This window comes from Corallococcus sp. CA053C (assembly GCF_003611675.1).
In the GTDB taxonomy this organism is placed as follows: Bacteria; Myxococcota; Myxococcia; order Myxococcales; family Myxococcaceae; genus Corallococcus.
In genome coordinates this window covers 1-53,737 of record NZ_RAWA01000019.1, presented here as the reverse complement: position 1 = coordinate 53,737, position 53,737 = coordinate 1, and the positions used below count along the sequence as shown (strand labels likewise).

The following is a 53,737-nucleotide window of genomic DNA, read 5'->3' as shown; positions in this document are numbered from 1 at the left end:
GCCCGCCTCCCCCTGGTGGGTCGAGCGCGCCGAAGCCCTTCTCGTTCCGGGCGACCTGCTGACGTTGGGCCTGGGCGCGCAGTGGGAGCTCTTCGAGCGGTTCGCCTTCGTGCAGGAGAACGTGGAGCCGGAGCTGCTCCTGCTGGATGTGCGGGGGCGTCCAGAACTCGCGGCGCTGTGGGCGGCACTGGTGGCGCGAGCGCTCTGCGTGACCCAGGCGCTGGATGCCTCCGGAGCGGACGTCGCCGAGCAGCTTCGAACGGGAGCGCTCTCACCGGCGCACTTCCGGGAGCGGTGGGAAGGGCTGGGCTTCACCGAGGCCACGGGCCGCGCGAGCACGGCGGCGGATGACTGGCTGGAGGGACTGCTGCGCATCTCCCGCATCACCACCGGCCAGGACCGCCCCCCGTTCGGTCAGGTGAACATGGCCTCGCGGGCCCAGCGCATCTCCGACTTCCTGTCCGTCACGAGTCCCGGGCTGCGCGACACGGTCTACGACCTGGGCTGTGGCAACGGGAAGTTCGCCATCACCGTGGCCGCGAGCTCCGCCGCCCGGGTCAAGGGCGTGGAGTTCGGTCAGACGTATGTCGAATCCGCGCGCCGCAATGGTGAGCGTTTCGCGCTGCCGAACCTGGAGTTCATCCACGCGGATGTCCGCGACGTGGACCTGTCGGACGGCACCGCGTTCTATCTGTACTTCCCCTTCTGGGGAGAGGTGGCGCACGCGGTGGCGCGGACGCTCGGGGACGTCGCGCGGGCCCGGGACATCACCGTGTACGCGTCCGGCCCCCGGCTCGACTACGGCGAGCACTTCCTGGAGCAGGTGTCGCAGGGGGCGCTGTGTCTGGCGCCGCAGCGCGTGGACTTCGCCGACGTGATGGTCCTGCGCAGCGCTGCCTTCGCGTGAGCACTCCGCCCCGGGCCCATGACCCGGGGCGGCTGGACTGACACCGTGAGAGGGGTTGGGCTCAGGGCGTATACAGTTCCGCCGACGCCGCGTCCTCGTCGCCGATGGTGGGCCCCACGACGAGCACCCTGCCATCCAGCAGCCGCGTCGCGGTGATTCTGTCGCGAGCGACGACGTTCAGGCTGCCGGTAGGGCTCCAGGTGTCCGAGGCCGGATCGTACAACTCCGCCTCCGCTCCAAACGCATCCACGGAGAGCACCTTGCCGCTGAGCAGCAGCGTCGCCGCGTCGCTGGAGTGCTGGGGCGGGGAGCCGGTCGCGCTCCAGGCGCCCGAGGCCGGGTCGTACAACTCGGACGCCCCACCCCCCACGACGAGCACCTTGCCGTTGGGCAGCAGCGTCGCCGGGCCGATGAGGGGCTCGAGCATGGAGCCGGTCACGCTCCAGGTGCCCGAGGCCGGGTCGTACACCTCCGCCGTCTTGAGGGGGGTCCCGTTGGTGTAATAGCCCCCCGCGCCGAGGACCTTGCCGTTGGCCAACAACGTCGCCGTCGCCAGCCTGCCGAGGGGTTGGGGCAGGGAGCCAGTAGGGCTCCAGGTGCCCGAGACCGGGTCATACAACTCCGCGGTCAGGAGGCCCTCACTGGTGCCGTTGTCGCCCCCCACGACGAGCACCTTGCCGTTGGGCAGCAGCGTCGCCGTATGCCACATGCGGGCTTCCGCCATGGAGCCGGTAGGGGTCCAGGTGCCCGAGGCCGGGTCATACAACTCCGCCGTCGCGATGAAGCCTTCGTAGAATCCGCCCGCGACGAGCACCTTGCCATCGGGCAGCAGCGTCGTCGTGGGCAGAACGCGAACTTCGACCATGGGGCGGGTGAAGCTCCAGGTGTTCGAGCCCGGGTCGTACACCTCCGCCGCGCGGGCGGTGTCCAGGCTTCCCCCCACGACAAGGACCTTGCCGCCAGGGAGCCGCACGGCGGTGTGGGCCCTGCGGGTTTCCCCCCCCATGGGGCCTGTCATCGTCCAGCTCCCCGAGGGGCCACAGGCCGGCAGCCCCGTCACCTCGAAGCTCCGGGTCGCCGTGAGGGAGAAGGCGTTGGTGACGGTGACGGTGACGGTCGGGGGTGTGCCGGCGCTGACACACGCGGGGGCTGCCCAGGTGATGCGGCTGTGGAGGGCGTCGTGGCTCTCCTGGCCCAGCGAGCCTGTCGTGGCCGCCCAGGAGAAGGAGAGGGCAGCGCCTTGCGGATCGCCGGCAGCCACTTCGTAGGTGAGCACCTGGCCCGGGGACGCGGAGTCCGAGGAGCGGTAGCTGCGAATGATGACGGGCGGGAACTGGGGAGAAGGAGGCGTGTCGCGGATGCACAGGGCGACGGTGCCGGTGTTCAGCCCGCCATGTCCGTCCGAAACCGAGACCGTCAGGCGGCAGTTGTTGCAGGAGCCGGCAGGCAGCAGTGAGGGGGTGAACCGGGCAGACCTGGAGGAGGCGCCGGTCCAGGAACCGGCGCAGGAGGCGCTCCAGGCGTAGGAGAGCCTGTCGCCATCCGGGTCGGAGGCGGAGACGGAGACGGCGGTCGTCTGCCCGACGCTCAACTGCGTGGGAGAGGCCGTGACAGAGGCCACCTGAGGTGAGCTGTTGAAGGAGATGGAGAGCCAGGCCTCTCCCTCTGCGCCACCCTGGGTGACGTTGACGGCCAGGGCGATGCTGGAGGACAGGCCACGTGAGTCCATCACGGTGAGCGTGAGGGTCTGGATGCCCGTGGAGGCAGGCGCCGTCCACGAGGTGGAGGCATTGGAGGGCGAGGAGAAGGAGCCTGCCCTGGCGCTCCAGGCGTAGGAGAGCGTGTCGCCCGGGTTGGGATCATGGGCCGAGGCCACCAGGGAGAGGGAACCCCGGACGGGCACGGTGGTGGAGGAGGCCACCAGGGTGTCGATGAGCGGGGCCTCATTGCCGAAGGGAGGCGGAGGATTGACTTGCTGGAGGGTGATGGCGACGAGGCTCGTCTGGTTTTCAGAGATGGTGACGCGGGAAGCGGAGCCCTCGAAGAGCACGCTGCCCGAAGCGTCGAAGGCCTGGGCCCGGAAGGAGCGGTTGGCGCCAGCGGGGATGTTGCCAATGATGCCGCCCCAGACGCCGTCGGTGGGTGCCAGGTCCACCGTCACGGAGGGAATGTCCGAGGCGCTGGAGGTGACGGAGACGCGGGAGAGATTGGAAGCGAGGGCCTGCGGCACGGAGACAGCGAACCGGGCCGAGCCGGCGCTGGAGGAAGAGTCCGAGCAGCCCGCCAGCAGCGCCACCGCGAGCGCCACTGTCCACCAGGTGAATGCCTTTTTCATGTCCCCCCCTTGTGACAAGAATTCGCCGCAATGGAGCAGGGCGGAGGTTGCTGTCGCTATCGCACCAGGCGGCCTGTGCGCAGTCTCATTCCGTGCGCTCTGCCACAGGGACGGTGGGCGGCGCTTCTTCCGAACAGCCTGCCCCCGCTAATCGCAGTTGTGGGTGTTGTCCTCGATGATCCGCTCGCTCAGCCGGGGCTTCAGCGTGTCACCGTCGATGCGGTACTTCACCTCGATCTCGGAGATGTTCGGGCCGGCCGTGCAGCCGGGCCCGACGGTGCGATACGTCACCGTCGGCCCCGCTCCGTCCAGGGTGGGCGCGAACGCGTCCTCGCCGAGGAGGCCGCTGCGCTCGTCCGAGCCGAGGAGCCGCCCGTCGGGGGCACGCAGCATCACGCGCAGGGCCTGCCGTGTCTGCCACGGCTCATGCTTCGGCAGGGTCTCCAGCAGCACGGCCGTCAGGGTGCCCTCCTTCTTCTTCCACGACTTCGACTGGACGACACGCCACTCGGGGCCGAGCTGGGGGCACGCCAGGGGCTCCGCCCACGTCACGTCGCGCGCGTACGCGGCGGGCTCGAAGGCCTTGAGCGTCTCCAGCACCTTCGGCCCCGCGGTCGGCTCACAGGCTCCGAGCACCACCACCACGAAGCCCGGCTTGAGCCCCGGCACGGCGGCGCTCTGGAGGATGCGCGGGTAGCCCTCCGCCACCTTCAGCGTCCCCTCCCATTCCTTCTTCTTCGCGCGCTCCTGCCACCGGCCCAGGGCCGCCTCGGCCTCGGCCGTGTCCTTGCCTCCGCCCCAGATGAGGAGCTGGGCCGGCCGGGGTTCCGCCCGCGCCACGCCGGTCCACGCCAGGACGGCAGCCACCACCACGAATCCGCTCGCCTTCATGAATCCCCCCTTGAGGGTTTGACCCGACGGCGCGGAATCCTACGCTGCCCTGCCCACGCGCCCGGGTCCGGGTTGGGGGCCCCCTGGAGACTGGAGACGCCATGAAGAAGCTGCGCTGCGCCATCCTTGACGACTACCAGGACATCGCGACGAGGATCGCCGACTGGACCCCCCTGCGCGAGCAGGTCGAGGTGGTGGTGTTCCGCGAGCATCTCTCTCAACCGGAGGCGCTGGTCGCCGCGGTCGCGGATTGCGAGGTGATCGTGGTCATGCGCGAGCGCACCCCTTTCCCGAAGGCACTGCTGGCGAGGCTGCCACGGTTGAAGCTGCTGGTGACGACGGGGATGCGGAACGCGGCCATCGACGTCGCCGCGGCCGTCGCGCAGGGCGTGACGGTGTGCGGAACGGCGAGCTCCTCCGAGCCCCCCGCGGAGTTGACCTGGGCGCTCCTGCTGGCGCTCGCCCGCGACGTGGTGGGCGAGAACGCCGCGTTTCGTCGCTCCGGGCCCTGGCAGAGCTCCGTGGGGTTCGACCTCCAGGGCAAGCGGCTGGGGCTGCTCGGGCTCGGGAAGATTGGCGGCAAGGTCGCGAAGGTGGGGGTCGCGTTCGGAATGGACGTGGTTGCCTGGAGCCCGAACCTCACCGACGCGCGGGCCTCCGAGGTGGGGGTGACCCGCGCCACGTCGAAGGAGGCCCTCCTGGAGACGAGCGACTTCGTCTCCATCCACCTCGTTCTCGGGGAGCGCTCGCGCGGTTTGATGGGCCGTGCCGAGTTCGAGCGGATGAAGCCGACAGCCTTCCTGATCAACACCTCGCGCGCCCAGATTGTCGACACGGCCGCGCTCGTCGAAGCACTGAAGCGAGGCACCATCGCGGGCGCGGCGGTGGATGTCTTCGAGGTCGAGCCGGTGCCGGAGGGGGACGTGCTGCGGACCCTCCCGACCCTGCTGGCCACCCCGCACCTGGGGTACGTCTCCCGGAACAACTACGCCACCTACTTCCGCGAGGCCGTCGAGGACATCCAGGCGTTCCTGACCGGGGCACCCATTCGCAAGCTGGGCTGAACCGCGGGAGAGCAGCCCCTGGCGGCCGCGGTCCGTGCTGTAGTGCGGGGCTCCCTGACGGACAGGAGGCTCCCTCGTGAAAACGCTTCCCCTGCTTCCCCTGCTCTTCGCCTGCCTGGCGTTGCCCGGCGGCCCCGTGCTCGCGGCGGCGCCCGCTCCCGCTGGCATCGAGGGCCTGGACGCGCTGTACCCCGAACTGGACGCGCTCTACCGCGACCTGCACCAGACGCCCGAGCTGTCACTCCAGGAGGAGAAGACAGCGGCGAAGCTGGCCGAGCGTCTGCGCAAGCTCGGCTTCGAGGTGACGCCGAAGGTGGGCGGGCACGGCGTGGTGGCCCTGCTGCGCAACGGCAAGGGGCCCACGGTGATGCTGCGCACGGACCTGGACGCGCTGCCGGTGGAGGAGAAGACGGGGCTGCCCTACGCCAGCAAGACGAAGGCGAAGGATGCGGGCGGAGCGGACGTCGCGGTGATGCACGCGTGCGGGCACGACGTGCACATGACGTCCTGGCTTGGCACGGCCACGCTGCTGGCGCGGACGAAGGACCGGTGGCGGGGCACGCTGATGCTGGTGGGGCAGCCGGCCGAGGAGATTGGCGCGGGGGCCCGGCAGATGCTGGCGGACGGCCTGTTCAAGCGCTTCCCCAAGCCGGACTTCGCCGTGGCCCTGCACACCATCGCCACGGCCGCGGCGGGGACGGTGCAGTTCACCCCCGGCTATGCGCTGGCGAGCGTGGACTCGGTGGACGTCAACCTCTACGGCAAGGGCGGGCACGGCGCGTACCCGCACACCACCGTGGATCCGGTGGTGATGGCGGCGCGCACCATCCTCTCGCTGCAGACGCTGATCAGCCGGGAGAAGAGCCCGCTGGAGCCGGGGGTCATCACGGTGGGCTCCATCCACGGCGGCACCAAGCACAACATCATCCCGGACGAGGTGCGCCTGCAGCTAACGGTCCGCACGTACAAGCCGGAGGTGCGCAAGGCGCTGCTCGCCGGCATCGAGCGCATCGCCAAGGCGGAGGCGATGGCCTCCGGAGCGCCCCGTCCGCCCGACGTCAACGTCACCGAGGGCACGCCCGCCACCTTCAATGACCCCGCGCTCACGCAGCGGCTGGTGGACGCGGTGGGCAAGGTGCTGGGCGAGAAGAACCTCAGCGAGACGCCGCCTGTCATGGGTGGCGAGGACTTCTCCGAGTACGGCCGCGCGGGCGTGCCCGCGGTGATGCTGTGGCTGGGCATCACCGAGCCCAAGCGCTTCGCCGACGCCAAGGCCGCGGGGGAGACGCTCCCCTCCCCGCACTCGCCCCTCTACGCGCCGGACCGCGAGCGCACGCTGCGCAGCGGCGTCACCGTGCTGACCACCGCCGCGCTGGAGCTGCTGGGCAAACCCTGAGGCAATTCGAGCGGCCGGCTGCACTTCGGGCACTTCAGGGTTGCGATGGTGCTGACCAGCACCGGTTTCGGCGGCACCGAGGAGAATCCCACGACCAGCGGGGTGCAGGAGATGACGCTCTCGCGGCCCAACGCGCTGGAAGCCACGGGGTCGGCAGGCTGGATGATGCCGCGCTAGCGGCGGGCCTGCTCGCCAGGAAGGTGCGCGGCAGCGACCCGCGCCCCTTCCCTCCCCGGTCCCTACCCGGTGGACTGGCTGTCTGGGATGCAAGAGAAGATGGGCGATACTCCAGCTCGCGCCATGCCTGCCCACGCCCAAGAGGTCGTCTTCGCCGCCGTGGGGGACGTCCACGGACACATGAACCGGATGGTGGATCACCTCCAGAACCAGGCGGAGGCCCTGCGCCGGCCGTTCGACTTCGTCCTCCAGGTCGGTGACTTCGAACCCCACCGTGACGAGGCGGACCTCGCCACCATGTCCGCCCCCGCGAAGTACCGGCAGCTGGGCGACTTCGCGGCGTATCACCAGAACCGGCGGCGCTTCCCCTGGCCGCTGTACTTCATTGGCGGCAACCACGAGCCCTACGGCTACCTGGACGCCCACCCCGAGGGCTTCGAGCTGATCCGCCACTGTCACTACCTGGGTCGCGTCGGCGTCGTGGACCTGCACGGCCTGCGCGTGGTGGGCGTGTCCGGCATCTACCAGGAGGAGTCCTTCCGCGCCGCGCGCCCGCCCCTCTCCGCGCGGAGCTCCGTCTCCAACAAGGCCTTCACCTACTTCAACGAGCGGGACATCGAGCAGGCCCTGGAGCTCGGGCGCGCGGACGTGCTGCTCGTCCACGACTGGCCGTCGGGCATCATCGGCCCGGACGACGCCGCTGGCTTCCAGGGAAAGCGCCGCAGCCCGAACGCCGACACCGTGGGCAATGAATACGCACGGCTGCTCGTGGACGCGCTCCAGCCGAAGCTGGTGCTCTGTGGCCACATGCACAGGTCCTACCGCGCCTCCGTCCACCACGCCTCCGGGCGGACGACCCAGGTGCGCTGCCTCGCCAGCGTCGAACAGGGGTTGGACGCCTTGGGTGTCTTCCATTTCAAGGGCGACGCGCACTCCGAGACGTTCCTCAGCCGATGACCGCCACGGAACCCGCGACACGGCAGCGCTTCACGGCGGCGACCCGGCTGGAGCGCCACCGGCACGTCACGGGCTACACCGCCGTCGTCGTCGCGGGGGGCTACGTGGAGGCGGGGGACTCCGGCCGCTTCCGGCTGCGCGCGGGCTCCGTGGTGTTCCACCGCGCCTTCGAGGCGCATGCGAACCACTTCGACACCACCGGGGCCGTGGTCCTCAACCTGCCACTGCCCGCCTCGGTGCCGGACATGGCGGTGGGGCTGCTGCGGGACGTGGATGCCGTGGTGCGGCTGGCCGGGACGGATCCTCGGGCGGCGGCGGAGCTTGTCGCATCGTCAGGGGTGGCTCCCCTCACGGGCCCTGGGGACTGGCCGGACCTGCTCGCCGCGGCGCTGCGCGACAATCCCTCGCTGGGACTCACGGGCTGGGCGGAGGCCACGGGCCTCGCGGCGGAGACCGTGGCTCGCGGCTTCAAGCGGGCCTATGGCGTCTCCCCCAAGCGCTACCGGGCCGAGGTGCGCGCGCTCCAGGCGTGGCGGCGGATCCCCTGCTCGACGCTGCCGCTCGCGCAGCTTGCCCTCGCGCTGGGCTTCACCGACCAGGCGCACATGACCCGCGACGTCGTCGCCCTGACGGGACGGACGCCCGCGGCCCTGCGGCGCGAAGCCTCTCGGCCCGAGGGTCAACTGGATTCAAGAACAGCCCGGCGCTAGCGACTACACGCAGGGGGCATGAACCGACGCGATTGTCTCTCCGCCCTGCTCGCCCTGCCCTTCGCCGCGACGGTGGGCTGCGCCTCCCGAAGCCCACGTCCCCCGTCGGCCGCCTCCCCTTCCCGCACGCGCTGGCAGGTCGCCGGCTCCGAGGGCATGGATGCGCTCTGCTTCCTCAATCCGCTGTCCGGTGATGCGTTCTACACGCGCTACTACGCGGAGGAGCTGGCGCGGTTCACGCCGCGCTTTCCCGTGGACGCCGTCACTGCGCTCCAGCAACTCAAGGCGTCGTCGAAGGCACAGGACCGGCTGATGGGCCCGTTCCTCTGTCTGGTGTTCTCCGCCGGGCCCACGGCGACGCTCGCGGACGTGCGCGGTGCGCTCACGAACGCCGAGGCACAGTTGCTTCCAGGCTTCCGCGCCAGCCCCTACTGGGAGCCCGAGGCCTGGGACTGGTTCCTCACATCCCGTCCGGAGCTGGCCCGCGTGCTCGAAGCACTGGCCGCTGCTGGCTTCCCCACGTTCCGTCGGGACGTGCTCGGAGACCGCGTGGAGCTGCGCACGACGGCGCTGCGACAGCGATTGGCCGGAGTGGACGTCATCGCCGAGCAGGAGCGGCTGCTGGGCCACCGACTCCAGGAGGACATCGCCATCGACCTGATGCACTTCTCCAAGCCTCACGGCATCAAGGTCATCGGGCAGCGGTTCCTGACGCACCTGACCTACTCCGACGAGCTGGTCATCCGGAACGCGGCCCACGAAATCCTGCACCCACCCTTCGACGTCGCGCATCCCTCCATTGTCGCGGCATTGGAGGTGCTGCGACGCGACCCGCTGCTCACCCGCATCGTCGCGGACCATGACCCGGCCTTCGGCTACACCACGCTCGAAGGCCTCTTCAACGAGGACACCGCCGAGGCGCTGGAGCAGCTCATCACCGAACGGCTCGGCGTCGCTGTTCCGGCACGCGAGCGCTGGCGCCGCGCCGACGACGGCATGCACGTGCTGGCCGCCGGGCTGTACGGGCTCCTCAAGGCCGACGGCTTCGAGCGCACCGGCGGCGTCATCCAGGAGTGGCTGGGCCGGGCCGCACACGAGGGACGGCTCGGGCCCGCGTCGCTGCACGCGTCCGCGGCCGGCGTGCTGGGGCTGCCGGCCGCGCAGCTCTGGGCGCCGTCCGAGCGGTGAGCGGAAGCGCCCCGTGCACTTGACACCCAGGAAGGCCGCGGACTATTGAGTATTTGAGTCAGTACTCGATAACGACATGGCCCGCCCCGTCTCCATTCGCGACGAAGACATTCTCGATGCCGCGCGAGAGGTATTCCTGGCGCATGGAGTCCGCGCGACCTCCGCGATGGTCGCCGAGCGGGCGCGAGTGTCCGAGGGCATCATCTTCCGCCGGTTCAAGACCAAGGAAGGGCTGTTCCGCGCCGCGCTCGACGTGGACCTCATCGCGCCACCCGAGGTCGCCGGACTTAAGGAACGCATCGGCGTGGGCTCGGTGGTCGAGAACCTCCAGGACGCGGGGGTCGCGCTCGTGGGCATCCTCCGGGTGATGATCCCCCTGTCCATGCTCGCGTTGAGCAATCCGAGCACGCAGCACGAACCCAGCGATGCCGGGAACACCCCGCATCCTCAAGACCCCTACTTCGAGCCCCTCGCGACCTATCTCCAGGGTGAGATGGCCCTCGGTCGCCTCCGAGCCGTGGACCCCGAGGTGTTCACCTACGCATTCCTGGGCGGCCTCAAGGACTACGTCGTGGGGCAGATCTTTCGCACCCCCACCGCTCCGTTCAAGCAGCCCACAGCGCCCGTCTTCGTCCGAACGCTCCTCGATCTGTTGATGCACGGAGCCCAGCGCAGCACCCAGCCCGTCTCTCGCCGCTGAGCCTTCCGCATGACCCATGCCTGCCCCCACAGCTCCTTCGCGCGAAGAATTACTGAGCAAAAAATCAATAACCCTGTGGGCGTCTCTTTCCGTTGCAGCGCACCCCAGTCCGAGGAGGCCGCGTCGGCCCATGAACTTCACGCACGCCACTGCCATTTTCACCGCCGCCCTGCTGCTGTTCGCTGACGCCGCGAGCGCGCAGACGTCGGAGGACCGCGCTTATGTGGGCTTTACCTACAAGCGAGGCACGGAGATTGGCTCGCAGGGAGAGAAACTGGATGGGCACCTCCAACTCGAGGTGCGCCCGCTGCTCCCCTCTTTCTCCCTGGGCCAGACGCGACTCGTTCCGCTTCTGGGCTTCGGGACCCAGTGGATGGGATTGCAGCGCCGAGGCCGGCTGATCAACGCGGGGGAGGGACAGCTGGGCGGAAAGCTCCAGAACTTCCAGCTCGGCCTCACGCTCGTGCGCCCGGTGGCACCCCGGTGGCTGGTGATGGTGGGGGCCTCCGGAAGCGCGAGCACGGACTTCTCGAAGGACTTCAACCTCGGGACGGACACGTCAGTGTCGGCCTTCGCCATGGCGAACTACTTCATTGGCGGAGACCCGAGAAAAACCCTGACGCTGGGCGTGGCTTCGCAATATCCGTTCGCCGCGGTCCCCGTCTTTCCCCTGGTGGGCTTCGCCTACCGCATGGACCCCTACATCCTGGAGCTGGGTTTTCCACGGGGCTCGGTGCTCATGAAGGTGGGCAGTGGACTTGAATGGGGCTTCACGGGCGCATTCGACCTTCAGGTCTTCCGCGTCCAGCCGCCGGCCAGCAGCCCGCTGCAGGCCCCCCTCTTCGCGCGGGAGATGGCGCTGCGTTTTGGCCCCACGATGAATGTTCGTCTGGGCACGGGCGACCTGTGGCTGAGTTCCTCCGTGGGCGTCGACTTCTTGAACGACTACGCCCTGCTCGACGAGGACCGGAAACGGATCTCTTCCAGCTTTTCCCCCTCGACGAAGCCCGCGCCCTACCTGCGGATCATGATGAGCTGGCGCCCGCCTCATCGCGCCGCCTCCCTCAAAACCAACCCATGAAGCCCGGTCATCCGCGACAGAGGACCGGGCCTCGTCTCATTCCAACGTCGCCATCGGGCGGGCCCTACGCCTTGAACATGCCAATCACTTCCGAGGACGGCATCGGACGGGAGAACATCGGGAAGTCGTACTTGAGCGCATTCTTGTGCTCTTCCGGCGAGGTGGCGGAGGTGCAGTCGGTGAGGGTGATGACGTCGTAGCCGTGCTCGTACGCGGTGCGCATCGTCGACTCGACACAGCAGTTCGTGAGGAAGCCGCCGATCACCACCGTCTTGATGCCCTTGCTGCGCAGGATGAAGTCGAGGTTGGTGCTGGCGAAGGTGTCCAGGCCGCGCTTGCCTTCGATCACGATGTCGCCCTTCTGCGGCTCCAACCGGTCGATGATCTGCGCACCCCAGCTGCCCTTCACGAACGCCTTCCCGTCGACCACGCCCTTCAAGATGCCGTAGGGGTGCCGGGTCAGCTCGCCGTAGCCCTCGGCGAAGGAGATGGGCGCGTGCATCACCGTCACGCCCTTCGTCCGCGCGGCCTTCACCAGCGCCACGGTGTTCTCCAGCATCTTCGTCTCGGCCATCACGCCCTTCACCGCAGGGTGCAGCACCCCTCCCTCGGTGGCGAACTCGTTCTGGTACTCAATCAGCAGCACGGCGGTGGTCGACGGGTCGAGCGACATGGCGGACTCCGGGGCGAAGGGCCTGCCCCCCGCGGGCAGGTCCGGCATGTTTGACAGCCCGCCGGAGAAGCGGTCAAGCCGCGCCCTGCGCATCCGTCACCGGGTCGAAGCAGGCGGCATCCCTCCGAGCGTCAGACCGTCGGGGGCCGGGGCGTCGCTGTGCGGCGCCGTGCTAGCCTGAGCCTCCTCCCATGAACTTTCGTTTTCAGTGCTGGGTGCAGCGGCACGCCAGTCGTCGGGTCACGCTCACACCGTTGGCCCTGCCCCACCTCGCCGTGCATGCGGACTCGCTGGAGAAGGCCACCGAGGAGCTGACGCTGGCGCTGGATGATCAGCTCACCCGCGTGCACCCCCGTCGCGTGCCGGAGTTCATCGCCGCGTCCGATGGCGTCCTCCACACGCTCGAGGTGCCGGGCATCCCCGTCTGGGGCGCGGAGGACAACACCGTCGCGCCGCTGCACTTCACCGCCGTCGTCGCCCCCGCGCACCAGTCCTTCATCGGCCTGCACACCCCGCGCCTCGGCACGCACCTGTGGTTCCAGGGCAAGGCGCTCCCCAAGGACGCGGCGGATCGCCTGAGCGAGCAGCTGGAGGACCTCTCCGACGCGCGTCGGCTCGCGCTGCGCCCGGAGGGCGCGGAGTCGCTGGTGGAGCTGGAGGTGCAGGCCACGCCCACCCTGCTCGCGGCCCTCACCCCTCGCCAGCTCCACCTGGACATCCGCCCGCCGCCGCGTCCTCCGGATGCGCCCGCGGAGAAGTCGGACGCCGGCCCGGAGGACGACGACGAGGACGCGCTGGACCTGGACTCGTGGGAGCCGCGCCGCCGCTCCCGCCGCCGCGACGGGGGCGCCAACAAGCCAGAGAAGCCGCCGCCCACGCCCACGTTGGACCGCATCGCCGTGCCCTGGCACAAGCTCGCCCAGGACGAACAGCTCGACCCCGCGTACGAGCAGGATGCCCTGGTGACACTGCTCCGCGCACGGCTCGCCGCGAAGGACGCGGAGTCCGTGGTGCTGGTGGGCCCGTCGGGCGTGGGGAAGACGGCGGTGCTCCACGCGCTCGCCCAGGCGCTGCGCGCCCCTGGCGCCACCACGTCCGAGAAAGCCCGTCCCTTCTTCTTCCTGGACGGCAGCCGCCTCATCGCGGGCGAAGGCATGATGGGCGACTGGCAGCAGCAGGTCATTCGCTGCTTCCGCGAGGCCAGCGAGTCCCACGCGCTGCTCAGCCTGGGCCACGCGGTGGACCTGCTGGACGCGGGCAAGAGCGCGCACAGCGACCAGAACGTGGCACAGCTCCTCTTGCCGCTGCTCGCCACCCGCGAGGTGTCCGTGGTGGCCGAGGCCACGCCGGAGACGTGGGCGCAGGTGGAGCGCCGCAACACCAGCTTCGCCCGCCTCTTCTCCGTGGTGCGCGTGGAGGAGCCGTCACCGGACGCGCTGGCCCGCATCCTCGCGCGCGTGGCCGAGGACGACGCGGGGCCCAAGCCGCTGGAGGTGCTGCCCGAGTCGCTCGACGAGGCGCGCTTCCTCTGCCGCCGCTTCCTGCCCTACGGCGCGCAGGTGGGCAACTCCGTGGCCTTCCTCCGCCGCCTGCTGGCCACGTGCGCGCACGCCGCCCTGCCGCGCGTCACCCGCCTGGACGCCCTCCGCCAGTTCGCCTCCGAGTCCGGCATCCCCGAGTCGCTCCTGCGCGACGACGTCCCGCTGGAGCCGGCCCAGGTGCGCGCCTTCCTCTCCGCGCGGGTGCTGGGACAGGAGACCGCGGTGGAGCGCGCGGCGGCGGTGGTGTCCGTGCTCAAGGCGGGCCTCGCTGACACGCGCCGTCCGCTGGGCGTGCTGCTCTTCGTGGGCCCCACCGGCGTGGGCAAGACGGAGCTGTCCAAGGCCCTGGCGGAGCTGCTCTTCGGCGCGAAGGAGCGCATGGTCCGCCTGGACATGGGCGAGTACGCCGGCCCGGATGCGCTGCTGCGCCTGCTGGGGGATGGCGAGACGCCCGGGCACCTGTCCGCGGCGGTGCGACGCCAGCCCTTCTGCGTGGTGCTGCTGGACGAGGTGGAGAAGGCCCACCCCGCCGTGCACGACGCGCTGCTGGGCGTGCTGGGCGAGGGCCGCCTCACCGACGCGTCCGGCCGCTTCACCGACTTCCGCAACGCGGTGCTCGTGCTGACGAGCAACCTGGGCGCGGACACCTGGCGCGCGCGCGTGGGCTTCGACTCCTCCGGCGGAGCGCCCGACACCGCCGCCCTGCGCGCGCACTACCTCGCGGAGGTGCAGCGCTTCTTCCGGCCAGAGCTGTTCAACCGACTCGATGACGTCGTCGTCTTCTCGCCCCTCTCCGCGGACCTGCTGCGCCGGCTGGTGGTGCGCGAGGTGGAGGCCGTGTGTCGCCGCCCGGGCCTGTCCCTCCACGACGCGGCGCTGGAGGTCTCCCCTGCCGCGCTGGACTGGCTGGCCGCGCGCGGCTTCGACCCGCGCTACGGCGCCCGTCCCCTCAAGCGCGCACTGGAGCGGGAGCTGGTGGTGCCAGTGGCGGCGTGGCTCGCCGCGCACCCTCGGGGCGGGGCGGTGAAGCTGTACGTGGAGGCCGGCGACGCGGGGCTCACGCTGCGCGCGGAGGCGGTGGGCGGAGACGCCGAGGGTGTGGGGCGACAGGCCATCGAACAGGTGCTGGAGGACGCGGCCTCCTTGCGCGCGGAGGTGCAGCGCTGGAGCCGCTCCGAGCCCATGCTGGCCCTGCGGCGCGAGCTGGCCGTCTTCGACAAGGCGTCGCGTCAGCCGGCGTACTGGGAGGAGCGGGCCCTGGCCGAAGCGTCCTCGCGCAAGTCGTCCGAGGCGCGCGAGTTGGACAAGGCCTTCCGCGACTGCGCGCAGCAGGCCGAGGCCGTGGAGGACCTGCTCTTCGAGGCGCACCTCACGCGCGCCGTGGGGCAGGCGGAGTCGATGGCCCGCGATGTGGCGGGGTTGCGGCGGGCCTTCCAGCCCCTGCGCGGGCGCATCTACGGCAGCCTCTTTCCGCCCTCGCGCGGCGTCACCCTCTTCCTGGTCCCCGGGCGCGGCGCATGGCCACACCTGTGCATGCTGGCCAAGGCCTACGAGGGTTGGGCCCAGGGCCAATCCCTCTCCTTCCACCGGGCCCTGCTGCGACCCGAGGAGTCGAAGGACCCCAAGGAGGGCGAGAAGAAGAAGCCTTCTCGCAAGGACGTCCCGCTCTATTGGGGTTGGGAGCAGAAGGCGACGCTGGAGGAATTGAAGAAGCCTCCCGCCGCGTATGCGTTGCAGCTCACCGGTGACACGCTGCCGCTGCTGCTGGCGGGCGAGCACGGCGTGCACCGCTTCGTCGAGGGCAGCCAGGCCGCGCTGGTGCGCGTGCGCTTCGAGCCGCAGCCCCTGTCGCTGCACGCGCTGCCGGCGCTGGAGGACCTGGAGAAGTCGCTGACGAAGCAGGAGGTGCGAAGGCTGCGTCCGTCCGCCAGCGACATGGTGGGAGGCTCGCTGGAGGACCTGCGCACCGGCGCGAAGCAGCGCTATGGGCCGACGGGGCCGGACATGGAAGCGCTGCTGGAAGCGTGGTTGCAATGGCGTGTCTTCGGCACGCGGGAAGAGGGCTGACGCCATGGACCTCAAACTGCCCCTGGTGGTGTCACCCCTTGGCGGACGGCTGGTGCAGGCGTGGGTGCCCGCCTTCTGGCCCCGCCTGAGCGGCGTGGGTCCCAGCCTGTCCACGCTCCGCGACGAGCTGGCGCTCGCCGTGATGGAGCGCTTCGAGAAGGAGCCCGCGGCCAACGTCGCGGCCTACCAGCTCCCGCCGCACCTGGCCCTGCGGCAGGTGAAGGTGGACACGGAGGCGAAGGACCGGGAGAAGAACAAGCGCATCGTCCTCCAGGGCCGCATGGCCGTGCTGCTGGAGAAGTGGCCGCGCGATGAGTTCTGGGTGGTGACGCCCACCCGGCTGCCCCAGGCCCGCTTCGCGCTCGCGGACCCGGAGGCGCTGGCCCCGGCGCTCGCGCGTCGGCTGTCCGCGTGGTGCCTGGAGCACGACCTGGACAACCTGGACGAGGCCTGGGCCACCGGACACGAGCGTCTGGAGTTGCTGGAGGTGGATGCGTACGCGCCCACCATCCTTCCCCGGACGCCTCCCAGGCATCCCACCCCGGTGCGCCGCCGCAAGGCCGCCGCCGAGAAGAAGAAGGAGGAGCCGGCCCCGGAGACACCCGAGCAGCGCGAGGCGCGCCGCAACCGCCGCCGCCTGTCGCTCGTGGAGCTGCGCGCGGTGGCGCGCAACCTGAGCCATGGCGCGCGGGACGGGGCCCTGGAGCGCTGCTTCGGCCGCGAGCCGTTGGTGCGCGAGGTGGTGGACGCGCTGGAGGGCCGCGAGGGCGGCGCGGTGGTGCTCGTGGGCCCGTCCGGCTCCGGCAAGACGGCGCTGGTGCACGAGGCCGTCACGCGCCTCACCGCGCGGCAGGACGCCGCGGGCACCCGGCGCGACGTGTGGCGCGTGGACGGCAACCAGTTCATCGCGGGCATGATGTACGTGGGCCAGTGGGAGGCCCGCGCGCGCGGCGTGGTGAAGGAGCTGGTGGAGGTGGGCGACCTGCTCTACGTGGACGACCTGGCGTCGCTCGTCTACGCGGGGCGCACCCACAACGAGCGCACCAACGTGGCGCAGTACCTGGAGCCGCACCTGGCGCGCGGCGAGCTGACGGTGCTGGCCGAGTCCACGCCGGAGCGCTTCGAGCGCGTGCGCGAGGAGGCCCCCACCTTCGCCTCCCTCTTCCGCGTGGTGCACGTGCCCGCGCTGGACGCACGCGCCACGCTGCCCGCGCTGCTGGGCACGCTGCGCGAACTGGAGGCCGCGACCTACGCGGGCGCGGTGCGGCTGTCCCCGCTGGCGCTGGAGACGCTGCTGGATTTGCAGCAGCGCTTCGTCGCGCACGAGGCGTTCCCGGGCAAGGCCGTCCGGCTGCTGCGCCGGGTGGTGTCGCGGCCCGGCACCGCGGAGGGCGGCGTGCGCCGCTTCACGCAGGAGGACGTCACCTCCGCCATGCGCGAACAGACGGGCCTGCCGGACTTCGTGCTGGGCAGCGCGCCGCCGAAGACGCGCGACGTCCTGGAGCGCGAGCTGGCGGCGCAGGTGGCGGGCCAGCCAGAGGCGGTGTCCGCGGTGGTGGATGCCATCCTCACGCTGCAGCGCTCGCTCCAGCCGCCGGACAAGCCGCTGGCCACGTACCTGTTCGTGGGCCCCACCGGCGTGGGCAAGACGGAGACGGCCAAGGCCCTGGCGCGCACCCTCTTCGGCAGCGAGGGGCGGCTGGTGCGCTTCGATATGTCGGAGTTCGTGTCCGCGGCCAGCATCACCCGGCTGCTCGGCATGCCGGGCGCGCCGGATGGCGAGCTGACCACCGCGCTGCGCACCCAGCCCTTCTGCGTGGTGCTCTTCGACGAGGTGGAGAAGGCGCACCCGCGCATCTTCGATGCGCTGCTCCAGTTCCTCGGCGAGGGGCGGCTGACGGACGGCGCCGGCCGCACGGTGGACGCGCGCCAGGCGGTGGTCGTGCTGACGTCCAACCTGGGCGTGCGCGAGGCCGCGGCCCGCACGGGCTTCCACCGCACGGCCGACAGCGCGGAGGCGCACTACCTGTCGTCGGTGCGCGCCTTCTTCCGGCCGGAGTTTTTCAACCGGTTGGACCGGGTGGTGCCCTTCCGCCCGCTGACGCCCGCCGCGCTGCGCGTGGTGGTGGAGCACGCGCTGGAGTCGCTGCTGTCGCGCCGGGGCATCCGCCGCGGCAACGTGCTGGTGGAGGTGGAGCCCGCGCTCCTGGACCTGCTCGTGGAGCAGGCCTACGACCCGCGCTACGGCGCGCGTCCCCTCAAGCGCGCGCTGGAGCGGCGCCTCACGGTGCCCCTGGCCCACCACCTGGTGCGCCGTGGCGCCGAGGACCTGGCCCGGGTGGAGCTGTTCCGCCGGGGCGACGACATGGGCCTGTCCGTGGAGCTGATGGCGCGCGAGCCGGCCTGGACGCCGGAGGCGGATCCCGCGGGCTGGACGCTGGCGGACGTGTCGCGCGTGCTGGAGGAGACGGCGGCGCGGCTGGACGCGCTCGTCGCCCCGGAGCCGGGCCCCGAGGAGGCAGAGCTGGTGGAGCGGCTGGAGCGCCTCCGCGCGGAGGCGGTGGACATCCGGGAGAACGAGCTGGCGGAGCGCGACTTCGTGGAGACGGAAGAGGCGGTGCCCAAAGAGCTTGAGCGCGCGTACGGGTGGAGCCGCAACCCCGGTCGCGGCGGCCTCCGGGCCCGGCCGACCTATTCCTCCCTGCCCCTGCCGGTGTCGCGCGAGGAGCGGCTGCGTCGCTGCCGTCCCCGGGTGGTGAACCTGCGGGATGAGACGGAGTGGCTCGCGCATCAGCTCGCCTGTCGCGAGCGTGGTCCGGACGTGCGGGCCGTGCTCATCGAGGGCCTGGGCGATGCGCCCGTGTCCGCGCTGGAGGCGGTGATGCGCGCGCTGCCGCAGGACCTGGGCCGCGCGGCGGTGCACGAGGAGCGCGTGGAGCCGGACGGCCGCATCGCCTGGGCCGCGCCCGGCTCGCAGCGTCCGGCGGGGGTGCGCGTGCGGCGCATCGCCGTGAGCCTCACGGCCTTCGGACTCGCGGAGGTGCTGGCGCCGCTGGAGGGCTACGCGCTGGTGGAGCTCCTCCGAGGCGACCTGGTGCGCCCGGCGCCCGTGCGCGTGGAGCTGCTGGACGGCGACGCGGGCCTGATGGACGACGTCTCCAAGACCGTGGCCGCGCGCGATGCGGTGCGCACGGCGGAACGCGAAGCACGGCGGGCGGGAACGGCGCGGGAGCAGGGCCGGGGCCGCGCGGTGGTGGAGGGCAGCGAGAGCGCGCTGGTGCACCTGGCGAGTCGGCGCACGCCGTCGGAGGCGCTCGCATGGGCCGGCTGCGTGCTGCGGCGCGCGGCCCGGAAGGAAGGCTGAGCCATGGACAAGAACTTCCACCTCTTCGTGCGTCGCTACCCGGGGCTGGGCGTGGCGGCCCACGTGCTGACGCACCCGCACCTGGCGTCGTTCGCCGCTGACTTGAACACCGCGAGGCTGGACCTGGCGGAGGTGGTGGGCCGCCTCCTGCGCCGTGGCGAGCTGTGGGACGAGGTGACGCACTGGGAGGACCTGCGCCAGCGCCGCATGGCCCTCACCGTGCGCGCCATGCAGCACGGGCGGCTGCTGCCCGTGCCGCTGCGCCTGACGGTGGTGACCCACGGCGGACGGGGCACGGCCCGGGCCCCGCGCAAGGGCGACGCGGCGAAGGGGCCGCTGCGGGTGTGGGTGCCGCGCGTGGAGGTGGCGGGCACGCTGCACGACGCGGCGGACCTGGAGTCCTACGTGGAGGAGCTGGTCCGCCACGAGCTGTACCTCGCGCCGCTGGAGCGACTGCAAGGGCTGGCCTACGTGGGCGAGGAGTCGGTGGAGACGCTGTCCGTGCCGTCGCGCGTGAAGCAGACGTCGAAGGCCCGCGCCGACGAGCAGTCCACGAAGCAGCCGAAGCGCCTGCCTCCGCCTCCCGGGCTCGCGGAGGCCAGCCGCTGCCTCAACGAGGAGGCGCGCGCCGGACTGCTGGAGCGCGCGTGGGAGCGCGACGCGGAGGTGAACCGGCTCGCGGAGGCCGTCACGTCGGGAACGCGCGCCAGCGTGCTGCTGGTGGGCCCGTCGTCGGTGGGCAAGACAGCGCTGGTGCATGAGCTGGTGCAGCGCGCGGAGGTCGCTGGCGCGGGACATCCCCTGCACGGCCTGGAGGTGTACAGCTCGTCGGGTGGCCGCATCATGGCCGGCATGCGCTACCTGGGGCAGTGGCAGGAGCGCGTGCAGCACATGGTGGAGGCGCTGCGCGTGCGCCGTGCGGTGCTGCACCTGGACAGCCTGTCGGAGCTGCTCTCGCTGGGCGGGGGTGACACGGGCCTGGACGTGGCGCGCCACCTGCTGCCGGCGCTGGAAGGCGGCGAGGTGGCGCTGGTGCTGGAGGCCACCCCGGAGGACGTGGCCCGCGCGGAGCGGACCCATGGGGCCTTCCTCCAGGCGCTGCGGCACCTGTCGGTGGCGCCGCTGACGTCCGGGGCCGCGCGCACCGCGCTCCAGCAGGCCTCGCAGCGGGTGGCCCGCGCGCGCAAGGTGCGCTTCACCCCGGATGCGCTGGAGCGCGCCGCCGAGCTGACGGAGCGCTTCGGAGACGGCCCACCGCCCGGTGGCGCGGTGGCCCTGCTGCGCGCGGCCAGCACCCAGCCCTCCTCCACCGGCGAGGTGGACGCGGCCGGGGTGACGCAGGCCTTCTGCACGCGCACCGGCTACCCGCGCGAGTTGGTGGACACGTCCGTGCGCCTGGATCCGGAGGCCCTGCTGCGGCGCTTCCGCGAGCGCATCGTCGGCCAGGACGAGGCCACGCTGCTCCTGCGCAACCTCATCGTCACGCTGAAGACGGGGCTGGCGGATCCGTCCCGTCCGCTAGGCGCCTTCCTGCTGCTGGGCCCCACCGGTGTGGGCAAGACGGAGTCCGCGCTCGCGCTGGCGGAGTACCTCTTCGGCGACACGTCCCGGCTGGCCCGCTTCGACATGGCGGAGTACGCGGCGCCGGGCAGCGCCGCGCGGCTGGTGGGCGAAGGGGGCGGCCAGCAGGGCGGCCTCGCGCGCCGCGTGCGCGAGCAGCCCTTCGGCGTGGTGCTGCTGGACGAGGTGGAGAAGGCGGACGCGGGCGTCCACGACCTGCTCCTCCAGGTCTTGGGCGAGGGACGCCTCACGGACGGCACCGGCCGCACCGTCAGCTTCCGCAACACCGTGGTGCTGCTCACCAGCAACCTGGGCGCGGACAGCGCGGGGCGCTCGCTCGGCTTCGGCGGAGGCAGCGTGCGCGACCTGGAGCAGCACTACCTGGGCGCCGCCACCGCGTTCTTCCGGCCCGAGCTGCTGAACCGGTTGGATCAGGTGGTGCCCTACCGGCCCCTCACCCCGGACGTCATCCGGGCGCTGGCGCGGCGCACGCTGGAGGCGGCCCTGACGCGCGAGGGGCTCACCCGTCGCGGCGTGAAGGTGTCCTTCGGGGAGGACGTGGTGGACTACCTGGCGCGCACCGGCTTCGACGCGCGCTATGGCGCCCGGCCCCTGAAGCGCGCGGTGGAGCAGCACGTGGTGACGCGGCTGGCCCAGTGGCTCGCCGGGCACGCAGGCGCCCCACCCGCGCAGGTGCTGCTGCGGGTGGGGACGGACGGAACGGTGGAGCTCTCCCGGACGCCAGCAATGAACTGATCCGCCGGGGCAGGCGCCGGGGCTACCGGCGCTCGCTGTCCAGGTGGTGCATCTGCTCCGCCCCGTAGCGCTCGCCGGAGATGTTCACGAGCGACTCCAGGGCCGCCGCGTCCTCCTTCGACAGCGGCCGGGAGAGCGCACCCAGGGCGTCGTCCAGCTGCGCCACCGTCTTCGCGCCCACCACGGGAACGAAGGCCGGCTGGCGCGCGAGCACCCAGGCAATCGCGAGCTGGCCCGGCGTCATCCCGCGCTCCCGGGCGAAGCGCTGGAGCGCGGCCACGCTGTCCTGGTTCTTCTCGCCGTCGGCGCCCGTGAAGCGCGGCAGCCAGGCGCGAAAGTCGCCCTTCCCCTTCGGCTTGCTCCCCGTCAGGAGCCCTCGCGACAGGACGCCGTAGAGCGTCGCGCTGATGCCCAGCTCGTGGAGCACGGGGAAGATGGCGGCCTCGGGGCCGCGGGTCGACACCGCGTACTCAATCTGCAGGTCGACGATGGGGTGCACGCGGTGCGCGCGGCGGATGGTCTCCACGCCCATCTCCGACAGCCCGATGTGGCGGACGTAGCCGGCCTTCACCAGCTCCGCGATGGCGCCGATGGTGTCCTCGATGGGGACGGCCGGATCCAACCGCGCCGGGCGGTAGATGTCGATGACGTCCACGCCCAACCGCTTCAGGCTGTAGGCCGCGAAGGTCTTCACCGCGGCGGGGCGCATGTCCATCCCCATCCAGCTTCCGTCCGGACCGCGAAGCGCACCGAACTTCACCGACACCTGGACGCGCTCCCTGCGGCCCGCGATGGCGCGCCCCACGAGCATTTCGTTGTGGCCCATCCCGTAGAAGTCCCCGGTGTCGATGAGGGTGACACCCCGGTCGATCGCGGTCTGGATGGTGCGGACGCTCTCCGCGTCATCCGTCGCGCCGTACATGCCGGACATGCCCATGCACCCCAGCCCGAGCGGGAAGACCTCCGGGCCCGTGGAACCCAACTTCACCGTGCGCTGCGCCTGCTTCGTCTCTTGCGTGGCCATGTGTCGTCCCCTTCGTGTGAGGAGAGATTCATCATTCGCCATGCTGAAATCCATTGAATAGGATGTATCTCAAGCATGAACGACATCTATGGAAGGAACCTGGACCTCAACCTGCTCCGCGTCTTCGTCGTGGTGGCGGAGGCAGGCAGCGTCACGGCGGCGGCCGAGCGTCTCTACCTCACGCAGCCCGCAGTGAGCGCGGCGCTGAGGCGGCTCGCCTCCACGGTGGGGGCGCCCCTCTTCGTCCGCGCGGGGCGGGGGCTGGCGCTGAGCACGCGCGGCGAGCGCCTGCTCGCTTCGGCGCGGCCGCACCTGGGAGCGCTGGTCGAGGCCACGCTCTCACCGGTGGCATTCGACCCCAAGACGAGCGAGCGGACGGTGCGCCTGGGCCTGTCCGACGTGACGGAGACCTGGCTGCTCCCTGCCCTCCTGAGGATCCTCGCCCTGGAAGCGCCGCGCATGCGGCTGGTGGTGCTGCCCGTGCAGTTCCGCACCGTCGTGGAGGCACTCACCGGCGCCACGGTGGACCTCGCGGTGACGGTGGCGGATGAGCTTCCGGCCGGCACCCGGCGCCTGGAGCTCTTCAACGGCGGCTTCGTGTGCCTCTTCGACCCACGCCACGCGCGCGTCGGAAAGCGCCTCACGCTGGAGCGCTACCTGGACCACGAGCACATCATCGTCTCGTACAACGGAGACCTGCGCGGCGTCGTGGAGGACCACTTCGACGTCCAGCGCCGGGTGCGCGTGTCGGTGCCGACGTTCCAGAGCATCGGTGCCCTGGTGGACGGGAGCGCCCTGCTCGCCACGGTGCCGGCCATGGTCGCGCGCGACATCCTCCGGCTGCGCCCGCACCTGCGGACGACGGCGGTGCCGCTCGCGCTGCAAGGCACACCGCTGGAGCTGCTCTGGCGGGGCGCGGTGGAGGACGACGAGGCCATCCGCTTCATCCGCGACCGCGTGGTGCAGGTGACGAAGGACCTCTGGCGCGAGGCGTGACGGCGGGGTGGGCCCCCACGCGCCCGCTTCCGTGACGGAGCGGGCGCGCGGTGCGTGCGACTACTTCACCTGGGTGACCTTGTTGCTCATGCCAGTGCGGCTGATCTTCGGCTTCGACTTGCCGTGGCCGCGCTTCCAGGTGACGGTGTTGGACATCCCCGTCACGGAGATGGCGCTGGTGGCCTCCACCTTCACGGTGTTGCTGGAGCCGCTCACGGTGACGCTCTTGCACTCGCCGGTCAGCGTGACGTTGTTGGACATGCCGGTGATCTCCACCGTGCTGCCCGGCGTGCACTCGTGGGTCGCGGTCTCGTTGGAGCCGGTGACGTCGATGCTGGCCGTCTCCGCCTCATCGTCCTGCGCGGCGGCCGTCATCGGGCCGAAGGTACACGCCATCATCATGAACACTGCCGTGCCGAGCTTCTTGTTCATACGTTGATTCTCCTGATGAGAGGTGCGGGCGGGGCCTGGCGCCGCACGGCCCCATCTACGTGACGGTCGGCGGGATATTCAACCGCTCAGCTCCGGGAGCGCTGAACGGGCCGGAACGGATGCACCCACTTCAGGAACGGCGCGGCGGTGCGCGTCTGGACCCAGACCTTGCCGCGACCGCGGAAGTTGCAGACGAGCCCTTCCCCGCCAAAGAACAGCGTCTTCAGCTTGGAGCCCGGCCGCAGCCCGGGGAGCACCGTCACGTTGTACTGGAGCGTGTCCTCGAACGCGACGACGTAGCTGGTGTCGACCAGATAGCCGTCCGTCACGTCGATCTCCAGGATGGCGCCATACGAGTTGAAGAAGAGGTCGCCGTTGCCCGAAGCCTTGAGGAGCACGAGCCCCTCGCCGCTGAAGAAGCCCTTCGCGCCCTGCCACTTGCCGGTGAGCTCCACGCCTTCGCTGTGCGCGAGGAAGCCGCCGCGCTGGAGCATCAGGCTGTTGCCCTGGAGCCGGTAGTGCATGACGTCGCCGGGCGAGGCCGGGGCGAGATCCAGCTCGCCCGCGCCATGCTTCGCGGTGAACGTGTTGACGATGAGGCTCTCGCCTCCGAGCATCCGCCCGAGGGAGCGCCCCACGCCGCCGCGCATCCCGGCCTTGAGCTCGAGGGTGGGCGACATGGTCGCCATGGCGGAGGGCTCGGCGAGGATCTTCTGCCCCGGCCGCAGCCGCACCGACAGCAGCGCGAAGTCCGGGCGGAGGGAGATGTCGTGGTCGAGGGACTGCGTCGCGAGGGAAGTGGTGCCGCGTACGGCGATGGCCTGATCTTGCATGGTGTGTGTCCTCGCGCCTTCAGTCCGCACGCGCCGTGAGCAGGGGACCGAGCGCCTGTCCGAAGCTCGGCGGGTTGTGGCTCTGGCAGTACAGCTTGCCGCGACCCTTGAACCGGCAGACCAGCCCCTCGCCCCCGAGGAAGCTGCCGATGAGGCTCTTCGACGCCCGGTCCATCTGGAACTGGAGCGTGTCCTCGTACGCGACGATGTGGCCGGTGTCGACGATGTACTCCCCGTCCACCTCGACCTCGTAGATGGCGCCGAAGCTGCTGAGCAGCACGTCTCCGCGTCCGCTGCACTTCACCCAGAAGATGCTCTCCCCGGAGAAGAGCGCCTTGCCAATCCCCTGGAACGTGGCGTCCACCTGGATGCCGGGATCGGAGGCGAGCCAGCTGGAGCCCTGGACGACGAGGTGCCCGGACTCCAGCCGATGCTGGACGATGTCTCCGAGTAGCCCGGGACCGAGGATGAGCTCCTGATCCGCGGCCTGCGCGGTGAAGTGGTTGAGGAAGAAGTTCTCTCCGGCGACCAGTCGCTTGAGGCCGGCGACGAGGCCGCCCCCGCCGCCCTTCTTCGCCGAGGAGGTCTCGACGACGAGGTGGGGACTCATCGCGATCATCGCGCCGACCTCGCAGGTGAGGCTCTCTCCCTGCTGAAGCCGGACGCGGGCCACCGAGGAGGCCGGACGGTTGGTGATTTCAAGCTGCATGGTGTCTCCGTCTGGCTACAGATGCGAGTTGACCCAGCCGGCGAGCCCTTCCAGGGCGCGTGACTGGAGGTAGAGCTTCCCGCGGCCCCGGACGCGCGTGATCAGTCCCTCGCCCGAGAAGAGGCTCGAGAAGATTCCGCCCGCCAGGCCGATGCTGAGCGACAACGTCGGTTCATAGGCCACGAGGTGGCCGCCATCGACGATGAGCTCACCGTCCAGCTCCCGCTCGATGATGCCGCCGTAGGCGCCGAACCAGAGCTGACCGCTCCCCGTTGCGCGGAGGCGGCAGAGCCCCTCGCTGCCGACGAAGCTCGCGAGCCCCGCCCAGCCGACCCCCAGCTTCACCCCCGGCTCACACGCCAGGAAGGCGCCCGGCTGCAGCATCAGCCCCGTGCCCTGGAGCGTGATGGAGGTGATGTCACCCGGGTAGGGCTGCGTGAGGATGACCTCGCCCTCGCTGTCGGTGGCGAACTCGTTGATGAAGAAGGACTCGCCGCCGAAGGCGCGGCGGGCAAAGGCACTGAGGAACCCACCCGCCATGCGCGCGCGCATCTGGAGGGTGGGGCTCATGCTCGCCATCGCGCCGGCCTCGGCGATGAGTCCCTCTCCGGCGCGCAGGCGCACCCGCACGTTGGCGAAGGAAGGTCTGTTGCGGATCTCTGCGTCCATCCACGTTCCTTGATTGCTTCGGGGTGAAGACCGTCAGGGGCTCAGGGCTTCGAGTCCTGCAGCCCGGGTTGTTTCGCATGCCGGGAGACCTGCTCCCAGTCCTGCGTGAGGGCGCGCGGCTGGAAGGCGCCCAGCTTCTCGGAGCGCTGGCGGATCTCCTGCTGCCGGTCCGCGAGCTGCGGGTGGGAGGCCAGCCAGGCAATGGCGCCGGGCACCTCCGCACCGTCCTTCTCCAGGAGGGCGAAGAAGTCGGCGAGCGCGGTGGGTGCGAGCCCCGCCGCCGCCATCATCCGCACGGCTTCGACGTCCGACGCGGTCTCCTGCTCGCGATCATGGCTCGTCAGCAGGCCGTGCTGGGCCAGCTCGACGGCGACGGCGACCAGTCCGCTGGTGTCTCCGAGCAGCAGGTTCACCCCGGCAATCAGGCCCAGGGAGTTCGCGATGCGCTTGATGCCGTGGCGCAGGGTGGCGTGGGCCATCTCATGCGCGAGCACACCGGCGACCTGCTCGGGCGCCTTCGCGGCCTTGAGGAGGCCGGTGAAGAGGACGATCTTCCCGCCCGGGAGGCAGTACGCGTTGACGATGGGCGCATCGACGATGGTGACCTCGAAGGTCATCGGCGTCCCGCCCGCGTGGGGCTTCAGCCGCGAGACGAGCTCGTCGACGGCTTGGACGAGGACGGGGTCGGTGACCTTCGGGCCCTCGAGCGGCATCGACTCCATCGCGAGCTTGCCCACCTGCTCATCGATGGCGATGGGGAGTGCTTCGACGGAGTGGGAGGTCGCGTAGGCGAAGCCCCGATAGGCGCCGTAGCCGACGAGGACGAGGACAAGGAGCGCCAGGAGGCCCCGCAGCAGCGACTGCGTGCGCTCGCGGCGGGCGTCCTGCGTGAGCCGTGTCACCTGCCCCAGCAGCCGCCCGTGTCCCGCGTGCGCCAGCGCCGGGAGGAACGCCGGATCCTCGCAGAAGAGCGTCAGGGTGCGATGGGGCCCGTGACAGAAGACCATCCGTCCGCTGGCGCCGCCCACCTCGAGCTGGCACTCGTCATAGGGAAGGGAGAAGGACTGCCCATGCAGGGTCTCCGCCTCGATGCCGTAAGCGCCCAGGCGAAGCGTCGCGCCGGCCCGCTTGCCGAGTACGTCGTCGCTGAAGAGTCCCCCCTGGAACGTGGAGCCTGAAACCATGGGCGGGCACCTTAGCAGCCACGCCTTCGGGGGGCTCGGGGAAGCGGCCCACCGGGTTAATCGCGTTTAATTGCCCTTAATCACTTGAGCAATCCAGTTGCGTCTAGCGTCCGTCTCCGCCGTCCGGCCACCCACCCCGGTGGCTTCCATGACAGAGGAGAAGACCATGACGAGGCAACTGCTGGCAGTGCTGGGTTTCATCGTGTGCACCACCCTGGGCTGTGGCCCGGTGGGCGAGGAAGCCCCGCGGGAGGCAGTGGTCCTGGAGGAGCAGGAAGCGGGCGTATGTCCCACCTGCTACAACTGCAACAACCAGGACCCCTCGTTCAACAGCTGCAGCACCAGCAACGTGTCCACCGTGTTCGCGGCGACGCCCATCAAGCACGGCGTCGAGAGCTGGGGCTACGTCGAGCTGCGCTACAGCGCCACGTGCGGCATGAACTGGGCCCGCGTCCACTCCAACATCTCGGGGCAGTACTCCATGAGGGCCTGGCTCGAGCAGGGCGGCACGGTACGTGCCGAGTCCACGTACACGGGCACCACGCTCGATGGCTGGTCGAAGATGTATTACGGCTGCGGCGTCAACACGAAGGCCTGCGCGTGCATCACCCGGACGGACTGGGCCACCGAGTGCAGCTGCACCCCGGCGGGCTGATCCACCGCCGCACCGGGATGGAGCGGTCCGCTTCAGAGTGACGCCGGGGTCCCCGGGGTGAGCCAGCGCACGCGCGCGTCGCTGGCGAGGACCTCGCGCGCCTCGGCCTCCGTTGCCAGCGGCTCGAAGGTGCCGAAGTGCATGGGCACGATGACGGAGGGGCGGAAGTACTTGCGCACCGCGAGGGCCGCCGTCCTGGGGTCCATGCCATAGCGCCCACCGCCCACGTTGAGGAGGACGACGTCCGGGTGCAGCAGCTCCTGCACCAGCGCCATGTCGCCGAACAGCCAGGTGTCACCCGTGTGGTACAGCGAGCGCCCGCCTGGAAGCACCAGGACGTAGCCGAGGGGCCGACCGTCAGGCTCGCACGAGTGCATGGCCGGCACCGCGTGCACCGTGATGTCGCCGATGCGCGTGGAGCCGCCCACGTTCACGGTGAGCTGCTGGGCCTCGGGCACCTTGAGCCAGCGCAGCGTCTCGCCCGTGCCGACCACGGGGGCCCCGCTCAGGCGCGCCAGGGTGTGCACGTCCTGCGCGTGGTCGCCGTGCGAGTGCGTGAGCAGGATGGCCGCGGGCGGTGTCCGCGCGAGCTGCGCGAGGTCCTTCCAGGCCTCGGGCGCTCGGGGGTTCTCCTTCAACCAGGGATCAACGAGCAGGCGCGTGCCCCCGGGCGAGACGACCTCGAAGCCAGCGTGGCCAAGCCAGGTGACGCGGAACTGCTGCGGGGGCGGCGTGCTCGGAGCGGCGCCGAGCAGCGCCGCCAGGAGCGACAGGGAGAGGAGCATGGGGCGGGACCTCGCGAGGGCTCCGGCGCCGGGACCGACCCGACGGCGGGCTCAGCGGCGAGGATGTGCGGCCCGCCCCGCGCCCTTCTTGGGCGAAGTTGACGTGCCGCGCACGGCGCGCGCGTAGGCGCCCGGGCTCGTGCCGACGATGCGCACGAAGTGCCGGTGCAGCTGGCTCTGGTCGTAGAGCCCCACCTCCAGGGCCACGCGTGCGGCGGGGACACCCCGCGCGAGCAGCTCGCGCGCCCGGGAGATGCGCAGGTGCGTGAGGTAGGCGTGGGGCGTCAGCCCGAGTTCCTGGCGGAAGGTGCGCAGCAGGTGGAAGCGGCCCACGCCCGAGGCCACCGCGAGCGCGTCCAGGCTGACGCCCTCCGCGACGGATTCGTGCAGCAGGTCGCGTGCACGCAGCGCCGCGCGGCGAGCCCGGGGCGCTGCGTCCACGGGAACGCCGGAGCCTGCCCCGAGGAGCGCCGCCAGCATCCCGGCGAGCAGGCACTGCAACCCGAGCGCGTCGCTGTCCGGGTTCCCAAGCGCCGCGTGCAGGGCCAGCGCCTCGGCGCGTCCCTGCCCCTCCAGGAGCGTGGGCAGGTGCGGCGGTGCGCGCAGCCCCAGCTCGTGTGCGGTCCCCTCCACCAGCGGGGCCTCCAGGGTCATCGACTGGGCGGTCACCGGCGCGTGCACGCGCAGATCGCGGTGCACCTCACCGGGCTCCTTCAGCTTCAGCACCCCTGGGGCCTGCGTCCATGCTCGGCCGCGGTACCAGAAGTCGAAGGCGCCCGCGTAGACCGCCGTGACGCCGTAGCGCGTGGAGACGCCAGACCACAGCCGCGTGTCGCCCGCGACGCGGACGACCTCCACGCCCGCGAGCCGCGAGGGCAGCACCACCAGGCCAGGCTCCTCGCGTCGCATCGTGCCGCCAGTATGCAGCAACACCGCCGGGGCGAGTCCACGCGGACGGGTGTGGCCTCCACGCGCGGGCATGCGCTGGCATCACCCGGACGGATCAGTCCACCGAGTGCAGCCGCACCCCGGTGGGCGGATCCACCGCCGCACCGGGAGGGAGCCGGGCGGGAGGCCAGGTGCCGGGCCGCATCCTCATGACGCCCCCCGGGCAGGCTTGCGGGGCAGCCGCGCCGTCATCGCATCCAGGAGGACGCGCAGCTTCGGCAGGCGCTGCGCCCGCGCGGGGAAGTACAGGAAGAAGCCCGGGACGCTCGGCCCATACCCCTCCAGCACTTCTTCGAGCGTCCCCGCCTTCAGGTCGTCCGCCGCGACCTGCTCGTTGACGTAGGCCAGCCCGGCGCCCCATCTCGCCGCGGAGACCATGAGCGCCGCATCGTCGGTGATGAAGGGACCCTGCACCGCGATCCGATACTCGCGCCCGCCCTTCTCCAGCTCCCACGCATAGCGCTGTCCCGAGGAGCTCCTGCGGAAGCCGATGCAGTCGTGCTCCAGCAAGTCTTTCGGCCGCTTCGGCCGGCCCTTCCTCGCGAGGTACGCGGGCGAGCCCACCATGACGAACCGGAACGGCGGCGTCACCCGCACGGCCACCATCTCCTTCTCCACGGATTCGCTGAGCCGCACCCCGGCGTCGTAGCCGTCCGCGACGATGTCCACGTTGCGATTGTCCACGGACACGTCCACGGACAGCTCCGGATGGCGGGCCAGCAGCCCCGGCAGCACGGGCTCGATGACGAGCGGCACCGCGATGCGCGGCACCGTCAGCCGGAGCGTGCCCGACACGTGGTCCGCCCCGCCCTGCACCTCCTCCACGCCGGCCAGGGCCTCCTGCATCGCGGGCCCCACCCGGTCACGCAGCCGTCGGCCGGCTTCGGTGAGGTTCACGCTGCGCGTCGTCCGCACGAGCAGCGGCGTGCCCATGCGCGCCTCCAGTCCGCGCACGGCCTGACTCAACGCCGAGGGCGACACGCCCAATGCACGCGACGCCGCGGAGAACCCCCGCTTGTCGGCCACCGCGAGGAAGGCCACCAACCCGTTGAGCTGTCCCAGGCGCACCTTGAAGTCCTCCTTCAAATCCCATGTAGCAGTCAGCAGGTTCTCTTTGAAGTGCCCGGGACGCAGTCTTCCCCTCGTGAGCGGGGCACCCCTGCCCCACGACGAACACGGAGCAAGCGCCATGGAATACACGCGACTGGGCAACTCAGGGCTGGTGGTCTCCCGGCTGGCCTTCGGGGTGATGACGTTCGGCACGGGCAGCGTCCCCAGCGTCTACAAGGTGGACATGGACGCGGCGGGCGTCCTGGTGGACCGCGCGCTGGAGGCCGGCATCAACTTCTTCGACACCGCGGATGCGTACGCGGCCGGCCAGTCCGAGGAGATGCTGGGCAAGCTGCTCGGAGCGCGCCGCAAGGACGTGGTGCTGTCCACGAAGGTGGGCATGCGCACCGGCGAAGGGCTGCTCGACGGCGGCCTGTCGCGCCGCCACGTGCTGGCCTCGGCGGAGGCGAGCCTGAAGCGGCTGGGCACCGACTACCTGGACCTCTACATCGTCCACCGCTTCGACCCGCACACGCCCCTGGAGGAGACGCTGGAGGCGCTGGACCACCTGGTGCGCAAGGGCAGCGTGCGCTACGTGGGCTTCTCCAACTGGTCCGCGTGGCAGGCCGCGCGCGCGGTGGGCCTCCAGGAGCGCCACGGCCAGGCGCGCTTCACGGCCGCGCAGATGTATTACTCACTGGTGGGCCGCGACCTGGAGCACGAGGTGCTGCCCTTCGTGCAGGACGCCGGCATCGGGACGATGGTGTGGAGCCCGCTGGCCGGCGGCTTCCTGTCGGGCAAGTACACGCGGGAGAACCTCCAGGACGCCGACCACCGCCTCTCCGGCTTCGACTTCCTGCCCTTCGACAAGGAGGCGGGCTTCCGCGTGGTGGAGGTGCTGCGCGAAGTCGCCGAAGCCCACCGCGCGTCGGTGGCCCAGGTGGCCCTGGCGTGGCTGCTCGGCAAGCCGGGCGTGAGCACCGTGGTGCTGGGTGCGAGCAAGCTGTCGCAGCTGGAGGACAACCTGGGCGCGCTGAAGGTGCGCCTCTCCGACGAGCAGGTGCGGCGGCTCGACGAGGTGAGCCCCCACGCCCTCTACTACCCGAGCTGGTTCAACCAGCAGCTCCGAGACACCACGCTGGAGAAGGCGCTCGGGCGGTGACGGCTCACCCGTGGCGGAGCACCAGCAGCCGCAGCTCCGTCATGTCCTCCATGGCGTACTTCACGCCCTCGCGCCCCAGCCCGGAGCCCTTCACCCCGCCGTAGGGCATGGTGTCGACGCGGAAGCTCGGCACGTCACCGACGACGACACCGCCCACCTCCAGCTCGTCCCAGGCGCGCATCGCCCGCGTCACGTCCTGCGTGAAGAGGCCCGCCTGGAGGCCGTAGCGGCCGTCATTCACCCGGCGCAGGGCCTCGTCGAAGTCGCGGAACGGCTGGAGCAGCATCACGGGCCCGAAGGCTTCCTCCGCGCACAGCGGCGCGTCCTCGGGGACGCCCTCCAGCACCGTCGCCTCCAGCAGCGCGCCGCGCCGCCCTCCCCCGGTCAGCACCCGGGCACCGCGCTTCACGGCGTCCTGGATCCACCCCTCCAGCCGCCGCGCGGCGGGCTCGTCAATCAAGGGCCCGAGCGTGGTGGACTCATCCCGGGGGTTGCCCGCGCGCAAGGCCCGCGCCCGCGCGACGAGCCGCTCGCGCAGGGCGTCGTACAGCGACTCGTGCGCGAGCACGCGCTGCACCGAGATGCAGCTCTGCCCCGCCTGGAAGAAGGCGCCGTGGGCGATGCGGTCCGCGACGAAGTCCAGGCGCTCGCCCTGATCCGCGTCCACCACGCAGGCCGCGTTGCCGCCCAGCTCCAGCACCACCTTCTTGCGGCCGGCGCGGGCCTTCAAATCCCATCCCACCTTCTCCGAGCCGGTGAACGACAGCAGCTTCAACCGGTCGTCCTCGATGAACGGGCCCACGTCCTCCAGGCGCGTGGGGAGCACGGAGAAGGCGCCCTCGGGCAGGGCCGTCTCCGCGAGCACCTCCGCCATCAGCAGCGCGCTCACCGGCGTGCGGTCCGACGGCTTGAGGACGAAGGGGCAGCCCGCGGCGATGGCGGGCGCCACCTTGTGCGCCACCAGGTTGAGCGGGAAGTTGAACGGCGTGATGAAGGAGCACGGCCCCACGGGCACGCGCTGCGTGAAGCCCCGGTAGCCCGCCGTGCGCTGCGACACCTCCAGGTTGAGGACCTCGCCCCCGCCGCGCACGGCCTCCTCCGCCGCCGCCTTGAAGGTCTCGATGAGGCGCGTCACCTCTCCCCGCGCGTCGCGCAGTGGCTTGCCCGCCTCGATGCAGAGCGCGAGCGCGAACTCAGCGGCCCGCTCCTGGAAGCGGCGCACGCAGTGCTCCAGCACCTCCTGCCGGGCGTACGGGGCCAGCTTCCGCATGGGCCCCGTCGCGCGCACCGCGGCGGCGATGGCCTCCTCCACGGCGGCCGCGTCGGCGACGGCCACGCGCGTGACGACCTCTCCCGAATATTTGTCGGTGACGGCCAGCTCCGCATTGGGCTGCCGCGGTCGGTTGGCCAGGTAGTACGGGTAGCGTTCAGCCAGCATGGTGTTCTCCTCTTCCTCTCGCGGACTCATGACTCCACCAAAGCGCCGGCACCCAGCGCCCGCGCGGTGTCCGAGTAATCAATGGGCAGGTCGATGACGTGCACGCCGCCCGACTCCAGGCAGCGCGTGAGCGTGGCGCCGAACTCGGTAGCACTTGTCGGGCGGTGTCCGCGCGCGCCGTACGCCTCCGCGTAGCGGACGAAGTCCGGGTTGCCCAGCGTCATCCCGAAGTCAGGCAGGCCCATCTCCCCTTGCTTCCAGCGGATCATCCCGTAGCCGTCGTCGCGCACCACGACCACCGTGAGGTCGAGCTTCAGGCGCACCGCCGTCTCCAGCTCCTGCGAGTTCATCATGAACCCGCCGTCACCGCAGACGGCCACCACCTTGCGCCGGGGGTGGACGAGCTTCGCGGCGATGGCGGACGGCAGGCCCGCGCCCATCGTCGCGAGCGCGTTGTCGAGCAGCAGCGTGTTGGGCCGCCGGCAGCGGTAGTAGCGGGCGAACCAGAGCTTGTACATGCCGTTGTCCAGGCACACGACGCCGTCATCCGGCATGGCGCGCCGCACCTCCGCGACGAGCCGCGCGGGGTAGATGGGGAAGCGGTCATCCTCGGCGCCGCTCACGAACTGCGCGTCGAGCCCCGCGCGGGAACGCTCGAAGGGCGTGAAGTCCCAGTGCGAGCGCGCCCCCACGCCCTCCGCGATGCGCCACACCGCGTTGGCGATGTCCCCCGTCACCTGCACCTGCGGGAAGTACACGGGGTCGACCTCCGCAGAGGAGAAGTTCAGGTGGATCACCGTGCGGCGTCCGTCGCGCATGACGAATGGGGGCTTCTCGATGACGTCGTGGCCCACGTTGAGGATGCAGTCCGAGGCCTCGATGGCGCGGTGGACGAAGTCGCCGTCGGACAGCGCCGCGGTTCCCATCCACAACGGGTGCGTCTCATCCAGCACGCCCTTGCCCATCTGCGTGCTGAAGAAGGGCAGGCCCACGCGGTCCACGAAGGCGCGGAGCATCTCCGACGTGAGCTTGCGGTTCGCGCCCGCGCCCACCATCAGCAGCGGGCGGCGCGCCGACGCGAGCGTCTCCACCGCCTGGGCGATGGACGCCTCGTCGGCCACGGGCCTGCGCAGGACACCGGGCGACAGGGGCACGGCGTCGGTGGACTCGCGCGCCACGTCCTCGGGCAACTCCAGATGCGTGGCGCCGGGGCGCTCCTCCTCCGCGCGGCGGAAGGCTTCGCGGACCGCTGACGGCACGTGCTCCGCGGAGACGAGGGTGCGGGTGGACTTGGTGAGGGGCCGCATCATCCCGACGACGTCGACGATCTGGAAGTGGCCCTGCTTGCTGGCCTTGATGGGCTTCTGGCCGGTGAGCATCACCATGGGCATGGCGCCCAGCTGCGCGTACGCGGCGGCGGTGACGAGGTTGGTAGCCCCCGGCCCCAGCGTCGCCAGACACACGCCCGCGCGCCCGGTGAGCCTGCCCTGCGTGGCGGCCATGAACCCGGCGGCCTGTTCGTGGCGGGTGACGACGAGCCGCATGTTGGCGGCGCGCATGGACTCCAGCAGGTCCAGGTTCTCCTCGCCGGGAAGTCCGTAGACACAGCGCACGCCCTCGGCTTCGAGCGCTTTGACGAACAGGTCTGATGCCTTCATGGGGGTCCCTCTCCTTGGCGACGAGGAAGATGTACCCGCGGGCAGCGATTCGTACATTCGCTTGTTCTCATCGACCCGATAGATGCCATCTATGATGGTGGCATGGAGCTCCGACACCTCCGCTACTTCTCCGCCGTCGCCGACACGCTGCACTTCGGGCGCGCCGCGCGGCGGGTGCACATCTCCCAGCCCACGCTGTCGCAGCAGGTTCGTCAGTTGGAGGAGGAGGTCGGCACCCCGCTCTTCGAGCGGGCCCGCGCAGGAGTGCGGCTGACACAGGCGGGGGAGCTGTTCCGCACCTATGCCTCGCGCGCGCTGGAGGACGTGAACGCGGGCCTGTCGGCGGTGGGCGCGCTGCGGGGGCTGGCCACGGGGGCGCTGCGCGTGGGCTACCCGCCGAGCATGCGCGGCATCGTGGTGCCGGCGCTGGCGGCGGTGCTGCGCAGACACCCGGGACTGGCGCTGAGCGCGGAGGAGGCCGTCGTGCGGAGGCTGGAGCGGCGGCTCGCGGACGGCAGGCTGGACGTGGGGCTGGGCTATGCGCCCGCGCGCCTCACCGACCTGGAGGCCGAGCCCGTCTTCGACAGCCGGCTCGTGCTCGTCGTCTCACGGGGGCACGCGCTGGCGAGCGCGGAGTCCGTGGGGGTGAAGCTGCTCGCGGAGGAGTCGTTCGCGCTGCTGTCGCGCGGGCTGCGGGTGCGCGCCCGGGTGGACGCGCACTTCGCGGCGATGCGACTCGTCCCCCGGGTGGCGCTCGAATCGAACGCGGTGGCCACCGTGCTGGCCATCGTCCGCGCGGGGCTCGCCGTCACGGTGCTGCCGGAGCCGAGACTCGCGGACGCCGAGCGCCTGGTGGTGAAGCGGCTGTCCCCCGCGCCCCGCTCGGAGCTGGCGGCGCTCCTCTGGCGCAAGGGAGCGCCGCGCACGCCCGCGGCGGAGCTGTTCGCGGCGGAGGTCCGCGCGCGGGCGAAGGAGGACGCGGGCTGAGCAGACTTCAGGCGCCCGCGCTGACCTTCATGCCGAGCATGGGGCGGTACACCGCGCGGTAGGACCAGGCCAGGTAGATCTCCAGCGCCAGGAGCACCACCGCGAGCCCCACGCCCGAGGGCGCCAGGAACGCGTGGAACAGGAAGATGTTCACGATGACGGGCGCGATGAGCGCCAGCGCCAGCGGCACGAAGCGGTTGAGCAGGAACAACGCCCCCGCCACCACCTCCGTGCCCTTCACCAGCCCGAACAGGTAGCCCGTGGCCTTCATCGCCATGGCGAAGGCGAGCGCCGGATCCGCCGGGTCCATCTTCGGCTGCGGGATGAATTCGAGGAAGCCGTTCAGGCCGAAGACGAAGAAGACGAGCCCCAGCAGCACACGGGCCACCGTGGGCAGGTGGCGGGCCAGCGACTTCTTCTGGGAATGCTCCACGGGGGTGGAGGGAATGGCGGTGTCCATGGGTGCTCCGTTCAGGGAAATGCGGCTTCTACTTCACGTCGAACGAAGCGCCCACGCATCGACACCGCTTTCCATTTTCCAGGGAGGCCCACACACAGGCCCACACCTCCCTGGGGGACAGGCTTCGGCTTCATCCGCCCGCGTGGAGCGCGAAGACGTCCCGCAGCCCCGCGATGAGCGCGTTGCCGGGGTACGGCTCGCCGAGCGGCCCCAGCGCGTCACGCAGGGCGGTGAAGAGCGCGCGGACGTGCTGGGCATTCGCGCGGCCCCAGGTCAGGGCATGGACGATGTCCTCGCTCCCCTTCCGGAAGTTCTCCAACGCCTGGGCATAGGGCGCGGCCGTGGGGATGGTGATGCGCAGCAGCAGCCCCAACATCGCGAGGACCTCCGTGAAGTCATACCGGCCCGACTTCGCGTCGTGGAAGGATTCGAGCCGGACGTACTCCCGACAGAACCAGTTGCCGATGTAGGCAGCGGCCTTCCCGGCGCTTTCCTCCACGCTCACGGTGAGCTGCGAGTGGAGCTCCGGATCCACCTGCGTCACCAGGGAATGGCGAACGGTCACCGACCGCAGGGAGGTGCTGTCGAAGCGGCGCGTGGGCAGGTTGCGCAGCGGCGTCCCATCGAAGGTCACCACCTCCAGCTTCGGCAGCCGCGTGAGGACCTCCGGGAAGTCCCACATGAGCTGGACCCGGCTCCAGCCCCCGAAGGCCCTGCGGACGTAGGAGTAGGGGTTGTTGACCAGGTTCACCGTCCGCAGCTCGACGCACTCCGCGAGCGAGTCCGGCAGTCGCCAGAGGCAATTGTATTCAACGTTCAGCACCCGCAGCTTCTTCAGCGCGCCGATGGACTCGGGCAGCGCCAGCAGGCCATTGAGGCTCACATCCAGTTCGCGCAGCTCCGTGAGCAGCCCCAGCGCTTCCGGGAGCGTGCGCAATTCATTGCGCCGGAGGTTGAGTTTCTCCAGGCCACGGAACAGGAACAGTTCGTCCGGCAGCGACGTGAGCCCCTTGGCCTCCAACGTCAGGCTCTTCACCTTGTCGGGCTCCGCCATCTTCTTGGAGACCAGCTGATGGAACGCGCCCCGGACGCTCGTGAAGACAGGGCGGGAGATGGGCTTGCCCGCGCTCAACAGGTTCCGCGCCTTGTCGAGCAGGACGCGCTCGTCGGCCACCACCGCCGGAACGAAGACACCCTTGGCGTCGTAGGGGTCGTCCGACGCCTCCACCCCGGCAGACACCGCGAAGACTTTCGAGCCCTGCCCCTGGTAGCGGTACGCATCGACTGCGCCCTCCACCTGGAAGGAGTAATCCGAGGCGACGGTGCGGGCCACGAGGTCGCCTCCCACGGAGACACTGCCGTGGTTGTAGACCGCCACGAAATCCCCGGTCATGACGTCACCGGCGACGCGCAGCCGCGCCCCCCCCATTGCGATGCTCGTCGCGAAGAGGTTTCCGTCGACCTGGAGGAACGGTCCGAAGTCGTTATCCGCATTGAATACGCAACCCTCGACGGTGAGGTTGCCTCGCACGATGAGTCCGGTAAAGGGCGACGCATCCGGGTCCTCCAGCGCGAAGATGCCCCGGTGGAAGTCGAGCCACAGCTCGTGCGGCACGACGACGTCGCCGGAGAGGACGAGGACGCGGTCGTCATCCTGCTCGGAGTTGCCCGGGACCTGCACCGAGTCCTTCACCTGCTCCCAGGTGGTGGACTCGAAGGCGAGGTCGCTGGACCAGAAACCCTTCGCGACCCGGGCCGCAACCTGTTTGCGTGCGAAGGCCCCGGCCGCCTCGGCGGAAGCGAAGGTGCGGGACTCGCGCTTGCCGTCCGTGCCGACCTTGCCGTGGTGCAGCTCCAATTGCGCACCGTGCTGGACGTAGGACCAGAACCCGCGGGTCTTGCCTTCCACTCCCTCGAGTCGCATCGCCAGGCGGGGTGGGGCCACGGGGAGCTGGGGAGTCTTCATGGGCCCCGGCTTCTATCGTGAATCCCCCCGGCTTCGGGGCCGATAGGATGCGCGCCCATGCTCCTTTCCAAAGAGGAGTTCCTGCCCCGAGCGGAAGCCACGCTCGCCGGACTCGACAGCGCCGTCCGCGAGGCGCTCTCCCATCACGGCAATCCCTCGGTCTCGTCCCTCGCCAGCGCGTTCAAGGGGAAGGCTCCGCTCACGCCCGTCGACTTCGTCCGGGCGTTCCATCCCGGGCCGCTCACGGACATCGGCTTCGCGGCCGTGGTGCTGCGCGACGTCCTCGAGCCCGTGGACGCGGTGCTCGGGGATTCGGTCACCAAGGCCCGGGTCGTGACGGGGACCGCGCGGGCTCCCGGCTCGTTGTTCGTCTCCTGTCCCCTCATCGTGCTCGGGGACCTGGAGGTGGACGGCGTGCTGTCGGACTGTGGGCCGGATTCGACCGTCGTGGTCGTGGGCCGCTGTGTCGCGAAGGGACTGCGGACGTCGGGGAACTTCCTGGTCCTCGGCGACCTCGTGGTCCGTGACGTCATCCAGGGCGTCTACAACGATGAGAGCCTCGTCGTGGCGGGCGACCTGACGACGCGCTTCCTCGACGAGAATGATCACGACGTCTCGTGCTACGGCGAAGTCCACGCCGAGCATCACCTCGAGAATGGCCGCTCCGGTGGCGAAGCCGCGTCCCTGGCGTCCACCTTCCTCGTGCCCGAGCTCTGGAACCTCGATCTCGAGGAGCTCCACCACGACGATCTCTTCGAGCGCATCCGGCGCGGCGAGCCGGTCTTCACGTCGACGCCACAGGAGCAGCAGTTCCGCGAGCCGGATGAGCCCACGGAGCAGGAGCTCGAGGGGCTCGACATCGAGGGGATCGTGGCACGGGCGTCGTTCCAGGCGCGAGCGAACGATGTTGTCTATGCGCGGCGGGAGACGGGCGAGGTGTGGCTGATGCGTCCTGGCAGCTTCCCCGTGGCCATCTACGACGGGGAGAAGTTCCTCGCGGAGGAAGGGACGCCGCCAGCCCTCGCCGCGACGCGGGCGTCCGAACGCGTGACCCTCTGGCGCAGGCGGGGCGACCTCTTCCTGGAGATTGAACGCTTCGACGCCATCGTTCAGCTCCATGCGGGCAACAACAATGGGTGGAAGCGGACGTTCCGCTTCGCCTTCGACGGGCCTGACGCCGCCGCGCGCGAGGTGCGGCGGCTGGAGGCCCGCTACGCAGGGGACTTCCTGCGCGTGACGACCACGGTTCCCGGCCGGGGCCCGCTGGAGCGCGAGCTTTCGAAGTACGGAGACAAGGCGCAATACACCTCGGCCATCGTGGAGGGCACGACGCTGGTCACCCAGGACGGCGAGCGCCGGAGCTTCGATGACGAGGCGTCCGCGCTGAGCGCCCTGGAGGACTGGCTCGCCGAGAAGCGCCGGGACGGGTTCGACCTGAAGATCCTCGAATGGAGGCCCTTTGGCCTCCTGGGAGCGAAGGGATAAACTCCGCCCGGTCGTGCGTTTCCGCGCTGGGGGGCCTCATGGCAGAGCGACGTGAATGGGTGTTTGGAACGCATCGGGCGCACTTCGAGGAGCCCGACGTCCTGTTCGTCGACTTCAACGGCGCCACGGGGCTGGAGGATGCGAAGCGCGTGCAAGCCATCGTTCAGGAGGTGGCGGTCCAGGGCCCGGTGTTCGTCGTGGTGGACATCGACGGTTCCACCATCGACAAGGCCGCGCGCGACTACTTCAGCAAGGAGTCCAGCCCGGAGCGGTTGCGAGGCGTCGTCTACGTCGGCTCGCACCGCTTGCAGATGGCGAGCGCCAAGGCCGTCGCCTTCGCGCTCTACCTCACCGGGAAGCTGAAGGGAGACGTCGACTTCGTCACGACGATGCAGGCCGCGCGAGAGCTCATCGAACGCAAGCGCGCGAAGGCCCGCTGAACCCGGGCCACGTCGCGGGAGAACGAAGATGAACGATTGGAATCTCCCCTGGGAAGGTGGATGCCGCTGCGGACAGGTGCGGCTGAGGATCAGCGCACCGCCCCTGCTCACGATGGCCTGCCACTGCACGGGCTGCCAGCGGATGACCGCGAGCGCCTTCTCCTTGAGCGCGGCAATCCCAACCGAGGGGTTCCTGGTCACGCAGGGAGAACCTGTCATTGGAGGCCTCCACGGCGCGAGCCGTCATTACTTCTGCCCGCACTGCATGAGCTGGATGTTCACGCGGCCCGAGGGCCTGGACATGTTCGTCAATGTCCGCGCGACGATGCTCGACGACGCCCGCTGGTTCACGCCGTTCATCGAGACGTGGACGAGCGAGAAGCTTCCCTGGGCGAGCACGCCCGCGGTCCATCGCTACGCGAAGCTCCCGGAGTTCAGCGAATATGAAGGGCTGACGGCGGAGTATGCGAAGAAGGCCGCGAAACCGACGGCGCGGTGACCCGAGCGCAAGCGCGCGAAGGCCGTGGCGTCCGCCAGACCGATTGCCTGCCGTGGGGCGCCGTTCCCCCGGCGTTCGGGACCGTTCGGCGGCGCGGCCACCGCGTCACCCGTGAGGGCTGCGAGGGTGGCCTCATGGCGCAATCGCTGACGACAACGGAGACGCGGTCCTCCCTGGCCCCCACGCTGAAGTCCGCGCCACGGTGGCGGTCCCGGCTCGCGTTCCTCCTGGGGCTCGTCCTGGCGCCCGTGGCGCTGTGTTTGTGGGGACTCGCCACCTGGGTGGGTGCTTCGGTGTCGGGATGGGGGTACGTCGCCGGCCTCCTGCTCCTGTCGGCGGGGCTCCTGTCCCGTGCGCGGCGGTGGCTGAGCTGGGGCGGCTTCGCGCTGTTGCTCCTCGTCGTCTCGTCACGGCTCGTGTTCGCGCGAGGGACGCGCCTGGAGACGCTTCACCTTCCGGAGGAAGGCCACCGCTGGGTGAATCGCCTCGTCGATGAGCGGGATGGGACGCTGCTCGCGGCGCACGCGCTGCTGCTCACCGGGCGCCTGCCTCGCTCGGACACGCGCGGGTTCGTCCCGGCGCTGGAGGCCGCGTTCGAGCGGATGGGCACCGCCGAGGGGATGGTTGCCACGCCCGCCATCGCGACCTGGCTGGGGCTCCAGTCCGCGGAGTCCTTCGATGCGCTGGTCGTCCCTCCGGAGGGCCGGGACCGTCCGGACTCGGCCGTGGTCTTTCTTCACGGCTTCGCCGGCAACTTCGCGGTGTATTGCTGGGAGATGGCGCAGGCGGTGCGGAGCATCTCCGCGCTCACCGTCTGCCCCTCCGTGGGTCCCTCCGGGAGTTGGTGGGAGCCGCAGGGGGAACGCACGCTGAAGGCCACCTACGCATGGCTTGCGGCGAAGGGCATCCGTCGCGTCTACCTGGGAGGGCTCTCCAACGGAGGCGTCGGCGCCAGCAGGCTGGTGCATCGCGGGGTCCCACCGGGACTGGAGCTTCGCGGGCTCATCCTCGTGTCCGGGGCGGAGACCGGAGCGCCCCCGCCAGGGGTGCCCACGCTGGTGGTGCAGGGGCGGACGGACACGATGATGCCCACGTCGTCCATGAGGGCCTTCGCCCACCGCCTGGGTGGGAAGGGGACCTATGTGGAACTCGACAGCGGCCACTTCGCCTTCCTCGACCGCCATGAAGACTGCAGGCGCGCCATCTCCACCTGGCTTCGACAGCGTGAAGGCGAGGTGCACTGAGCTGCCATCCAGGGGCTGTCTGGGCGTGACCCGGTGCGCTCAACCGGTCAACGCAACACTTGCTGCAGTTTGGCAGCGGGAGTTTCAAACCCCAGTGTCTTTCGCGGGCGCTGGTTCAGTCGGAGTGCCACTGCGTCCAGGTCCCGTTGAGAGAAGGCCGAGACGTCCGTTCCATCCGGGAAGTACTGCCGAAGGAGCCGGTTGGTGTTCTCGTTCGTTCCTCGCTGCCCGGGTTTCTACGGGTCACAGCAGTAAATGGAGAAGTCGGTCGCCATCGCGAGCTCCCGGTGCTTCGCGAGTTCCGTTCCGCGATCCCACGTCAGTGAGCGCCGGAGTGTTCGAGGCAGCTTGCGTGCCGCCACGGTCAGGGCCCGGACGACGTTGGCGCTGTCCTTCCCGGCGACCTTCACGAGCATCGTGAAGCGCGAGTGTCTCTCGCCGCCGCTGTGCACCTCGCGGATGCCACGCCCTGAGGTGGCGCTCTGGGAGGTCCGATCCGCTGGGTTCTGGCCGCAGCCCTACCGCACCCTGGAGGATGAAGCTCTTTCCCGCTGGGGGACTTGATGAGGGTACATCGCGCTGTCGCGCTACTCCTGCTGGTTTGGCTGACAGGCTGTGCCTCAGGGCGCGTGGTGCGCTTGGAAACGGGCCAGGGGCCGCCAGTCGTCTTCACGCCTCACAACGGCGAAGCCGGGCCGGTGGAGGTGGAGCGGCGCGAGTTCAAAGCGGCCGTGGCGAGGCTGGCGCGGGACGTGAGGCTCCCGGCCAATCCCCAGCAGGCCGCGCGGCGCCTGATGGGAGTGGACGCCCGAGGCGGCACGTACCTCTTCGATCCGCGCACCCGGCGGATGACGCCACTGGAGGGGGCTGCACTGGCCTCCGACATGCCGCAAGCGGAGGTGGAGCTGACGCGGGCATATCTGCGTTGGTGCGAGCGCACCGGGCGCAAGGGCGACTGTCTGCGTTTGCTGGCGGAGAGTCCCACCGTCACCGGAGACGGGCGCTATGCGCTGGCCATGGCCATGGCTCAAGGTGTTGTTTTAGAGGAGATGCTGGATGCCTTCAAAGACATGGCCGACCCGCACGCGGTGCTCTCGGCGGCGCTGTGGACCATGACCCTCTATCTGGTCCTCTGGTCGGTGCCCGAGCCGGTGAGCAAGGGCCTGGCTGCTGTGATGACGGCGACAGCCATTGTCTACCTCGGGGTGGACACCTTCTGGACGCTGATCGCGGGCTTCAAACGGCTGGTGGAAGAGGCGGACCGGGCCACCACGTTTGACGAGCTCCGCGATGCGGGTGAGGGCTACGGCAAAGTGATGGGCCGGAACGCGGCGCGCGCCTTCGCGCTGCTGGCGACGGTGGCCATCGGTAACACGGCTGCGGGCTTCGCTTCGAAGGTGCCGACGCTGCCCGGTTCCGCCCAAGCGGCGGCGCTGGCCGGGGGCCGCGCGGGTCTCCGCCTTGCCGCCGTGGGCGAAGTGGGTGCGGTGGCGGTGACGGGCGAGGCCGTCACGGTGGCACTCGCCCCCAATGCGGTGGCCATGACGGCACGGGCCATGGGGGGCACGGCTGCCGCCCCAGTGGATGCGGAGGGCCACGACCACCACATCGCCACGAACAAGTGGTGGAAGGCCACGAACAATGAAGGTCCGTGGTCTCCCAAGTTCCAGAGGATCTTCGATAAGGCGGGCATGTCGCTGGACGACCCGGCGAACATCGTCCACGTCAAGGGCCACAAGGGACCTCACCCGCAGGCGTACCATCAACGCATTCTCCGGCGCCTGTCTGACGCAACGGAGGGGTGTCGCACCATGCAGCAATGCCGCGAAGCGCTGACAGCCGAACTCGGCCGGTTGGGGGAGCAGATTGCCACTCCGGGCACCAAGCTGAATAAACTGGTCACCGGCACCTAGGATCACGACAATGGCTCACATGGTAAGGCGCTACTTCGATCTGAGCGACGACATGACCATTCCAGGCCGGTGGGTGCTCGGCACTCCCACCGACGCTCAAGGCCGGGAGGTGGACGACCCCTGGATGTTCTATCGGGGCCAGCAACTTCCAGACCTGGGACGCTTGAAGCTTCCCATGGATGTACCCGGCAGGGCGCTCGACTTCTCACTCGCGGCGTTCGCGGCCCCGGTGGTCCACGCCCGAGTGGCTTCCGCGCTCACGGAGCTAGCCCCCGAGGAAGTGCAGACCCTGCCCGTGGAGATAGAGGGCCACCCTGAGCCGTTCTTCATTCTCGTGGCGACCCAACTCATTCAGTGCATTGACGAGAAGGCCACCGAGGAATTTCAGAAGTGGACGCCGGAGGACGGGCGCCCTGAGAAGGTTGGAAAGTACCGAGACGTTTGGGGAATGCGGATTGACGCTTCGCAGGTAGGTGACGCAAAGGTGTTCCGCGCTTGGGGATGGCCCATCGTCCTGATCGTCCGCGAGGAAATCCGCGACGCACTTGAGCGCATGGGCGCCACGGGAACGAAGTTTGAAGAAGTTTGAGGGCAGGTGCCACGGCTCTGAGGTGGTTCTCGGTGCCGGTGCTGGTCAATGCCGCGCGCCGGGTGGGCTCCACGGCCCATGGAGCGGCGCGTACCCTCCGGGAGAGCAGCCTACCTGTGGCGGACACTCGCGTAGGTGCTAGAGCGCCGATCAGGTTACGGCGAGGGAGCAGGCAAGCGGTAGGGGATCGACGCGGGCTGTCGTCGAGTGCATAGGTCGCCACCTCACGGAGGTGGCTCATGGAACGCTGGAAGCCGGCTGTGGAGCAGAGCGCACGGGAGCAGCGCCTGCTGAAGCTCGCGGGGAAGAGCAGGAAGCTTTTCGTCTTCCTGCGCGAGCATCGGCACGAGTTGTTCGACGAGGCCTTTCAGGACGAGCTCGAGGCAATGTACCGACAGACGGGCCAGGGGCAAGCGCCGCAACCGCCCGCGATGATGTGCATGGCGCTGCTGGTGCAGGCCTACACGCAGGCATCGGACGCCGAAGCCGTGTGTCTCTCGGGCACCGACAGCCGGTGGCGAATGGTATTGGACCGACTCGGCGCGGACGAGGACGCGCCAGCCTTCTCCCAGGGCGGGCTGCAGCAATTCAGGGAGCGACTCATCGCGACCGATTCAGATTCGACAGGGCGTGGCGGCCGATAGGCGCATCTCCATCGAAGACCCGGACATGCGCCACGGGCGGAAGAGCAAAAGCAAGCGCTTCAATGGCTACAAGCAGCACGTCGGCATCGACCTCGACACCGAACTCGTGGTGGCCTGCGCCGTGACACCCGCCAACCGCCCCGAAGAGGAGGCGACGGGCGCACTGCAGGAAGACATGGCCCACCAGGACCTCTATCCCGACGTACTGCTCGTCGACAGGGCGTACCTCAACAGCTCAATGGCCGAGGACGTGCTGGCGAGCGGCGGCGATATCGTCTGCCGGCCGTGGCGAGGAGCCAGCGCGAAGCCTGGACTCTTCGGCAAGCGCGACTTCAAAGTGAACATCCGCGACGGCACCCTCACGTGCCCTGCGGGCGAGGTGGAGCCCTTCGAGCCCGGCGCCGTCGTGCAATTCGACCCGGAAGCCTGCGGGCCGTGCAAGCTGCGCCCCAGTTGTACCCAGGCCGCGTCCGGCAAAGGGCGCAGCGTCACGATGGGCGACGACGAGCGGCTCCAGAAGCGCCTTCGCTCACGTCTGCGGTCGAGCACGGGCCGCGCAGGACTCCGCGAGCGTGTCGGCGTCGAGCATTGCCTGGCACATCTCGCCAACCGCCAGGGCCCGAAGGCCCGTTACCGCGGCACGCGCCGCAACCTCTTTGACCTCAGGCGACTCGCGGTCGTCCAAAACCTCGAGGTCGCCGCGCGCTACCAACTCGCGGCGTGACCTAACCTGTTCGGCGCTCTAGACCAGAAGTTGTGAGTCTTGGTCAGTTGTTACCTGCCGAGCGAGAATCGTGAGCGGTCGTTTGGTCATGGGGAAGAGCTGGTGGGGCAATTCCTGCACCACTTCGCCCGCGCGGCTTCATTGCTTGGCGTAGACCCTGGCTGGCTGCTCGTTGTCAGTGGTTCTCAGTTCTTGCCGGAAACAATTTTTCGGGAAGTCTGGGCGGGCTCAAGAATGGCTTGGTATTCAGGTCTCAACTCTTTCGGAAACATGGCTGGATTTGTTCTTTCCAAAACAAGATTATTCAGGCGATTCATGTCGAACAAGCGACTTGCTCGCTCGCTGTTCAAAGTGTAGGTCGCGAACTCAAAAAGGCCCCCATCGCCCACCCTGAACTGGTCGGTCTTGTCGACAATGAATTTGATGATTTGAGGCAAGACTACCTCGGGCGCCACCTCGGCAGACTCAAGGAGCGCGTCAGAGAATGTCTTCCAACCCGCAAAGGGTTGCCCGTCAAAGTTCTTCTGTCTTACTCGCTCAAGGCCCCAGCAGTTTATTAACAGAACGTCCAGTTCTGCTTCCCGAAGCGCATCCACCAGACGCTTGGGGTCTTGTGAGGTAAATGAAGCCTCAAGTAGAGGTATGAATGACGCTCTGATTTCATCGCCTTGGGTCTGCGGAACAAGTTCGTGGACATTGTCCTCTTTCGTCAAAAAGAAATAAAGAAGCGTATGGGTCAACTGAAGATTGACTGGCGTGGTCAGCTTGACGAGTTCCTTGAGAAGAGAAGGAAGAGCCTCGTTCTTTCCGCCCAGCATCATATTCCAGATGGTCATGACGCTTGGAGGGTAGCGACTTTTCCAGTCGGCAGGTGAGCGCCTTAGTTCGGCATGGACAGTGGCATCCAGGAGTTTGGCCAGCTCGGAAGAGTCAAGCGTCCTGCTCGCAAAGGTTCTGACCGTATCGAGTTGGGATGCTTTGAGGAGATGGGACACTAGTTCGCTGGGAGAGTTGGACTTCCAGAGAGTAATACTTTGGAGGATGGATTGGTCCTGCTCGTCGGTGGGCAGCGGCTCAAGCGACAGATAGCGCTTCCAATAGTCGCGATGCGTTCTTACGGAGAGCCCCTGGGGCTTGCTTTCTGCGACTCGCTGCTTTCCCGGCTTGCTCCAGTTTGGGAAGACGAAGTCGAGAATCTCCTCTATTGCAGCTCGCTTCGGACTTGCTGCCGCTCCCACGAGAGCGTCGAGCTTTATCTCGAAGTTCGACCTTGCTTCCGTGTTCGTGCTTGATTCTCGGGGCACCCTTTCGCTTCTAATCTCGTCGACATAGTCCACTATCAGTGCAAATACATCTGGTTCCGATGCGCGGAGCAGTGACATTGAGAACAGGTCGTCAAAGTCGATTTCGCCCCTCAGTGCATCCCAGGCGTCAATACAGTGTCGAAGAGCGTATTTTAACTTGCGTGGATTGTTGCAGATGGTTGCCAGTGCAATTGGCAAAGTGAGTGCGCTGGCAGAGCTGTCGAGAACTCCGTCAAGCCAGTCGTTTATGGAGTTGCTTCGAAGGTGCATGCGCGCGGAGGGCGATGCGGGGTCGATAAATTCTCTTGATGCCAGACAGCCATTGATGAATATTGATAGTGTTTTCCAGATTGTCTTTGGCTCGATTGTTGGGAGGGGCTCGACAATCCTGGCTATCTTTTCGATGTCGAATCTGGCGCTCAGTAGGGTCGATGCGAACACGACTTGGATGGATGTCGCTTCTGATATCGAGTGAAGAAGCGACCGAATAGGGGCAAGCCGTTCGACTTCCGGCGGGTGCGTGGTGGATGTGGAACCTGCAAAACGCTCCAGATCCTCGATCCAGAGAACAAAATGTATGTCTAGTGCTGCGGTTACTTGGTCAAAGTCGGCGAGAATTGCGGTCGGCGGGCGATTGCGTCGGAATAGCTTGGCCCAGCCGACACCTGCGTTTTCGATGGTGCTAATATACTCGTCGGGAAGGCCGGCAATGGGAGTTGTGCTGACGTGCTGTCCCAGTTCTTCTGTTAATGAACTCAATATGCCGTGGATGGCTGCATCTACTGTGTCGAACGGCCACAGGCTGATGCGCACGACGGCAACTGACCGACCGAGCATGCCGGCGTTGTTCAGGTCGTGAAGCACGAGATTGTAGATGGATGTCTTCCCGGCTCCGAGTTCGCCGATCAGTGCGATGGTTGGTGATTTATCGAGGCGAGGTTTGACTCTGTTGGCAATTCTTTGGGCAGTTGGATTTCGCCTGAACACATCCAAATCTGGACGGTTGATTGGCGTGTCATTCTGGACCCAATCGCGGAGTTTCAAGAAGTCGATTGCTGATGAATGGGCCACGGGCTTCGCAGGAGGTAATGCTTGAGTGTTCGAACCGAGTAGTTCGGCAATTCTTAATTGTTCGTTGCTGGCGCCGATTGCCGAGACGAGCAGTGGCGCGACAATGAGCAGCATGACAACGAAACCAATCCCGACTAATATGTCCGGCCAGGTGGTGAATAGGAAATCTCTGATTTCTTCCGAGCTGAGTCCGGGGCATTGTAGCCCCTGTGTGGTTGAGGGGCTTATTGCAAGAAAGAAGACGAGCCAAATGAGCCCCAAGAGCGCTGCGAACCAGGATGGAGGATACCGCCAGAAATAGCGAAGGCCACTCCAGGCAGGTGCGCGATTGCGATCCCACAGGAGTATGGAAACGATGAGAAGCGTAAGCGCAGGGAGCCAGGCCCACTGCGCAAAATCAGTTAGTTCCTTGCAGTTAGGCGCCAATCGCAGGGCGAATAACGCAGCCGCGCTGGCGGGTAGCGAGAATGCTGTGATTTCGAGCCAGCGCTTGTGGATAGCGTTGCGATGTTTTGCGTTGTTCAAAGGGCTTCCATGGAAATGGGCTGAATCTGGATTCAGGCTGTTGGGAGCATTCAACCAGAAGGGGCTGGTCAGGGCGATGCTGACGACGCATTGTCCTTGCCAACCATCAGCCGACGGATAATGGGTACGGGTTGGTAGCTGTAGGAGACCACTGGGTCATGTCCAGGGTGCGCGAGTGGAAATGGTTTTCAAGGACGTCGTTAGTCCGCCTTGTCCAGCGGAGGCAGCGCAGCTTGGTCTATCGCCTCGGCAGCGCCGCGAGTTGGTTCTTCAGGTACGCTAATACCACTTGGTCACATCCGAGAGGGCAGTTCAGGCGGAGCTCTGGGGTTGATGGCTCTGTTGCAGAAGGGGCAGGTGCCAATCTGCTTGAGCAGGAGGGGCTGCAACGCGCGTCGCACCATCGGCAGCGTCCAGTGCACCCGGCTCCGTGGGGAAAAGCGCCCGACGGAGCGCGAGGAAGCCGTGGGCCACGGCGCAGAGGGTGGCGTGGTGGTGGAAGCCACGCCACGTGCGTCCTTCAAAGTGGTCGAGACCGACTTCTCCCTTCATCTCCTGGTAGTCGCGCTCGACGCGCCAGCGCAGCTTGGTGAGGCGCACGAGCTGCTTCAGGGGCGTGCTCGCGGGCAGCGTGGAGAGGTGGAATTTGGTGGGTGCCTTCTCGTGCCTCGGCCATTCGCACAGCAGCCATTGTTCATCGCCTGGGGCCAGTCCCAGCGAGTGACGATGCGCGGTGCGGATACGCAGGGCCGCGAAGCGCGAGCTCCGCGAGCCATTGGCGCCTTCGCGCCAGCTCACCAACTTCCAGTCAGTTCGCGGCAGTCCCTCGGCCAGCTTCTCGACGGCCAGGGGCTTCGCCTCGCCATAGCGGTAGCGCGTGCGCGCGGGCCCGCTCATTCGCGCTGGCTTCGCAGGAATGGGCGGAGGCTCGAATCCCGGAGGCCAGACAACCGAGTCGCCCCGAATACCGACGATGTACGGCAGCCCCCGGCGCGTCAGTTCCTCGCGGAACTCAACCTCGTTGCCGTACCCCGAGTCCGCGAGGAGCAGGCGCGACTTCACGCCCCAGCCCAGCGCCCGCTCAAGCAGCCCGAGGGCAATCTCCCGCTTCGTCTCGAACGAGACGTCCTGCGGCACGCCCACCTTTCGCAGGCGTTTCGTGTCAGACGTCCATTCCGCCGGGAGGTACATCCGCATCCCGATGCAACCGCTGCCCTTCTCGCTCGCCACATGCAGGCTGACGGCCACCTGGCAGTTGTCGGTGCGGCCCAGCGTGCCCGAGTACTGCCGGGCCACGCCCACCGAATGCCTGCCCTTCTTGGGGAAGCCAGTGTCATCCAACACGAGGGCTTCGAGGTCCGGCAGGTCCTCCTCCAGCTTCAGCGCGAGCCGGTGCATCACCTCGTCGTCCGCCCAGGCGCTGCCGCTGACACACTGCTGAAGGCGCTGACGCATGGCGTCCTTCTCGGACGCCTCTTCCACTAGGCGACCCGCCATCGGGTCGATGCTCTTGCGCTCGCCTTCCAGCAACAGGCCCTTGACGTACCAGTCCATCGCCCGTCGCCGCTCCACGCGGCCCATGCCCGCGAACATCGACTGGAGGAAGCTCTCCAGCTCTCCCTCCAACCGTTTCAGCTGTGTTGGCGTCATGCTCGGGGAACAGTCAGCTCACCCTCACGCATTCTGAAAGTGACCAGGTGGTACTAAACCAGAAGCCGCGATTCCTGGTCGTCTGGTCTGCCGCTGAGGCCGATTTTTCGGCCCCAGTCGCTACCTGCCGATCGGGAATCGTGAGCGGTCGTTTAGGCATGATGCACGCCCCTCCGGCTGGGAAGTTGCTTAGTTCCCCGTCATATGTGGGCACGCCCGCCAACGTCGCTGCCATAGGTGAGCGGCGGAAGAATCCTCGAAGTGCGCGTCCACGAAGGCGTGTAGCGTGGCCTGGGAAGGGGACAATCCCGGTGAGGTAGCATGCTCCATGGGCATGGCCGGGAACTCTGACTTGGTCAGAGGACGTGAGGTGGTGCACCTCGGGCACGGCAGCGGCAATGCTGCGCGGACGCTCGTGAAACGCAGCGCGGTCATAGAGGCTCGGGGGAAGAGAAAGAGACGCATTGGACGCTGAGAGCCTTGCGCATGTCCACTGGACCAACAAGCCTCTCAGTCTCAGAAGGACCAAGGAAGGACTGGGCCCTTGTTGGGCGGGCTCAGTGGGTTCGGGCGATCGCCAGGAGGGCGGGTGACGCGCCGTGCGCGAGGCTGAGTGCCGACGAGAAGGCATGCCCACAGGCTTGAGGCGTACTGCTGCCAGGCACGGACTTCTAGGATCGCTGCTTCTTCGCGCACCGCTGCCTCATTCCCACAGTCGGCAGGCGATGTGCCCGTCCTTCGCATCCTCGAAGCGCTCCAGTTCCAAGGCGCCTCGTGCTCCGTACCGGCACAGCCGGTTTAGGCAGTCGCTGTCGTCGGAATGCAAGTGCGTATTGGCGTGCAGGCTGAAGCCCTCAAGGAAGGCACGCCGGGGCACCTTCCCAAACGCTCACCGCACGTTCAGCCCCGTTCAACGGAAGCGTTGCCTCAGACTGGCCGGCTGATGCTTTGCAGCGTGGCCTCTGGGCTGTCTCCAAGCCTCTCGTGAGCCCCTGGAGACAGGATCGCTCGTGCCTGCTGAGGGCGGCTTTGTCCTGTTGGGCTGGCATGTGCCCCCAGTGTGCCCCTCCAGCGTGGATTGAGGGGACACACCAGGGATCAGCGTGGGACGGGACGGGATGATGAACCCAAGGAAAATCAGGGGGATAGGGGGTAACAGCGCGTCCTGCCTGGGGTTTCCCATCTCCCTGCCCGAGGCTTTGATTCCCTCCGTTTCCACTCCCGAGCCGCCGGGCGTCCCGCTCGACGTCCAGCACGGGGTGAGGGTCGGATTGCCTCGCCCATCCCAGATGTCTCAGACTCGATGGATGACGCGCGCGTTCTGGCCCCGCTTCTGGCTCGTCGCCCTCGCTGCGGCAGCCACGGCGTGCGGCCTCCCAGGCTCGCAGGACCGGGAGGTCCTCACCTCGGACGAGAGCCTCTACGCGGTGCTGGAGGTGGTGCCGCGCTCGGGCGTGCCGCTCGAGAACGACCGGGTGGGCCCGACGCGCGTGATCGCGGTGGGACCTCGTCCCTGCCCGGACGCGCGGAGCGCGGCGCTTCGTGGAGAATGAAGACTTCGAGTGCCGCGGAGGCCTCTTCAATTGTACCCGGCTGGCGGAGGCACGTGGCGCCCTGCTGCTGCGCACTGCCTCGCCGACACCCCTGGAGCCCGGCGCGCTGGCCACCTGGTCCGAGGGAACGACGCGCTCCCTGGAGGGCTCGCGGCTCGACTTTCTCACCTTGAGCGGCGCGCCCCTCATGCGCCTGCTCTCGGAGCCGGGAGGGCAGCTGGCCCAGGTGGAGGTGCGGCTGGTGAAGAAGTGTCGCGTGCGCGCCGTGCGGGTGCGCGACGCCCGCTGGGAGGGCACCGGCAGCGGCGTCATCGCCGTGCCCGCCCGCGTACACCGCAGCTGGGTGGAGCTCGAGCGGCCCGACTGCTTCGCGCCGGAGGACCTCGAGTCCGTCATCCCGACGCCGGACGAGAAGCGGGGCGCGGCCGAGAAGGAAGACGCGGTGGAGCACTAGCGGCTCGCGCGGGTGACGCTGAGCCAGGAGAAGCGGACCGCGGTCCTCGCCTACCGCGACGAGCGCTTCGCCGTGCGCGAGCTCATCGAGCACAAGCGCGCGAAGACCGCAGGGGGTGAGGATGAAGGCGAGGACCGCGGCGCAGCTTCCGCGGCCCCTCGCGGAGCACGGCTCAGCCCCCCAGTCTGGCCACCACGGCGGCGTGAGGGTCCTTCCTGGCATGATCGACGGCGCGCCTGTCTTTCTTGTCGGCCAACGCCGCATCCGCGCCACGCGCCAGGAGCCAGTCCACTACGTCGAGCCGGCCATACGAGGCCGCCCACATGAGGGGCGTCATCCCCGCATTGTCACGGGTGTTGAGGTCGGCGCCCTTCGCCGCGAGCGCTTCGGCCGGGGCGAGGAAGCCCTCCTCGCACGCGGTGCTCAGCGCCGTCTGTCCCCTGTAATTGCGAGCCTCCAGGTGGGTGGTGTGCGCGATGAGCTGCAGGGCGGCCCCCGGCGCCTTCCCGAAGGGCTCGGAGCGGATGGCGCTCAGCAGCGGCGTCTTTCCGGAGGAGTCGAGTGCATCCGCCGGGGCGCCCTGGGCGAGCAGGTACCGCACCACGTCCTCGCTCGCCGCGGAGGCGGCATGGTGGAGCGGGGTCTCCCCATCGCTGTCCGCGGCCACGAGACTGGCGCCGGCCTTCACGAGGAGCTCGGCGACGTCCGCGCGCCGCGCGAACATCAAGGGCGTCCGCCCGGACTTGCTCGCGAGGTTGGGGTCGGCCTTCGCCGCCAGCAGGGCCTCGACGACCGCGGGATGCGCCGCGGCGACGTGCAGCGGGCCCATGCCCAGCTTGTTCGCCAGGTCCGGACTGGCCTTCGCGGCGAGGAGCGCTTGGACGATCCCGGCGTGACCGCCCGCGGCGGCCCCCATCAGCGCCGTCTTGCCTCCGTCCGTCTTCGCGGCCACCTTCGCCTTGTGCGCGAGCAGCAGCGAGACGCACTCCAGGTGCCCATTGGAAGCCGCCGCGATCAGCGCGGTCTCCCGGCCATCCGCCATCGCCTCGGGGCTCGCCCCCGCCGCCAGTGCCGCGCGCAGTGCGTCGGCGTTGCCTTCGGCAGCCAGGTTCCAGACGTTGCTCATGGTCTCTCCGTGGAAAAAACAGGAGGACGCTTGTAGCAGGAGGCCAGGGCAAGCGTGTGGGCGCACGCGGTCGGGATCCTCAGCGCACCTCGAGCACCGGTCCGTCGTTCCACGCGACACGGGAGGACACGCTGCGACATCTGTTGCTTGCGCTCCCAGGACGTGGATGGTGGGATCCGCCCCCTCCCCGATG

The 53,737-nt window shown here is 69.2% G+C and carries 43 protein-coding genes and 2 pseudogenes; 25 read left to right on the top strand and 20 right to left on the bottom strand.

Features of this window, described 5'->3' with window-relative positions:
• On the top strand, positions 1–907 hold a 907-nt coding region (locus D7V97_RS04410), incomplete at its 5' end, for a methyltransferase domain-containing protein (RefSeq protein WP_147444681.1).
• 61 nt (positions 908–968) lie between these two features.
• Here the strand turns inward: D7V97_RS04410 and D7V97_RS04405 are convergent.
• Both D7V97_RS04405 and D7V97_RS04400 read right to left on the bottom strand, forming a co-directional pair.
• Positions 969–3,242 carry a kelch repeat-containing protein gene (locus D7V97_RS04405; protein ID WP_120609321.1) on the bottom strand — a complete coding sequence of 758 codons (2,274 nt, stop codon included), beginning with the start codon at positions 3,240–3,242 and terminating at the stop codon, positions 969–971.
• Positions 3,243–3,389: 147 nt separating this feature from the next.
• A complete protein-coding gene (locus D7V97_RS04400; RefSeq protein WP_120609320.1) occupies positions 3,390–4,133 on the bottom strand; it encodes a hypothetical protein in 744 nt (247 codons plus the stop codon).
• Positions 4,134–4,234: 101 nt separating this feature from the next.
• Here D7V97_RS04400 and D7V97_RS04395 point away from each other — a divergent pair, with 101 nt between their 5' ends.
• The 8 genes from D7V97_RS04395 (at position 4,235) to D7V97_RS04365 (ending at position 11,406) form a co-directional block, all read left to right on the top strand.
• Positions 4,235–5,197: a D-2-hydroxyacid dehydrogenase family protein gene (locus D7V97_RS04395; RefSeq protein ID WP_120609319.1), complete on the top strand. Its 963-nt coding sequence runs from the start codon at positions 4,235–4,237 to the stop codon at positions 5,195–5,197.
• Between the two features lie 76 nt (positions 5,198–5,273).
• The gene (locus D7V97_RS04390) at positions 5,274–6,593 is read left to right on the top strand and encodes an amidohydrolase (protein WP_120609318.1); all 1,320 of its coding nucleotides are present in this window, start codon (positions 5,274–5,276) and stop codon (positions 6,591–6,593) included.
• Between the two features lie 45 nt (positions 6,594–6,638).
• On the top strand, positions 6,639–6,770 hold the full coding sequence (locus D7V97_RS46450; RefSeq protein ID WP_255424749.1) for a hypothetical protein: 132 nt from the start codon (positions 6,639–6,641) through the stop codon (positions 6,768–6,770).
• Positions 6,771–6,893: 123 nt separating this feature from the next.
• A complete protein-coding gene (locus D7V97_RS04385) occupies positions 6,894–7,727 on the top strand; it encodes a metallophosphoesterase (protein WP_120609317.1) in 834 nt (277 codons plus the stop codon).
• A complete protein-coding gene (locus tag D7V97_RS04380) occupies positions 7,724–8,437 on the top strand; it encodes an AraC family transcriptional regulator (protein ID WP_199728702.1) in 714 nt (237 codons plus the stop codon). Before D7V97_RS04385 ends, D7V97_RS04380 begins: the two co-directional genes overlap by 4 nt.
• Positions 8,438–8,455: 18 nt before the next feature.
• Entirely contained in the window at positions 8,456–9,625 is a 1,170-nt protein-coding gene (locus D7V97_RS04375; protein WP_120609316.1) for a hypothetical protein, read from the top strand.
• Positions 9,626–9,701: 76 nt separating this feature from the next.
• On the top strand, positions 9,702–10,325 hold the full coding sequence (locus tag D7V97_RS04370) for a TetR/AcrR family transcriptional regulator (RefSeq protein ID WP_120609315.1): 624 nt from the start codon (positions 9,702–9,704) through the stop codon (positions 10,323–10,325).
• A gap of 130 nt (positions 10,326–10,455) precedes the next feature.
• Entirely contained in the window at positions 10,456–11,406 is a 951-nt protein-coding gene (locus tag D7V97_RS04365) for a hypothetical protein (protein WP_120609314.1), read from the top strand.
• A gap of 64 nt (positions 11,407–11,470) precedes the next feature.
• On the opposite strand, the gene D7V97_RS04360 is transcribed toward D7V97_RS04365, so the two are convergent.
• Entirely contained in the window at positions 11,471–12,127 is a 657-nt protein-coding gene (locus D7V97_RS04360) for a cysteine hydrolase (RefSeq protein ID WP_233582505.1), read from the bottom strand.
• A gap of 143 nt (positions 12,128–12,270) precedes the next feature.
• Between D7V97_RS04360 and D7V97_RS04355 the strand changes: the two genes are divergently transcribed.
• From D7V97_RS04355 to D7V97_RS04345, 3 genes are read left to right on the top strand one after another with little or no spacing between them, the layout of a single operon-like run.
• Entirely contained in the window at positions 12,271–15,687 is a 3,417-nt protein-coding gene (locus tag D7V97_RS04355; protein WP_120609313.1) for an AAA family ATPase, read from the top strand.
• A gap of 4 nt (positions 15,688–15,691) precedes the next feature.
• Positions 15,692–19,051, top strand: a complete 3,360-nt coding sequence (locus D7V97_RS04350) for an AAA family ATPase (RefSeq protein ID WP_120609312.1) — start codon at positions 15,692–15,694, stop codon at positions 19,049–19,051.
• Between the two features lie 3 nt (positions 19,052–19,054).
• Complete coding sequence (locus tag D7V97_RS04345) at positions 19,055–21,367, top strand: AAA family ATPase (RefSeq protein WP_120609311.1); 2,313 nt, start codon at positions 19,055–19,057, stop codon at positions 21,365–21,367.
• Positions 21,368–21,389: 22 nt separating this feature from the next.
• On the opposite strand, the gene D7V97_RS04340 is transcribed toward D7V97_RS04345, so the two are convergent.
• Positions 21,390–22,391, bottom strand: coding sequence for an aldo/keto reductase (locus D7V97_RS04340; RefSeq protein WP_120609310.1), 1,002 nt, complete (start codon positions 22,389–22,391; stop codon positions 21,390–21,392).
• A 75-nt stretch (positions 22,392–22,466) separates the two neighbouring features.
• Here D7V97_RS04340 and D7V97_RS04335 point away from each other — a divergent pair, with 75 nt between their 5' ends.
• Positions 22,467–23,387: a LysR family transcriptional regulator gene (locus tag D7V97_RS04335; protein ID WP_120609309.1), complete on the top strand. Its 921-nt coding sequence runs from the start codon at positions 22,467–22,469 to the stop codon at positions 23,385–23,387.
• Positions 23,388–23,447: 60 nt separating this feature from the next.
• Here the strand turns inward: D7V97_RS04335 and D7V97_RS04330 are convergent, their stop codons facing one another.
• From D7V97_RS04330 to D7V97_RS04310, 5 genes are all read right to left on the bottom strand, one after another.
• Positions 23,448–23,819 carry a DUF3060 domain-containing protein gene (locus D7V97_RS04330; protein ID WP_120609308.1) on the bottom strand — a complete coding sequence of 124 codons (372 nt, stop codon included), beginning with the start codon at positions 23,817–23,819 and terminating at the stop codon, positions 23,448–23,450.
• Positions 23,820–23,905: 86 nt separating this feature from the next.
• Entirely contained in the window at positions 23,906–24,652 is a 747-nt protein-coding gene (locus D7V97_RS04325; RefSeq protein WP_120609307.1) for a TIGR00266 family protein, read from the bottom strand.
• A gap of 19 nt (positions 24,653–24,671) precedes the next feature.
• Positions 24,672–25,361 carry a TIGR00266 family protein gene (locus tag D7V97_RS04320; RefSeq protein WP_120609306.1) on the bottom strand — a complete coding sequence of 230 codons (690 nt, stop codon included), beginning with the start codon at positions 25,359–25,361 and terminating at the stop codon, positions 24,672–24,674.
• A gap of 15 nt (positions 25,362–25,376) precedes the next feature.
• Positions 25,377–26,030: a TIGR00266 family protein gene (locus tag D7V97_RS04315; RefSeq protein ID WP_120609305.1), complete on the bottom strand. Its 654-nt coding sequence runs from the start codon at positions 26,028–26,030 to the stop codon at positions 25,377–25,379.
• Between the two features lie 41 nt (positions 26,031–26,071).
• Positions 26,072–27,214 (bottom strand): M48 family metallopeptidase, encoded by a 1,143-nt coding sequence (locus D7V97_RS04310; protein WP_120609304.1) that lies wholly within the window; start codon positions 27,212–27,214, stop codon positions 26,072–26,074.
• A 166-nt stretch (positions 27,215–27,380) separates the two neighbouring features.
• On the opposite strand from D7V97_RS04310, the gene D7V97_RS04305 reads away from it, so the two are divergent.
• A complete protein-coding gene (locus D7V97_RS04305) occupies positions 27,381–27,869 on the top strand; it encodes a DUF2690 domain-containing protein (RefSeq protein WP_158623266.1) in 489 nt (162 codons plus the stop codon).
• A gap of 32 nt (positions 27,870–27,901) precedes the next feature.
• Here the strand turns inward: D7V97_RS04305 and D7V97_RS04300 are convergent, their stop codons facing one another.
• The 3 genes from D7V97_RS04300 to D7V97_RS04290 form a co-directional block, all read right to left on the bottom strand.
• Positions 27,902–28,654, bottom strand: a complete 753-nt coding sequence (locus tag D7V97_RS04300) for a metal-dependent hydrolase (protein ID WP_120609302.1) — start codon at positions 28,652–28,654, stop codon at positions 27,902–27,904.
• Between the two features lie 51 nt (positions 28,655–28,705).
• Positions 28,706–29,635 (bottom strand): helix-turn-helix transcriptional regulator, encoded by a 930-nt coding sequence (locus D7V97_RS04295; protein ID WP_120609301.1) that lies wholly within the window; start codon positions 29,633–29,635, stop codon positions 28,706–28,708.
• Between the two features lie 114 nt (positions 29,636–29,749).
• A complete protein-coding gene (locus D7V97_RS04290; protein ID WP_233582504.1) occupies positions 29,750–30,670 on the bottom strand; it encodes a LysR family transcriptional regulator in 921 nt (306 codons plus the stop codon).
• Between the two features lie 121 nt (positions 30,671–30,791).
• Between D7V97_RS04290 and D7V97_RS04285 the strand changes: the two genes are divergently transcribed.
• Entirely contained in the window at positions 30,792–31,814 is a 1,023-nt protein-coding gene (locus D7V97_RS04285) for an aldo/keto reductase (protein WP_120609299.1), read from the top strand.
• A gap of 4 nt (positions 31,815–31,818) precedes the next feature.
• On the opposite strand, the gene D7V97_RS04280 is transcribed toward D7V97_RS04285, so the two are convergent.
• Both D7V97_RS04280 and D7V97_RS04275 read right to left on the bottom strand, forming a co-directional pair.
• Complete coding sequence (locus D7V97_RS04280; RefSeq protein WP_120609326.1) at positions 31,819–33,252, bottom strand: aldehyde dehydrogenase family protein; 1,434 nt, start codon at positions 33,250–33,252, stop codon at positions 31,819–31,821.
• A gap of 26 nt (positions 33,253–33,278) precedes the next feature.
• Complete coding sequence (locus tag D7V97_RS04275; protein ID WP_120609298.1) at positions 33,279–34,910, bottom strand: acetolactate synthase large subunit; 1,632 nt, start codon at positions 34,908–34,910, stop codon at positions 33,279–33,281.
• 102 nt (positions 34,911–35,012) lie between these two features.
• On the opposite strand from D7V97_RS04275, the gene D7V97_RS04270 reads away from it, so the two are divergent.
• A complete protein-coding gene (locus D7V97_RS04270) occupies positions 35,013–35,897 on the top strand; it encodes a LysR substrate-binding domain-containing protein (protein WP_120609297.1) in 885 nt (294 codons plus the stop codon).
• A gap of 7 nt (positions 35,898–35,904) precedes the next feature.
• Here the strand turns inward: D7V97_RS04270 and D7V97_RS04265 are convergent, their stop codons facing one another.
• Together D7V97_RS04265 and D7V97_RS04260 are read right to left on the bottom strand one after the other, a co-directional pair.
• On the bottom strand, positions 35,905–36,357 hold the full coding sequence (locus tag D7V97_RS04265) for a DoxX family protein (protein WP_120609296.1): 453 nt from the start codon (positions 36,355–36,357) through the stop codon (positions 35,905–35,907).
• Positions 36,358–36,487: 130 nt separating this feature from the next.
• On the bottom strand, positions 36,488–38,323 hold the full coding sequence (locus tag D7V97_RS04260; protein ID WP_233582503.1) for a leucine-rich repeat domain-containing protein: 1,836 nt from the start codon (positions 38,321–38,323) through the stop codon (positions 36,488–36,490).
• A 57-nt stretch (positions 38,324–38,380) separates the two neighbouring features.
• On the opposite strand from D7V97_RS04260, the gene D7V97_RS04255 reads away from it, so the two are divergent.
• The 4 genes from D7V97_RS04255 (at position 38,381) to D7V97_RS04240 (ending at position 41,991) form a co-directional block, all read left to right on the top strand.
• Positions 38,381–39,808 (top strand): hypothetical protein, encoded by a 1,428-nt coding sequence (locus D7V97_RS04255; protein WP_120609295.1) that lies wholly within the window; start codon positions 38,381–38,383, stop codon positions 39,806–39,808.
• 38 nt (positions 39,809–39,846) lie between these two features.
• Entirely contained in the window at positions 39,847–40,248 is a 402-nt protein-coding gene (locus D7V97_RS04250; protein WP_147444680.1) for a hypothetical protein, read from the top strand.
• A 28-nt stretch (positions 40,249–40,276) separates the two neighbouring features.
• Positions 40,277–40,747, top strand: a complete 471-nt coding sequence (locus D7V97_RS04245) for a GFA family protein (protein WP_120609293.1) — start codon at positions 40,277–40,279, stop codon at positions 40,745–40,747.
• Between the two features lie 134 nt (positions 40,748–40,881).
• Positions 40,882–41,991: an alpha/beta fold hydrolase gene (locus D7V97_RS04240; protein ID WP_233582502.1), complete on the top strand. Its 1,110-nt coding sequence runs from the start codon at positions 40,882–40,884 to the stop codon at positions 41,989–41,991.
• A 47-nt stretch (positions 41,992–42,038) separates the two neighbouring features.
• Here the strand turns inward: D7V97_RS04240 and D7V97_RS45715 are convergent.
• Positions 42,039–42,428: pseudogene (locus tag D7V97_RS45715) on the bottom strand (IS30 family transposase); the annotation flags it as partial.
• A 126-nt stretch (positions 42,429–42,554) separates the two neighbouring features.
• On the opposite strand from D7V97_RS45715, the gene D7V97_RS04230 reads away from it, so the two are divergent.
• From D7V97_RS04230 to D7V97_RS04220, 3 genes and pseudogenes are all read left to right on the top strand, one after another.
• Entirely contained in the window at positions 42,555–43,904 is a 1,350-nt protein-coding gene (locus D7V97_RS04230) for an AHH domain-containing protein (protein ID WP_120609292.1), read from the top strand.
• A gap of 19 nt (positions 43,905–43,923) precedes the next feature.
• Entirely contained in the window at positions 43,924–44,493 is a 570-nt protein-coding gene (locus tag D7V97_RS04225; protein WP_120609323.1) for a DUF1629 domain-containing protein, read from the top strand.
• A 239-nt stretch (positions 44,494–44,732) separates the two neighbouring features.
• Positions 44,733–45,861, top strand: a pseudogene (locus tag D7V97_RS04220) (transposase).
• Between the two features lie 185 nt (positions 45,862–46,046).
• Here the strand turns inward: D7V97_RS04220 and D7V97_RS04215 are convergent.
• Together D7V97_RS04215 and D7V97_RS04210 are read right to left on the bottom strand one after the other, a co-directional pair.
• On the bottom strand, positions 46,047–48,761 hold the full coding sequence (locus tag D7V97_RS04215) for a P-loop NTPase fold protein (RefSeq protein ID WP_147444679.1): 2,715 nt from the start codon (positions 48,759–48,761) through the stop codon (positions 46,047–46,049).
• A 312-nt stretch (positions 48,762–49,073) separates the two neighbouring features.
• Positions 49,074–50,411, bottom strand: a complete 1,338-nt coding sequence (locus D7V97_RS04210; RefSeq protein ID WP_120609290.1) for an IS701 family transposase — start codon at positions 50,409–50,411, stop codon at positions 49,074–49,076.
• A gap of 1,307 nt (positions 50,412–51,718) precedes the next feature.
• Here D7V97_RS04210 and D7V97_RS44505 point away from each other — a divergent pair.
• The gene (locus D7V97_RS44505; protein WP_158623265.1) at positions 51,719–51,964 is read left to right on the top strand and encodes a hypothetical protein; all 246 of its coding nucleotides are present in this window, start codon (positions 51,719–51,721) and stop codon (positions 51,962–51,964) included.
• Positions 51,954–52,418 (top strand): hypothetical protein, encoded by a 465-nt coding sequence (locus D7V97_RS04200; RefSeq protein ID WP_120609288.1) that lies wholly within the window; start codon positions 51,954–51,956, stop codon positions 52,416–52,418. The genes D7V97_RS44505 and D7V97_RS04200 overlap by 11 nt, the downstream gene beginning before the upstream one ends.
• A 172-nt stretch (positions 52,419–52,590) precedes the next feature.
• Here D7V97_RS04200 and D7V97_RS04195 read toward each other — a convergent pair whose 3' ends face one another.
• Positions 52,591–53,544, bottom strand: coding sequence for an ankyrin repeat domain-containing protein (locus D7V97_RS04195; protein WP_120609287.1), 954 nt, complete (start codon positions 53,542–53,544; stop codon positions 52,591–52,593).
• Between the last annotated feature and the right edge of the window lie 193 nt (positions 53,545–53,737).

Bases quoted from the DNA above. Each gene is read 5' to 3' on its own strand.
- D7V97_RS04405 (WP_120609321.1), bottom strand. From the start codon at position 3,242: ATGAAAAAGGCATTCACCTGGTGGACAGTGGCGCTCGCGGTGGCGCTG.
- D7V97_RS04400 (WP_120609320.1), bottom strand. From the start codon at position 4,133: ATGAAGGCGAGCGGATTCGTGGTGGTGGCTGCCGTCCTGGCGTGGACC.
- D7V97_RS04395 (WP_120609319.1), top strand. From the start codon at position 4,235: ATGAAGAAGCTGCGCTGCGCCATCCTTGACGACTACCAGGACATCGCG.
- D7V97_RS46450 (WP_255424749.1), top strand. From the start codon at position 6,639: ATGGTGCTGACCAGCACCGGTTTCGGCGGCACCGAGGAGAATCCCACG.
- D7V97_RS04385 (WP_120609317.1), top strand. From the start codon at position 6,894: ATGCCTGCCCACGCCCAAGAGGTCGTCTTCGCCGCCGTGGGGGACGTC.
- D7V97_RS04380 (WP_199728702.1), top strand. From the start codon at position 7,724: ATGACCGCCACGGAACCCGCGACACGGCAGCGCTTCACGGCGGCGACC.
- D7V97_RS04375 (WP_120609316.1), top strand. From the start codon at position 8,456: ATGAACCGACGCGATTGTCTCTCCGCCCTGCTCGCCCTGCCCTTCGCC.
- D7V97_RS04370 (WP_120609315.1), top strand. From the start codon at position 9,702: ATGGCCCGCCCCGTCTCCATTCGCGACGAAGACATTCTCGATGCCGCG.
- D7V97_RS04365 (WP_120609314.1), top strand. From the start codon at position 10,456: ATGAACTTCACGCACGCCACTGCCATTTTCACCGCCGCCCTGCTGCTG.
- D7V97_RS04360 (WP_233582505.1), bottom strand. From the start codon at position 12,127: ATGCCGGACCTGCCCGCGGGGGGCAGGCCCTTCGCCCCGGAGTCCGCC.
- D7V97_RS04355 (WP_120609313.1), top strand. From the start codon at position 12,271: ATGAACTTTCGTTTTCAGTGCTGGGTGCAGCGGCACGCCAGTCGTCGG.
- D7V97_RS04350 (WP_120609312.1), top strand. From the start codon at position 15,692: ATGGACCTCAAACTGCCCCTGGTGGTGTCACCCCTTGGCGGACGGCTG.
- D7V97_RS04345 (WP_120609311.1), top strand. From the start codon at position 19,055: ATGGACAAGAACTTCCACCTCTTCGTGCGTCGCTACCCGGGGCTGGGC.
- D7V97_RS04340 (WP_120609310.1), bottom strand. From the start codon at position 22,391: ATGGCCACGCAAGAGACGAAGCAGGCGCAGCGCACGGTGAAGTTGGGT.
- D7V97_RS04335 (WP_120609309.1), top strand. From the start codon at position 22,467: ATGAACGACATCTATGGAAGGAACCTGGACCTCAACCTGCTCCGCGTC.
- D7V97_RS04330 (WP_120609308.1), bottom strand. From the start codon at position 23,819: ATGAACAAGAAGCTCGGCACGGCAGTGTTCATGATGATGGCGTGTACC.
- D7V97_RS04325 (WP_120609307.1), bottom strand. From the start codon at position 24,652: ATGCAAGATCAGGCCATCGCCGTACGCGGCACCACTTCCCTCGCGACG.
- D7V97_RS04320 (WP_120609306.1), bottom strand. From the start codon at position 25,361: ATGCAGCTTGAAATCACCAACCGTCCGGCCTCCTCGGTGGCCCGCGTC.
- D7V97_RS04315 (WP_120609305.1), bottom strand. From the start codon at position 26,030: ATGGACGCAGAGATCCGCAACAGACCTTCCTTCGCCAACGTGCGGGTG.
- D7V97_RS04310 (WP_120609304.1), bottom strand. From the start codon at position 27,214: ATGGTTTCAGGCTCCACGTTCCAGGGGGGACTCTTCAGCGACGACGTA.
- D7V97_RS04305 (WP_158623266.1), top strand. From the start codon at position 27,381: ATGACGAGGCAACTGCTGGCAGTGCTGGGTTTCATCGTGTGCACCACC.
- D7V97_RS04300 (WP_120609302.1), bottom strand. From the start codon at position 28,654: ATGCTCCTCTCCCTGTCGCTCCTGGCGGCGCTGCTCGGCGCCGCTCCG.
- D7V97_RS04295 (WP_120609301.1), bottom strand. From the start codon at position 29,635: ATGCCCGCGCGTGGAGGCCACACCCGTCCGCGTGGACTCGCCCCGGCG.
- D7V97_RS04285 (WP_120609299.1), top strand. From the start codon at position 30,792: ATGGAATACACGCGACTGGGCAACTCAGGGCTGGTGGTCTCCCGGCTG.
- D7V97_RS04280 (WP_120609326.1), bottom strand. From the start codon at position 33,252: ATGCTGGCTGAACGCTACCCGTACTACCTGGCCAACCGACCGCGGCAG.
- D7V97_RS04275 (WP_120609298.1), bottom strand. From the start codon at position 34,910: ATGAAGGCATCAGACCTGTTCGTCAAAGCGCTCGAAGCCGAGGGCGTG.
- D7V97_RS04270 (WP_120609297.1), top strand. From the start codon at position 35,013: ATGGAGCTCCGACACCTCCGCTACTTCTCCGCCGTCGCCGACACGCTG.
- D7V97_RS04265 (WP_120609296.1), bottom strand. From the start codon at position 36,357: ATGGACACCGCCATTCCCTCCACCCCCGTGGAGCATTCCCAGAAGAAG.
- D7V97_RS04260 (WP_233582503.1), bottom strand. From the start codon at position 38,323: ATGAAGACTCCCCAGCTCCCCGTGGCCCCACCCCGCCTGGCGATGCGA.
- D7V97_RS04255 (WP_120609295.1), top strand. From the start codon at position 38,381: ATGCTCCTTTCCAAAGAGGAGTTCCTGCCCCGAGCGGAAGCCACGCTC.
- D7V97_RS04250 (WP_147444680.1), top strand. From the start codon at position 39,847: ATGGCAGAGCGACGTGAATGGGTGTTTGGAACGCATCGGGCGCACTTC.
- D7V97_RS04245 (WP_120609293.1), top strand. From the start codon at position 40,277: ATGAACGATTGGAATCTCCCCTGGGAAGGTGGATGCCGCTGCGGACAG.
- D7V97_RS04240 (WP_233582502.1), top strand. From the start codon at position 40,882: ATGGCGCAATCGCTGACGACAACGGAGACGCGGTCCTCCCTGGCCCCC.
- D7V97_RS04230 (WP_120609292.1), top strand. From the start codon at position 42,555: ATGAGGGTACATCGCGCTGTCGCGCTACTCCTGCTGGTTTGGCTGACA.
- D7V97_RS04225 (WP_120609323.1), top strand. From the start codon at position 43,924: ATGGTAAGGCGCTACTTCGATCTGAGCGACGACATGACCATTCCAGGC.
- D7V97_RS04210 (WP_120609290.1), bottom strand. From the start codon at position 50,411: ATGACGCCAACACAGCTGAAACGGTTGGAGGGAGAGCTGGAGAGCTTC.
- D7V97_RS44505 (WP_158623265.1), top strand. From the start codon at position 51,719: ATGACGCGCGCGTTCTGGCCCCGCTTCTGGCTCGTCGCCCTCGCTGCG.
- D7V97_RS04195 (WP_120609287.1), bottom strand. From the start codon at position 53,544: ATGAGCAACGTCTGGAACCTGGCTGCCGAAGGCAACGCCGACGCACTG.